Source organism: Rubritepida flocculans DSM 14296, assembly GCF_000425365.1.
Taxonomy (GTDB): domain Bacteria; phylum Pseudomonadota; class Alphaproteobacteria; order Acetobacterales; family Acetobacteraceae; genus Roseococcus; species Roseococcus flocculans.
Map to the genome: position 1 here is coordinate 1 of NZ_AUDH01000020.1, position 55,401 is coordinate 55,401.

Consider the following 55,401-nt stretch of genomic DNA (forward strand, 5'->3'; position numbering starts at 1 on the left):
CGGCGCCCCTTCTCTTGGTCCGGACCTCGGGAGAGGCCCTGCGCCTCAGCGCAGGACGATCTCCACGCGGCGGTTCTGCGGCTCGCGCACGCCCATGGCCGTCGGCACCAGCGGGCGGTCGAAGCCGAAACCCTGCACCGTGATCTGGTTGCGCTGGATGCCGCGGCGCACCAGCTCCGCCGCCACCGCCTCGGCGCGGCGCACCGACAGGCGCTGGTTGTAGGCCGCCGAGCCCGTGCGGTCCGCGTGGCCCGACACCTCGATGCGCGTGGACCCCACCGTGCGGGCGTTGTTCGCCGCCTCGGCGATGATCTGGCGCGCGCGGTCCGTCAGGTCGGCGCGGTCCCAGTCGAAGAAGACCAGGAAGGTGCGCGCGGGCGCGGGCGCCGCGGCCGGGGCCGGGGCGGGCGCCGGGGTCGGCGTGTTGAAGGCGTAGCGCAGACCGACCAGCACGGAGTGGTTCGCGTTGGTGACCTCGCCCGCCACACGCGTCGGCGCCGTGGCGCCGGTGTTGCGGTTCGCGCCCTTGTACTCGGTGTCGAGCGTGGCGTAGTAGCGATACTCGGTGGTCAGCGAGAGGCCGGGAACGAACTGGCCGAGGCCGAAGGCCACGCCGCCGATCGCCTGATAGGCGAAGTTCCAGCCGGAGCTGTTGTCCACAGCGAACAGCCCGCCATTGGGGAAGGTGGCGCGCACATTGCGCCCCTGGATCCAGCCGGCGCCCACGCCCGCGCCCACATAGGGGGTGATGCTGACGCCGGTGCCCAGCGGATCGCCCAGCGAGAGGTCGTAGAAGGCGTTGGCCATCAGGCCGAGCTGACGCACCGTGCCGCCCACCACGAAGGGCCGCACCCCGTCGCGCAGCGCGCCGGTGGCCTGGTTGTCGCGGTAGCTGACCTCGCCCTCGACGCGGAAGCCGTTGCCGAAGCCCCAGCCCAGGCTGCCCACGGCGGCCCAGCCCCAGCCCCAGTTGAAGCGGTTGCGCGGGTTCTCGCCCAGCGTCGCCTCGCGATAGTTGCCGCCGACGCCGGCGCCCACATAGAGCCCCGAGACGGGCTGCGCCGCCGCGCTGCCCGCCGCCAGCACGCCGGCCGCGAGAACGCCCATTCCGATGCGAATCATGAATCCACCCCTCCGGCCAGTGCCTCCATGCAGGCAGTGTTAATCATCTTTCGTCGTCGGAGAACAGGCCAAAGCACGCATTTGCCGGCCCGCGTTGCCGTGTTGCAACACGGCAGGGAGGCGGAGGCGGCGCACCCCCTGGGTCGCGAACGCAGATCAAAATGCCGACGCCGAGGGAAAGAGGCCGGGAAATGGTGGGTGCGACAGGGATTGAACCTGTGACCCCTGCCGTGTGAAGGCAGTGCTCTCCCGCTGAGCTACGCACCCGTCCGTTCGGGAGACGCCATGTGCGTCGGTTGCGCGGCGAAGTCAAGCGGGCCGCTTGCGCCAGGGCGTGCGCATCCCCTTATGGAGTGCCGATGCGCCGCCTCCTCGCCCTTCTGCTCCTCGCCGCCGCCCCGGCCCAGGCCGAGGCCTGGCGGGCGAGCTACCTCGTCACCGTCGCCGGCGCGACGGTGATGGAGGCGGAGGTGGCCTTCGACCTCGGCGGCGCGGGCTATCGCGTGGAGACCCGCACCCGCCCGCGCGGCCTGGGCAGCCTGGTGCTGCGCGGCGAGAGCGTCTCGGTCAGCGAAGGCCGCTGGCAGGGGGCCGAGGCCCGCCCTGCCTATCACGAGGCGCGCAGCCACTGGCGCAGCGGCCCCCGCCGCACCCGCCTGGACTACGACGCGGCGGGCGAGCCGCGCGTGGCGGTGCTGGAACCCGCCGCGGACATCCCCCGCGCCCCGCTGCCCGCCGGCCCGCGCGCCGGCACGCTGGACAACCTCTCGGCGCTGGCGCAGCTCGCCCGCCATGTGCGCGACACGGGGCGCTGCGACACCGGCGCCACCGCCTTCGACGGCCGCCGCCTCACCCGCTTCGAGGCGACGCGCGACCCGGTGATGCAGGCCGCCGATGGCGGGCTGCTGCGCTGCGTGATCGAAAGCCGCCCGCTGGCCGGCTATGCGCTGGACCGGCCCGAATCCGCGCAGCCCACCGACATCCACGCGCTGTTCGGCGTGCTGCGCCCCGGCGCGCCCGTGCTGCCCGTGCGGGTGGAGATCGCCGCGCGCTGGTGGGGGCGGATCGAGGCGCGGCTCGTCTCCGTCACGCGCGAGTGATGCGGCCAGCCCTCGGCCGGAGGTCTCCCGCAGGCCGGGTTGGCGGGCGGCGGCGTGGCGGAACGAAGACAGGCCAGCGGCCGCCCCGGCTCCTCAGGAGTCGAAATCAGCGGCCGCTGGCATGAGCAGCCTTGGCAGCTCCTCCGGCGCGGTCGCGACCAGCCCCGCCCCCTCGCCCGAGCCGTAGCCCCAGGCGGCGAAGACGCTGAGCACCCCCGCCCCCCGGGCGGCGCGGATGTCGTTCTGGTGGTCGCCGATCATCACCGCCCGCGCGGGCGGCACGCCCGCCGCCTCGAGCACGCCGAGCAGATGGCCCGGATCGGGCTTGCGCACGGGCAGGCTGTCGCCCCCCAGCACCACGCAAAAGCGCGGCGCGAGGCCCAGCGCATCCAGCAGCGCGCGCGTCGCCGCCTGCGGCTTGTTGGTGCAGACCGCAAGCGCCCAGCCCCCGGCCGAAAGCGCGGCGAGCGCCGCCTCCATGCCCGGATAGGGGCGCGTGAGCCGCGCGCCGTTCGCCTCCAGATCCTCGAGGAAGGGCGGCAGCACCGCCGCCTCCTCGAGCGGCGCGCCGCGCGCGGCGAAGGCCTTGCGCAGCAGGGCGCGCGCGCCGTCGCCGATCATCGCCGCCACCTCGGGCAGGGCGAAGGGCGCGAGCCCCGCCCGCGCCATGGCGCGGTTCAGCACCGCCGCGATGTCGGGCGCGCTGTCCACCAGCGTGCCGTCGAGGTCGAAGACCGCAAGCCGCCTCACGGGTTCTCGACCCGCGGCCAGTAGGGCCGGTCGAAGCGCCGATAGGGGATGGCCGCGAAGTCGCGCAGGATGCCCGCCTCGGCCGCGCAGTAGCGCACCTCGCGCGCGATGGGCGCGAAGCCCGCGTAGAAATGCTGCGAGGACTTCACCACCACGATGCGCTTGTCCTCCAGCCGGCAGCCGAGCCCCGTGAAGGCGTCGGGGTGGAAGCATTGCTGCCGCTCGGTGGCGAGGATGATGTGGATGCCCTCCGCCTCGATCCAGGCGGCGGGGCCCATGGCCGCCCGCCCGCCCGAGAGGCCCGACTGGAAGGCCTGCTCCGCCACCGCGTGCACGCGCACCGAAAGGTCGAGCGGATCGCCCGACATCGGCCCGCATTTGCCGCCGAGCCGCAGCGGCATCGCGGCCCCCGGCCCCGCCTCGCGGCAGAAGGAGACGGCGACGGGATCCCAGAAGATGCCGATGGCCGCGTCCTTCACCCCGCGCTCCAGCATGCGCCGCAGCACCGCCGTGCAGTCGGAGGGCGCGCCGCCGCCCGCATTGTCGGAGGTCTCGGCGATCACCGTGGTGCCGGAGGGCGCGGCGAGCGCGATGTCGAGCGCCTGGTCCACCGTGTCGAAGCGCTTGCGCGTGGCCTCGCGCATCGCCCAGAGGCGCTCGCCCCAGGCCCGGGCGGTGGCCTCCGCGAGCGCGGCGTCGCCATCCGTCACGGCGAGCATCCTGGCCCCCACATGCGGCACATCGCCCCAGGGAAAGCCGTGCGCGAAGGAGAGGGAGAGGAGGCCGCCCTTCCCCTCCGCCGCCTGCATGTCCGCGACGAAGGATTTCATCGGCTCCACGGGCGTGTGCCACATGTGGATCATGCGCAGATCCCGCATCGCCATCACCGGGCGGATTTCGCGCCGCGCGGCGCGCAGCGCCAGTTCGAACAGCTCGCGCCCGCGCTCGGCCATGTCGGTGTGCGGGTATTCCTTGTAGATCACCACGAGGTCGGCGTTGGCGAGCAGCGCCTCGTCCAGGTGGCAGTGCAGGTCGAGCTCCACGCCGATCACGACATCGGGGCCCACCATGCGGCGCACATGGGCCACGAGGTCGCTCTCGCAGTCGTCATGGCCCTCGGCGACCATGGCGCCGTGCAGGTTGAGCAGCACGATGTCCACCGGCCCGGCGGCGCGCAGATCCTCGAGGATCATGCCGCGCAGCTCCTCATAGACGGCGCGCACGGTGGTCCCGCCCGGCTGGGCGTTGGCGGTGATGCTCTCCACCACCTCGATCTGCGCGGCCTCGGCCATGCGGCGCCACTCGATGAGGGGGATGTTGCCCCAGACCGGCTCGGCCAGGCTGCCGCCGGTGCGGTGGAAGCGGTTGCCGAAGAAGGCCTCGCGCCCGGTGGGGATGGGGGCGAAGGTGTTGGTCTCGGTCAGCAGCGCGGCCATGAAGAGTCGCAAGGCGGAAGATCCCCCGAAAGGACGTGGACGGGCGGCGCATCCTGCCACCGCCGCCCGCGCCCGGCCATCACCGCCCCGGCGCGAAGAGCCGCAGCAGCGGCGGCAGCAGCAGCATCACCGCCGCGAGTGAGTAGAACAGGCTGATGGTGAGGATCACGCCCATGCTCGCCGTGCCGGGATGGGGCGAGACCATCAGCGCGCCGAAGGCCGCCGCGTTGGTGATGGCCGAATAGATCACCGCGCGGTTCAGCGGGCTGGCGAGCAGGTCCCGCCGCCCCTCGCGCCAGGCGGCCACGTAGTAGATGTCGTAGGCCACCCCCATGCCGAAGAGCAGCGGCAGCGCGATGACGTTGGCGAGGTTGAGGTCGGGCCCCAGCAGCGCCGCATGGGCCATGGTCATCAGCCCGGCCAGCGCCAGCGGCGCCACCGCCAGCAGCGCGTAGCGCAGCGAGCGCAGCGTGAGCCAGAGCAGCGCCGTCACCACCGCCACGCCGATCGCGCCCGAGATCGCGAAGGCCTGCTGGATGGTGGCCGAGGCGCCGAGGGTGGAGATGGCGAGCCCCGTGGCCTCCGGCGCCAGGGCCAGCACGGCGCGGGCGAAGCGGCGCATCTGCGCCGTCTCGTCGCCCGGCAGGGGCGCGGGGGCGATCTCCACCCGCGCGCGGCCGTCGGGCGTGATCCAGTCGGCGCGCAGCACGGCCGGCAGCGTCTCCAGCGTCACCTCGCCGGGCGAGAGCAGCAGCCGCACCCGAGCGAGCGTGTCGGCGAAGCCGGGCAGTGTGGCGCGGGCGAAGGCCGCGCGCGCCTCGGCCGGGCCCTCGGCCAGCGCGGCGAGCGCGGCGCCGAGCCGCCGCCCTTCCCGCGCCGCCGCCGCCTCGCCCGGCAGCGCCGAAAGCGCCCGCGCCGCGGCGCCGAGCGCCGCGCGCAGCTCCGCCTCATCCGGCGGCGCGCGGGGCTCGGGCTCGAGGCTGAGGCCGAGCAGCATCGCCGCATCCTCGATCAGCGCGCGCTTCTCCTCCTGCCCCTCGGGCAGGAAATCCGCGAGCGTGGTGGCGCGGGCCACCTCCGGCAGGGCGCGCAGCCGCGCCGCCAGGGCCTGCGCGGCGGCGAGGTCGGGGGCGAGCAGCTCCAGCGTGTTGGGGGTGGCGTCGGGGTCGCGCGCCAGCTCGCGCCAGGTGGAGACGGCCTCCGAGCCCGGGTCGCGCAGGTTGATCGGGTTGGTGTCGAAGCGCAGCCCGCTCGCCGCCGCGGCGCAGAGCAGGGCGAGCGCCAGCGCGCCCCAGGCCACGCCGCGCGCGTGCCGCCCGAGCCAGGCGTCGAGCGGCCGCAGCCCCGGATAGCCCACCTCGCGGTGCTCGGGCCGCGGGCGCGCCAGCAGCATGAGCGCGGGCAGCATGGTCATCGCCAGCAGCCAGCCGATGCCCATGCCCACCCCGGCGATGAGGCCGAGCTCCGCCACGCCGCGGTAGTCGGTCGGGATGAAGGCGAAGAAGCTGAGGCCGACGGAGAGCGCGGCCAGCGTCATCCCCGGCCCCGCCACCTCCCCCGCCGCCTCCAGCGCGGGCGCGACGGCGCCGAGCCGCGCGTTCTCGGCCCGGTACTGCACCGCGTATTGCGTGCCGAAATCCACGCCGAGCCCGATGAACATGACGGCGAAGGCGATGGAGAGCGGGTTGAAGGCGCCCACCGCCAGGATGCCGAAGGCGGCCGTCCAGAGAATGCCCGCCACCGTCAGCGCCAGCAGCGGCCAGATCAGCCGCCAGGAGCGCAGCGCCATCCACAGCAGGAGGCTGACCAGCGCGAAGGAGAGCAGGGTGGAGGCCCAGGCGCCGTCGGCGATGGTGGCGAACTCCTCGTCGGCCATCGCCACATGGCCGGTGAGGCGCAGCCGCACGCCGCGCTCGGCGAAGCCGAGCCGGGCGGCCTCGGCGCGCACCACCTCCGAGGCCGCCGCCCCGGCCGAAAGCTGCCCGTAATCCAGCGCGGGCTGGATGATCACGAAACGGCGCAGCTCCGCCGGCCGCGGATCGCGGCCGGTGAGCAGGGCGCGCCAGTCGGGCGGGGCGAGGCGGCCCGCGCGCGCTTCCTCGGCCGCGCGGGCCAGCGCGGCGAGCGGCGCTTCCAGCCGCTCGGGCGCCGTCTCGCCGCGCGCCAGCCCCTCGGCCATCAGTCGCGCCACCTCGGCCACCCCGCGCGCCGAGGGGTCGGCCGCGATGGTGCCGAGCAGGGGCTGCGCCTCGATCAGCCGCTCCGTGACCTGCTGCACCTCCGGCAGCGAGAGGTAGAGCAGCCCGTGGCGGTCCCAGAACTCCCCGGCGTCGGGGCGGCGGACGTCGCGGAACAGGGGCCCGCGCGCGCGCAGCGCCCCGGCCAGCGCCTCGGCGGCCGCATCGAGCGCGGCGGGGGGCGCGCCGTCCAGCACCGCCACCACGAGGTCCATGCGCTGGGGGAAGGCGCGGTCGAGCGTGAGCTCCGCCACGCGCCAGGGCAGATCCTGCGGGAAGAGCTTGGTGACGTCGGAATCCAGGGCGAAGCGCGTGGCGGAGAGCCAGGTGGCGAAGGCCGTGACCAGCGCGCAGAGCAGCAGCACCGGCCAGGGCCGGCGCACCGAGAGGCGCACGAGGAAGGCCGCCGCGCCGCCCAGCGCGGCGGCAGGATCGCGCGTCACGCCCGCTCAGCCCCCGGCGCGGGCCAGCAGCAGCGCGAGCGGCAGGGCGAGGGCGAGCCCGGCCCAGAGCGCCTCGGCCAGCCGCGTCTCGCAGGCCCCCTCCGCCCCGCGCCAGGCGAGCCAGCGCGCCGCCCCGGCCAGCACCGCCAGCACCCCGGCCAGCGCCGCGCCCACGCCGAGGGCGAGCAGCCCCGCCGCGGCCAGCGCCAGCGCGGTGGCGCCCGAGACGAAGCCCGGCACGGGCAGCAGCAGCCCCGCGAGCAGCGCCAGCGCCAGCACCGCCGCCGGCAGGGCGGGCCACAGGGCGGGGCCCGCCTTCCCGGCCAGCAGCGCCGCGATGGGCGCGCACAGCGCCAGCGCGAGGATGATCGCCGCCTCCGCGAGCGGGCGCAGCCGCGCCGCCCCATCCCCCGCCCGCGCGCGCCAGGCGAGCCAGAGCGAGCCCGCCGCCAGCGCCAGCAGCAGCAGCCCCGTGGCGATGAGGGTGGGGATGGCGCCGCCGCCGAAGGGCTCGCCGGCGGCGATCAGCACGCCGGGCAGGGCCAGCGCCATGCCGCCGAGGGCGAGCAGCGTCCAGCGCCGCGCCGCCTCGCCGGCGCCCTCGCCCGCGAGGGCGAACCAGAGCAGGGGCAGGCTGCCCATCCACAGCGCCGCCCCCGCCTCGCGCAGCAGCGTGCCGAGGAAGGGCAGCGCCGCCTCGTGCACGCCCGCCTGCAGGATGGCCGCGGGCAGCAGCAGCCCGGCGAGCGCGACGAGCACCGAGGCCGGCGCGCCGCGCCAGGCCAGCGCCGCGAGCCCGCCCGCCGCGCCGAGGGCGCCCAGCGCGCCGATCCAGCCGCCCCAGCCCTGGGTGGCCGGGAGCCCGGCCAGGGCGGCCAGGAAGGCCGCCACCGCCGCCGCCAGGGTCACGCGCCGGGCCAGCGCCCCCTCGCCCGCCAGCAGCAGGAAGGTGGCGCCGCCCAGCGCCGCGCTGCGCGCCGCCATGGCCAGGGCGTAGAGCAGCGCGCCGTCCATCGCCGCCTCCCCCCCTCAGGCCCGGGCCTGCTGCGCCATGCGGTTGGGCTTGCGCATGAACCAGCGCGCGAAACGCGCCAGCGCCGGCATGGTGGTGGGGCGCAGCAGCCGCGGGTCATAGCCGGCGAAGCGGCGGTCATTCTCGATCAGGCAGAGGTCGATGATGTCGGCCAGGCTGTAGTCCTCGGCCGAGACGGCCTTGGCGCCGGTCACGGTGAAGTTGTTGTCCTGGGTGCGCTCCCTGCCCTCGCCGTCCACGGTCTTGGCCAGCCCGATGCGCTCCCAGCCCAGGAACACCCAGACGGCGAGCACGCGCAGCTCGAACCAGGGCCGCTTCCACCACGGCATGGTCGCGCGGTGCCAGGCCAGCCAGTTGGCGAAGAGCAGGATGTGGCGGCACTCCTCCTGGATCACCGGCTCGAAGGTGTCGGTGAGCTCCTGCGGGAAGAAGCCGGAGCGGCGCGCCATCTCGAACAGGCCGAAGGCGAAGAAGCTGTCCACGCATTCGCTGAAGCCGGTGACGAGATAGGCCCATTCGGGATCGCGGGGCGGGACGTATTCGGGCTCGGGCGCGAGCTGGATGCCATAGGCCTCGACGAGGCGCGAGAGCACCTCCTTGTGGCGGTTCTCCTCCCAGCCGTTGCGCGCGATGGTCTCGCGCATCTCGGGGTCGTCGATGGTGGCGGCGTAGGCGCTCATGCGCAGCCGGGCCTTGCCCTCGGTCTGCACCGCGATGTCCCAGATGGGCAGGGAGGTGATGCGGGCCAGCGCCTCCGGCTCCAGCTTCGGCCAGGGGATCACGCTCGGCTTGTAGGGGTTGAAGGTCTCCTCGAACATCCGGCACACGGCCTGCTTGTGCTCGGGCGAGCCGGGCTTGAGCGGGCCCTGGTGCGGGCTGATCCAGTGGCGGGCGCGCGCGTCGGCGGCGGCGACGGTGGCGGCATCGGGCAGCCGGCCGGCGAGGTTGTCGTCCAGGCTGCCGGAGAGGCGGGCTTCGAGGTCGGAAAGGCTGTGGCTCAAGGGGCTGGGGCTCCTGCGGGCGCCGTGTCGGCAGGCCATCTGGCCGTCGCGCCTGCATACCCCCCCGCGCCGCGCCGAGTCCACGCGCCGGGCGGAAGGGAAGCCTTCACCTTTCCTGCCGCATGACGCGGGCGCAACGCCGCGTTGCCGCGCCGAACGGCGCCGCGCCCCGGAAGGCGCGGCCGCGCAGCTCCGCGCGCCTCGGAACGACCTTCACCCAGAGGGAACCCTGCCGATGAACGCGCTCTCGCGGCTGCCGCTGGCCTGGAAGGCCCTGGCGCCCATGCTGCTCATGGTGCTCGCCCTGGCGGGGACCACCACCCTCCTCGTCCGCCAGGTGCAGGAGACGGACGAGACCTACAGCCGGCTTCTGGCGCGCGAGGCGACCGGCGCGGTCCATGCGGCGCGCGCCAACATCGTCGCCTTCGACCTGTCCGTGGTGACCTGGCGCGCCCTCTCGCTCGACCAGCCGGAGGAATACGCCACCTCGCTGCGACTGCTGGAGGCCATGCCCGCCGCCTTCGACCGGCAGATGCGCCGGCTGGCCCCTGCGGTGGCCGGCACGCCGCACGAGGCGGCGGCGGCCCGCCTGGCGCGGGACTTCCCGCCGCTGCACGCCCTCGCCCAGCGGGCGGTGCAGATGAGCGCGCGCGGCGAGCGCCCCGCCGCCCTCGAGCTTCTCAAGCGGGAGTTCGTGACGCCCGTCACCGCGCTGCGCGAACAGACCCAGGGCCTCACCGCCGCGCTGGCCGAGGCCGCAGAGGCGCAGAGCGCGGCCGTCACCGCACAGGTGGCGAGCGCGGCCCGCACCAAGCTGATGGTGGTGGGCGGGCTGGTGCTGGCCTGCCTGGTCTTCGCCGCCTGGCTGCTCTTCGCCCTCGTCAGCCGCCCCATCGCCGCGCTGCACGCGGCCATGCAGGGCGCCGCCGCCGGCAGGCTCGACGCCGCCGTGCCCGGCACGGGCCGCGGCGACGAGCTGGGCGCCATGGCCCGCGCCCTGGAGGGCTTCCTCGCCGGGCTGCGCGAGGCGGCCGGGCTGCGCGCGCAGCAGGAGGAGCAGCGCCGCGCCGCCGAGGCCGCGCGCCGGCAGGAGATGCAGCAGCTCGCCGACAATCTGCAGCGCGAGGTAGGGAGCGTGGTCGAGGGCATCGCCTCCGCCGCCACGGAGCTCGGCGCGGCCGCCAAATCCATGGCCGCCATCGCCGAACGCACCTCGCAGCGCGCCAGCACGGTGGCGCAGGCCACGGCCGAGGCGAACGCGAATGTCGGCACCGTCGCCTCGGCGGCGGAGGAGCTGACGGCCTCGGTCTCCGAAATCTCCCGCCAGGTGCAGGAGAGCACGCGCGTCACCCAGGCCGCGGTGGAGCAGGTGGAGCGCACCAACAGCACGGTGGCCAACCTCAACGAGGCCTCCCAGCGCATCGGCGAGGTGATGCGCCTGATCGGCGACATCGCGAGCCAGACCAACCTCCTCGCGCTCAACGCCACCATCGAGGCGGCGCGGGCGGGCGAGGCGGGCAAGGGCTTCGCGGTGGTGGCCTCGGAGGTGAAGAACCTCGCCGGGCAGACCACCCGCGCCACCGAGGGCATCGCGGCCCAGATCCTCGCCATGCAGGAGGCGACGCGCAGCACCACCGCCGAGATCGAGGGCATCCGCGACACCATCCTGCGCGTGAGCGAGATCGCCATGGCCATCTCGGCCGCCGTCGAGGAGCAGGGCGCGGCCACGCGCGAGATCGCGCGCAACGTGCAGGAGGCGGCCGGCGGCACCGGCCGGATCGCCGACCAGATCCAGGATGTGCAGCAGGCCACCGGCGAGACGGGGGGCGCGGCCGCGCAGGTCAGCGGCACCTCGGCCCAGCTCGCCGAACAGGCGGAGACGCTGCGCGCCCAGGTGAACGACTTCCTGGGCCGGGTGCGCGCGGCCTGAGGCGCGGCACCTCGCCCCGGGCCGCGCGCCCCGGGGCGTTTCATGCCGCCGCCCGCATGGGGGCCCGGCTCCGCCGCGGGCTTCGCAGCGCAGCACGCGGCGTGCTATCGCCTTCGGCTCCGAATCCGGACCGCAGGAGTCCTCCCCGCATGGGCATCCCCTTGGCGCAGCAGGCGAAGGTCGCCGCCTACATCGTCCGGCAGCAGATGGCCGGGCGGAAGCGCTTCCCGCTCGTGCTGATGCTGGAGCCCCTGTTCCGCTGCAACCTGGCCTGCGCGGGCTGCGGCAAGATCGACTACCCCGACGAAATCCTGAACAAGCGCCTCTCCCTCGAGGAATGCCTCGGCGCGGCGGAGGAGTGCGGCGCGCCGGTCGTCGCCATCGCCGGCGGCGAGCCGCTGCTGCACAAGGAGATGCCGCAGATCGTCGAGGGGCTTCTGGCGCAGGGACGCATCGTCATCCTCTGCACCAACGCGCTGCTGCTCGAGAAGAAGATCGACGCCTACAAGCCCCACCCGCGCTTCATCTGGGACATCCACCTGGACGGCGACCGCGCCCAGCACGACTGGGCGGTGAGCCAGGAGGGCGTGTACGACCGCGCCGTGGCCGCGCTGCAGACGGCCAAGCGCAAGGGCTTCCGCACCGCCATCAACTGCACCCTGTTCAACAACGCCGACCCCGAGCGCACCGCGAAGTTCTTCGACGACGTGACGGCGATGGGCGTGGACAACATCATGCTCAGCCCGGGCTACGCCTATGAGCGCGCGCCGGACCAGAAGCACTTCCTCAACCGCCAGGCCACCAAGACCCTGTTCCGCGAGATCTTCAAGCGCAACACGGGCAAGGGCAAGCCGAAGTGGCGGATGGGCAACTCGCCCCTCTTCCTCGACTTCCTGGCCGGCAACCAGCGCTATCTCTGCACGCCCTGGGGCAACCCCACGCGCAACATCTTCGGCTGGCAGCGCCCCTGCTACCTGCTGGGCGAGGGCTACGCGAAGAGCTTCCGGGAGCTGATGGAGACGACCGACTGGGACAAGTACGGCGTCGGCAACTACGAGAAATGCGCCGACTGCATGGTGCATTCGGGCTTCGAGGCCACGGCGGCGCTGGATGCGATCAACCGCCCCTGGAAGGCCATCGCCGCGCAGCTCCGCGGCCCGCGCACCGAGGGGCCGATGGCGCCGGAGGTGGATCTCTCGAAGCAGCGCCCGGCGGAATACGTCTTCTCCCGCCATGTGCAGCAGGCGCTGGCCGAGATGGCGCACGAGCCGAAGAAGGGCGCGAAGCACGGCGCCACCGCGCCGCAGGCGGCGGCGGAGTAGCCCCGCCCCGCGCGGGCGGGGCCGCCGCCCCGCATTATTGCGGCTCGATCCCCGCCGCGCGGATGGCCTCGGTCCACTTCACCGTCTCGGCGCGGATGAAGGCCGCCGCCTCGTCCGGCGTGGAGGGCATGAGCTGCATGCCCAGCCCCTCGCCCAGCCGCTCGCGCAGCGTGGCGTCGGCGGCGGCGTGGCGCACCGCGGCGTTGAGGCGCTGGATGGGCAGGGCGGGCGTGCCGGCCGGCGCCAGCAGCGCGAACCAGGCGAAGAGCTCGTAGTTCGGCAGCCCCTGCTCGGCCACCGGCGCCACATCGGGCAGTTGCGCCGAGCGCGTGCGCGTCGTGATGCCGAGGGCGCGAAGCTGCCCGCCCTGCACCCCGGGCAGGATCACCGCCTGGTCGGCGATGAACAGGTCCACCCGGCCCGCGATCAGATCCTGCACGGCGTTGGGCGAGGAGCGATAGGGCACATGCAGCATCCGCACCCCCGCCTGGGCCGCCAGCATGGCCGCCGCCACGCGCTGCGAGGCCGAGGCCTCGGCGTAGCTCAGCGCCTCGGGCCGGGCGCGCGCGGCGGCCAGCAGGTCGGAGAGGGTGCGATAGGGGCTGCCGGCCGAGACGGCCACCAGCAGCGGCACCGAGGCGAGCAGCGAAATGGGCGCGAAATCCCGCTCCATGTCGAAGGGCACGCGGCGGAACAGCGCATTGGCCGCGGCGTTGGTGGAGTTGGTGCCGAAGAGCACGGTGTGCCCGTCGGCCGCGGCGCGCACCACCGCCTCGGCGCCGATCAGGCCCGAGGCGCCGGCGCGGTTCTCCACCACCACGGGCTGGCCCAGCGCCTCGCGCATGCGCTCGGCGAAGAGCCGGGCCACCGTGTCGGTCGCGCTGCCGGCGGCGAAGGGCACGATGCCGCGCACCGGCTGGGTGGGCCAGGACTGGGCGAGGGCGGGGGCGGCCAGAAGGGCCGCGGGGGCGGCGAACAGGGCGCGGCGGCGCATGGGTGGTGTCTCCTTCCCGGTGCGCGCGCCCGATAGCGGCGCGCCTCGCCGCGCGCAATCCACCCGCGCCCGGCTTTCGCGGCCGCGAAGCACCCCGGTTGCACGCCCGCCGCACCGCGCGCAGGCTCGCCCCGCTTCCGGAGAGGACCGATGCCCCGACGCGCCCCGCCGCGCCCCCACCCCAGCCGGCGTGGCCGCGCCGCCTTCTCATCCCAGCGGCCGCTGCTGTGCCTTTGTTTCGCCGCGCAGCCGCCACGCCAACCCTGCGCGCGAGACGGTCGGCATGTCGTGCCGGCGGTATCGTCCCAGCGGCCGGCGGGATGAGCCCCGCCTGGACCCTCGCCCTGCACGGCGGGGCGGGCACCATCCCGCGCGAGGCGATGACCGATTCCGCCCGCGCGGCCCATCTCGAGGCGCTGCACGCCGCACTCGAGGCCGGGGCGGCGGTGCTGCGCGGCGGCGGCGCGGCGGAGGAGGCGGTGGTGGCCGCCGTCCTGGTGCTGGAGGACTGCCCGTTGTTCAACGCCGGCCATGGCAGCACCCTCACCGCCGCCGGCACGGTGGAGATGGACGCCGCGCTGATGCTCTCCGATGGCCGCGCCGGGGCGGTGACGGGGGTGCGGCGGCTGCGCAACCCCATCCTCGCCGCGCGGGCGGTGCTGCGCGCGGGCGGGCCGGTGCTGCTGGCCGGCGAGGGGGCGGATTCCTTCGGCGAGGCGGAGGGCCTCGCCACCGCCCCGCCCGGCTATTTCGAGACGCCGCACCGCCGCGCCCAGCTTCTCGCAGCGCGGCGGGCGGGCGCCATGGCGCTCGACCATGACGGGGCGCGGATGGGCACGGTGGGCGCCGTGGCGCGCGACCGCGCGGGGCGGCTGGCCGCCGCCACCTCCACCGGCGGCATGACCAACAAGCCCCCCGGCCGGGTGGGCGACAGCCCCATTCTCGGCGCGGGCACCTGGGCGGATTCGACCGTGGCCGTCTCCTGCACCGGCACGGGCGAGGCCTTCCTGCGCGTGGCCGCCGCCCATGAGGTCAGCGCGCGGATGCGCCACGCCGGCCAGCCGCTGGACGTGGCGGCGGGCCAGGTGATCCGGCGCGAGGTGCCGGCCGCGGGCGGGCGCGGCGGGCTCATCGCGGTGGACGCGCGCGGCAACGCCGCCCTGCCCTTCGGCACGGAGGGGATGTATCGCGGCGTGGCGCGGGCGGGCGCCGCCCCCTGGGCGGCGATCCACGCCTGAGGGCTGCTGCCCCCTACCGCCGCGCGGCGAAGAAGGCGCCGAGCAGCGCCGCCGCCTCGGCCTCGCGCAGCCCGCCCAGCACCTCGGGCGCATGGTGGCATTGCGGGCGGGAGAAGACGCGCGCCCCGTGCTCCACCCCGCCGGATTTCGGGTCATAGGCGCCGAAGGCCACGCGCGCGACGCGGAACAGGCTGGCCGCCTGGGCGCACATGGCGCAGGGCTCCAGCGTCACCCACAGCGTGCAGCCATCGAGGCGCTTCCCGCCCCGCGCGGCGGCGGCGGCGCGCAGCGCCAGCATCTCGGCGTGCGCCGAGGGATCCTGGCGCGCCTCCACCTCGTTGCCCGCGCGCGCGAGCAGCCGGCCCTCGGCGTCGGTGACCACGGCGCCCACCGGCACCTCGCCGCGCGCCGCGGCGGCGCGCGCCTCCTCGAGCGCGATCTCCATCGGCGTCATGCGCCGCCTATGGCGCAGAACCGCCGCCGGCGCCACTTGCCCCGCCGCGCCCCCCCGCGCCACAAGGACAGGATGACGCGCCGCCCCGTGATCGGACTGACGCTCGACTGCGAGCCCGCGGGCGGCTGGTCGAAGCTGCCCTGGTATGCGCTGCGGCAGAACTATTTCGAGGCGGTGATCGCCGCGGGCGGGCTGCCCGTGGCCCTGCCTCACGCCCCGGCGCTGGCGGCGGAGTATCTCGCCACGCTGGACGGGCTGCTCGTCACCGGCGGGGCCTTCGACGTGGACCCCGCCCTCTGGGGCGGCGGGCCGCCGCACCCCAAGGTGACGCTGAAGCCCGGCCGCACCGATTTCGAGCTCGCCGCCACCCGCGCCGCGCTGGCGCGCGACATGCCCGTGCTCGGCATCTGCGGCGGGCAGCAGCTCCTGGCCGTGGCGCTGGGCGCGACGCTGCACCAGCACATCCCCGACGAGGTGCCCGGGGCGCTGGCGCATGAGCAGCCCAACCCGCGCACCGAACCCGGCCATGCGGTGGAGATCGCGCCGGGCACGCTGCTCGCGCGCGTCACCGGGCGGGCGCGGATGGCGGTGAACTCGGCGCACCACCAGGCGGTGAAGGCGGCGGGGCCGCGCCTCGTGGTGAACGCCCGCGCCCCCGACGGCGTGATCGAGGGGGTGGAGAGCCCCGCGCACCGCTTCGCGCTCGGCGTGCAATGGCACCCCGAATACGCGGTGGACGAGGCCGACCCGCTGATCCTGCGGGCCTTCGTGGACGCCTGCCGCGGCGAGGCGCGCCATGGCTGAGGACGCCCCCTCCCCCCGCGGCGAGCGCATCGCCAAGTGGCTGGCCCGCGCCGGCGTCGCCTCGCGGCGCGACGCGGAGAAGATCATCGCCGAGGGGCGGGTGAAGCTCGGCGGCCAGCCCGTCACCCAGCCCGCCACCTTCGTCGCGCCCGGGGACATCGTGACGGTGGACGGCCGGCCGGTGGCCGAGCCCGAGCGCAGCCGCCTGTTCCGATACCACAAGCCCCCCGGCCTCGTGACCACGCATCGCGACCCGGAGGGCCGCCCCACCGTCTTCGAGAAGCTGCCGCCCGAGCTCGGCCGGCTGATCTCGGTGGGCCGGCTCGACCTCAACAGCGAGGGGCTGCTGCTGCTGACCAATGACGGCGCGCTGGCCCGGCGGCTCGAGCTGCCGGCAAATGGCTGGGTGCGGCGCTATCGCGTGCGCGTCTTCGGCGCGGTGGAGGAGCGCGCGCTGGCCGCGCTGGCCAGGGGCGTCACCATCGAGGGCGTGCGCTACGCGCCCATCGAGGCCGGGATCGACAGCCGCAAGGGCGACAACGCCTGGCTCACCGTCGCGCTGCAGGAGGGGAAGAACCGCGAAATCCGGCGCGTGATGGCCCATCTCGGCCTCGCCGTCTCGCGCCTCATCCGCGTCGCCTACGGGCCATTCCAGCTCGGCCAGCTTCCGCGCGGGGCGGTGGAGGAGGTGAACCCGAAGGTGCTGCGCGAGCAGCTCGGCCTCGCCGCCCCCGCGCGGCGGCGCCGGGCGGAATGACGCCGCCGGCCCGGGCGCGGATGGGCGCGGCGCCCGCCCCTGGCCTGCGCGTCATCGCCGGGCGCTGGAAGGGCCGCCGCCTGATCGCCCCGCCCGGCGCGGCCACCCGCCCCACCAGCGAGCGCGCCCGCCAGGCGCTGTTCGACATGCTCTGGCACGCCCCCTGGGCGGGGCGGGGGCGCATCGAGGGGGCGGAGGTGCTGGACGCCTTCGCCGGCACCGGCGCGCTGGGGCTGGAGGCGCTCTCGCGCGGGGCGGCGCGGGCGAGCTTCCTCGAGAGCGACCGCGCGGCGCTGGCCGCGCTGCGCGCCAACATCGCCGCCTGCGCCGCGGGCGAGGCGGCGCGCGTGATCCCCGCCGACGCCACCCGCCCGCCGCGCGCCGCCTCGCCGGCCAGCCTCGTCTTTCTCGACCCGCCCTATGGCGCGGGGCTCGCCGGGCCCGCCCTGGCGGCGCTGGAGGCGGCGGGCTGGATCGCGCCCGGCGCGCTGGTCTGCCTCGAGCTCGGCCCGCGCGACGCGCCGCCCGAAACCCGCCTCGCGCCCCTGGCCGAGCGCGCGCACGGCAAGGCGCGGCTGCTGGTGCTCGGCGCATGATCGCGGCGCGGCGGGTGCTGATCGCGCTGCCCGCCCCGGAGTTCGGCGGCGCGGAGCGGCAGAGCCTCGCGCTCGCGCGCGGCCTCGCGGCCATGGGGGCGGAGGTGGCGGTGGCGGCCGAGCCCGCCGTGCTGCGGGCGGCCGGCCCGGCGCTCGGCCCCTGCCGGCCGATCCCGGCCGCGCTGCGGGTGGACCCCGATCTCTCCACCGCCCTGCAGATGGAGATGCAGGCCGCCGCCCTGCGCCCCGCCCTGGCCGAGGCGCGGCCGGAGCTCGGGCTGGTCGCCCTGCCCCTGCCCACCGAGGGGCTGGGGGCGCTGGCGGCGCTGGCGGAGGCGCGCGTGCCGAGCCTCGGCGTGGCGCATCTGGTGCGGGCGGACTGGGCGCTCTCGGCCGCCGCGCGGGCGGCGGCCCGGGCGCTGCCGGTGGGCTGGGCCGCCGTCTCCGCCCCCGCCGCGCGGCGGCTGGAGGCGCTGTTCGGCCTGCCGCACGGGCGCGTCGCCACCCTGCCCAACGGGCTGCCCCCGCGCCCCCCCGCCGCCCCCGCCCGCGCCCGCTTCGGCCTGCCGGAAGCGGGGCCGCTGCTGCTGCAGATCGGCCGGCTCGACGAGCGCAAGGGCGCGCATCTCGCCCCCGCCATCGCCGCCGCCATCGCCCCCGCCCGGCTGGTGCTGGCCGGGACGGGGCCGCTGGAGCCGGCCCTGCGCGGCGCGCCGGGGGTGATCCTGCTCGGCCATGTCGAGGATGTGCCGGCGCTGCTCGCCTCGGCCGATGCGCTGCTGCTGGCCTCGCGCCATGAGGGCGCGCCGCTCGTGCTGCTGGAGGCGGCCTGGGCGGGGCTGCCGCTGCTCGCCACCGCCGAGGCCATGGAGGCCTGGGAGGAGCCCTCGGCCTGCGCGCGCCTGGTGCCGCGCGATCCGGCCGCCATCGCCGCCGCCTTCCGCGCCGCGCTGGCCGATCGGGCGGACACGGCCCGGCGGGTGGCGGCCGCGCGGGCCGCCGTCGCGGCCTGGGACGAGGCGGCGATGCTGGCGCGCGCGGCCCGGCTGCTGCTGGCGGAGGCGCTCCGATGCGCCGCCTGATCCTGGAGCGCGCCCCGGCCGGGCCGCTGATGTGGCTTACCGAGGCCCCCTTCCTGCTCGACGCCCCGCCCGGCGCGGCGCTGGCGCTGCACCTCGCCCGGCCTTCGCCGCTCGGCGTGCTGTGCGTGGGCGAGCGGCGCATCCCGGCCGGGCCGGAGGCGGGCTGGCGGCTGCTGGAGGCCCCCCCGCCCGGCCCGCTGGCGGTGCGGGCCGAGGGCGCGCCGCTCGCCCTCTCGCTCGACGCGGCCGCCCGCCCCGCGCTGCGCGTCTGGGAGGGCGCGGCGGAAGGCGACATTCCGGAGGGGCATTGGCAGGCGGCGCGCATCCTGGGCCGGGGCGCGGTGGCGGCGCTGGGGGCGGGGCCGGCGCGGCCCCTGCTGCGGCTCGCCGCCGGCGAGGCGGCCTGGATCACCCTGCCCGCCCTCGATCTGCCCGCCCTGCCCGCACCGCGCCTCGAGATGCTGCGCGGGCCGGCGCCGCGCCACCGGCTCCATTGGGGCCTGCCAGGGGCGCCGCGCGCGCGGGGCCCCGCGCCGCTCACCCTCGCGCTGCGGGCGGGGCTGGCTAGCGAGCTGGTCTGGGTGGGGTGATGGGGGCGGCCGCTGGTATGATATGGCCGGCGGCTACGCCGGACTTATCTCGCACGCCGGGTTGGTGGGCGGCGGCGTGCCAAAACAAAGACATACCAGCGGCCGCGCCGCAGCTTCAGCGGTCAAAGCAAGCGGCCGCTGGGATGAGCCCCTAGGCCGCCAGCGCCAGGGCCGGCGCGCGCTCCAGCCGCTCGATCAGGGCGGGGCGCTGCACGGGCTTGCTGAGGTAGTCGTCCATGCCCGCCTCGCGGCACATCTTTTCGAAGCTCGGCCCCACCGCGGCGGTCAGGCCAATGATGAGGGCGCGGCGGTTGGGGCCCTGGCCGGCGCGGATGCGGCGCGTGGCCTCCAGCCCGTCCATGCCGGGCATCTGCAGGTCCATCAGGATCAGGTCGAAGGGCTGGCGCTCGGCCTCGGCCACCGCGGCCGCGCCGTCGCCGGCCACCACCACCTCGCAGTTGAGCTTGTCGAGCAGCGTGGTCATGACGAGCTGGTTGGTCGCGTTGTCCTCCACCAGCAGCACGCGGCGGCGCGGCATTTCCGGCGCGGCGGGCCCGGCCGCGGCCGGGGCGGGCGCGGCCGCGGCGGGGTGCAGCGCGTGCAGCAGCGCGTCCTTCAGCCGCTGCGGCAGGGCGGGCTTGAGCAGGGTGGCGTCCACCAGCCCGGCGTCGGGCTGCTCGCGCGCCAGATCCGCGCCCGAGCTGCACAACAGGATGGCGAGGCGCGGCGCGGGCTGGGCGGCGCGCAGACGCCGCGCGAGGTCGAGGCCGCTCGCCTCCCCCAGCCGCCCGTCCAGCACCACGGCCTGCAGCGGCGCCCCCGCGGCGGCGGCGCGGGCGAGTTCGGCCAGCGCCTCGCGCGCATCGGCGGCGGGGCGGGCCTCCGCCCCCATGGCGGCGAGCTGGCGCGTCATGATGTCGCGGTTCACCGGCAGATCGTCCACCACCAGCACGCGCAGCCCCGACAGATCGGCCCCCTGGGGCGGCGCGCCCGCCGCCACGCCGGCGCGCAGCGTGAAGGTGAAGCGGCTGCCGCCGCCGCGCGGCAGCCTGGGATCGCGCGGGCCGGCCTCGATGCCCCCGCCCATCTCCTCCGCCAGCCGCTTGCAGATGGCGAGCCCGAGCCCCGTGCCGCCGTATTTGCGGCTGGTGGAGGCGTCGGCCTGGGTGAAACGCTCGAACAGGCGCGGGATCTGCGCCGGCTCGAGGCCGATGCCCGTGTCCTTCACATGGCAGGTCAGCAGCCATTCGCGCTTGCCGCGCTGGCGCTCGGCGCTCACCTCCAGCGCGATCCAGCCCGACTCGGTGAACTTCACCGCATTGCCGACCAGGTTGAACAGCACCTGGCGGAAGCGGCCCGGATCGCCCACCACCTGCGCCGGCAGGGCGGGATCGAGCGCCACCACCAGCTCCACCCCCTTCTGCGCCGCGCGCGGGGCGAAGAGCTCGACGATGGTGCCGATCTCGCGCTCCAGCTCGAAGGGCACGCGCTCCAGCTCCACCGCGCCGGCCTCGAGCTTGGAGAAGTCGAGGATGTCGTTCAGCACCATCAGCAGATGCTCGGCCGAGTTCTGGATCGTCTCGGCATAGCGGCGCTGGATGGGGTCGAGCCTGGTGTCGAGCAGCAGCCCCGTCATGCCGATCACGCCGTTCATGGGCGTGCGGATTTCGTGGCTCATGGAGGCGAGGAACTCCTCCTTGGCGCGGGAGGCGGCGCGCGCCTGCCGCTCGCTCTCCGCCAGCCGCCGCCCCTGCGCCTCCAGCGCCTGGGCCTGGCGGATGAGAAGGCCGAGCGCGCCCATGATCGGCACCGCCGCCAGCCCGATGCCGCCCAGCAGCAGCCAGGCGAGCGCGCGCAGCGGCCCCAGGGCGTCGCGCCGGGCGCGCACCACCTCGACCACGAACAGCCCCTGGCGCGTGACGGCGAAGCTGCCGATCACCTCCACCCCGTCCTGGTCGGGGCCGGAATAGGTGCCGCTCTCGCGCCGCGGCAGGAAGTTGCGGAAGGGCCAGGCACCGGGATGGATCATCCCCACCCCCTCGCGCCCGCCGTCGGAGCGCGCGAGCAGCGCGCCCGTGAAGCCGTGCAGCCGGATGGTGACGCCGAAGGCCGCCGCGTATTGCTGCAGCACGGAGACGAGGTAATCGGGGTTCAGCACCGCGATCACCGCGCCCTCGAAGGCGCCGCCGGGCCCGCGGATGGCGCGGGCGAGCGGGATGGACCACAGCCCCGTCTCGGCGATGGCGCGCGGGCTGGGCCCGGAGAGGAAACGCCCCGCCTCGGGCTGGCCGAGCCGCACCTGCTGGCCGCCGAAGCGCAGCACCCGGAACCAGTCGCGGTCCCCGACGGAGAGGCCGATCAGCGCCTCGTCCGTCGCGCTGACCAGCACGCCCCCCGGATCGGCGATGGCCACGGCGCGGATCTGCGTCAGATCCCGCATCAGGCCGGAGCGGTCCCCGGCGAAGGCGGCGGCGGCGCGCTCGCGCGGGCGCTCGGCGAGGTCGAGCAGCACGAGGTCCACCGTCTGGATGGCGCGGGTGAGCTGGTCGGCCAGCGCGGCGGCCACCGCCTCGGTGAGCTGTTCAGCGTCGCGCTGCGCCTCGCGCTCGCCGCGATGGACGACCACGGCCCAGACGCCGAGCAGACAGGCGATGATGACCCCCGCCACCAGCGGGTAAAGCCGCGCGGAGCGCACGGGCGCGGCGGGTGGCGAGGCGGCGCGCGCGGCGCGCCGACGGAAGGAGGGCAGCCGAAGACGCATCGGCCCCGACTGTGCCAGGAAAACCGCGCCGCCGCGAGGCGCTTGATACGGGCGGCCGCGCCCGTTCCGCCGGCGATCCGGCGCCCGGCGCAGGGGCTCGGACGGCGCCGGCTACTCCGCCGCCGCCCGCGCCCCGCCGCCCAGTTCCGCCCAGGCCGCATCCAGCCCCTGCCCGAAGCGGCGGCACATCTCGGCGATCTCCGCCTCGGTGATGATCAGGGGCGGCGTGAAGGCGATGCGGTCGCCGATGGCGCGCACGATCAGCCCCGCCTCGTGGCATTTCTGCTGGACGAGGAGCCCCGCCTTGCGCGCGGGAGCGAAGGGCGCGCGCGTCGCCTTGTCCTCCACCAGTTCCACCCCCGCGATGAGGCCCACCCCGCGCACATCGCCCACCAGCGGATGGTCGCGGAAGGCGGCGAGCCCCTGCAGGAAGGCCGGCGAGACGCGCCGCACATGGCCCAGCATGTCGCGCTCCTCGTAGATCGCGAGGGTTTCCAGCGCCACGGCGCAGGCCACCGGATGCCCGCCATAGGTGAAGCCGTGCCCGAAGGTGCCGTGCCTGCGCGAGCCTTCGACCAGCGCCTTCTGGATCGGGCGCGAGATCAGCGTGGCCGAGAGCGGCTGATAGGCCGCGGTGAGCTGCTTCGCGCAGGTCAGGATGTCGGGCGTGATGCCGTAGGTCTGGCAGCCCCACATGTTGCCGGTGCGCCCGAAGCCGCAGATCACCTCGTCGGCGACGAAGAGGATGTCGTGCCGCTTCAGGATGGGCTGGATCAGCTCGAAATACCCCTCGGGCGGGGTGATGGCGCCGCCGCCGCCCTGCACCGGCTCGGCGAAGAAGGCGGCGATGGTCTCCGCCCCCTCGCGGGCGATCAGGGCCTCGAGCTCGGCGGCCATCCGTGCCGAGAAGTCCCGCTCGCTCTCGCCGGGCTGGCCGAAGCGATAGAAGTTCGGGTTGCTCACATGCAGGAAGCGGTCGCCGTAGGGCAGGTCGAAATCCGCCTGCATGTGCGGCTGGCCCGACAGCGAGGCGGTGGCGACCGTGTTGCCGTGATAGCCGCGGATGCGGCCGATGATCTTCTTCTTCGCGGGCTTGCCGCGCAGGTTGTTGGTGTACCAGATCAGCTTGATCGCGGCGTCGTTCGCCTCCGAGCCCGAGCACTGGAACAGCGCGTAGGGCAGATCGCCCGGCGCCAGCTCCGCGAGCTTTTCCGCCAGCCGCACCGCGGGCTCATGCCCCTTCTGGAAGAAGGTGTGGTAGTAGGGCAGGGCGAGGAGCTGCCGGTAGGCCGCCTCCGCCAGCCGCTTCTCGGAGAAGCCGAGCGAGGCGCACCACAGCCCGGCCATGGCCTCGATGTAGTCGCGCCCTTCCGTGTCCCACACGCGCACGCCCTCGCCGCGCGCGATGAGCACCGCGCCCTCGCTCTGATGGGCCGCGATGTCGGTCTGCTGATGGACCATGTGGGCGATGTCCGCCACATGGAGGTTGTTCGCGCGCATCCTCGGGCCTCCCGCCGGAAAGCGGGCAGGCTAGACCCGTCCGGGCGGGGCTGTCAGCGCCCAGCTGGCGTCAGGCCGGATCGCCCGTGTCGGCGACGAGCCCCGCGGCCTCGATGCCGGCCACCGCCGCCTCCTCGTCCTTGGCCGAGAGATCGCCCGAAATGCCGACCGCGCCGAGCAGGTTCATCGCCGCGTCGCGCACCAGCACCCCGCCCTGGGCGGGCACGGCCTTGCCGCCGGTGAGGTCGGAGAGCGCGTTGGTGAAGCCCGGCATGGACTGGGCGCGGCGGGCAAGTTCGCGCGTGCCGAAGCCCATGGCCAGCGCGCCATAGGCCTTGCCCGTCGCGATCTCGGGGCGCAGCAGGCTCGCCCCGTCCTCGCGCTTGGCCACCTTGAGGTGGCCGCCCGCGTCCAGCACCACCACGCAGAGCGGCAGCAGGCCGAGTTCGCGCCCCTTGGCCAGCGCCGCATCGGCGATGCGCTCGGCCTGGGCCAGGGTGAGGCCGTTCACGGCGGCGGGATGGGCGGGCTGGGGCATGGCGGGGCTCCGTGTTGTCGGGGCGGCGGATAGCGCCGATTCGCCGCCCCGTCACATCCGCAGCAGCGGGCGGGGGTCCACCGGCTCGCCGCCGCGTCGCCACTCGACATAAAGGGTGGGGCGGGGGCCCTGGCCCAGCACGCCCACCGGCTCGCCCGCGCGCAGGCGCTGGCCTGCCTGAACGTCGAGCCGCTCCAGCCCGCCGAGCACGAGGTGCTGCCCCGGCGCGCATTCGAGGATGACGAGCCGCCCATAGCTGCGGAAGGGCGCGGCGAAGGCGACGAGCCCGGCGCAGGGGGCCACCACGCGCGCCCCCGGCGCGGCGGCGAGGGTGACGCCCCGCGCCGGCCCGCCCTCGCCGGGCGAGGCGAAGCCGCGCACCACCTCGCCCACCACCGGCGGCGGGCCAGGGCCGAGGGCGGCCGCGGCGGGCGTTCCGGCGGGCGCGGGCGGCTCGGGCGCGCGGCCGCGGGCGGGGCGGCGGGCGGCGCGGCGCTCGGCGGCCTCGGCGCGGGCGCGGGCGCGCGCCTCCTCCTGCTCCAGCCGGGCCAGGGCTTCCTCCAGGCTGCGGGCGCGGGCCATCGCCTCCTCGGCGCGGGCGGCGGCGGCGCGCTCGGCCGCGCCATACTGGGCGGCGCGGCCATGCGCGGCCTCGAGCTGGGCGTCGAGGGCAGCGGCGGCCTCGCGGGCGGCGGCCTCGGCGAGGCGCAGCCGCGCGGCCTCGCGCAGCGCCTCGGCCGCCTCGCGCAGCGCGCGGGCCTCGGCCTCGCGCAGCGCCTCGGCCAGAAGCTGCGCCTCGCGCACCATCGCCCGCATGGCGGCGAGGCCGAGCGCGACCTCCTCCGGCGGCAGGGGGGCGGCGAGCAGCAGCGGCGCGGGCTGGGTGGCCACCCGCGCCAGCACGGGCAGCAGCGGGGCGATGCGGCGCGTCAGCGCCTCGGCCTCGGCGCGGGCGGCGCGCTCGGCGGCGCGGGCCGCTTCGGCGCGGCGGGCGGTGGCGAGCAGCTCGCGCTCCGTCGCCTGCACCCGGGCGGCGCCGGCCACGCGCGCCTCGGCCAGCCGCGCGGCCTCGGCCTCGGCGGCGGCGCGGCGCTCCCGCGCCTCGGCGGCGATCCGCTCGGCCTCGGCGGCGCGCGCGCGCGCCTCGCGCGGGGTCTCGGCCAGGGCGGGCGGGGCGAGCAGGCAGAGCAGGGCCAGGAGGAGGCGGGCCATCGGCCCCGAGCCTAGCACCTGTTCCGCCCCGGCGCGCGCCATGCCAGAACCGGCGCGAGAAGGGAGACCGCCATGCCCGAAGGCCGCCTGTTCCTTGGCACCCGCCGCTATTCCTCCTGGTCGCTGCGCGGCTGGCTCGCGGTGCGCCTCGCCGGGCTCGATGTGGAGGAGGTGGTGATCCCGCTCGCCGGGGGGGCCACCCCCGCCCTCAAGGGCGCCATGCCCGCAGGCCTCGTGCCGGTGCTGGAGCATCGCGGCCTGCGCATCTGGGACAGCCTCGCCATCGCGGAATACTGCGCCGAGCTCGCCCCCGGCCTCTGGCCCGCCGATCGCGCGGCGCGGGCCCATGCGCGCAGCGTCGCCGCCGAGATGCACGCGGGCTTCCGCGAGCTGCGCCTCGCCATGCCCATGAATCTCGGCCGCAGCTTCCCCGGGCGCGGCCGCACCCCCGGCGCGCTGGCCGACATCGCGCGCATCGAGGCGCTCTGGGCCGAGTGCCTGGCCGCCCATGGCGGGCCCTTCCTGTTCGGGGCGGGCTTCACGCTGGCGGACGCCTTCTACGCCCCGGTGGTGACGCGCTTCCTCACCTGGCAGCCCGAGCTCTCGGAGGCGAGCCGCGCCTACATGGCCGCGGTGCGCGCGCACCCGCTGGTCGGCGCCTGGTATGAGGCGGCCGCCGCCGAGCCGGCCGCCTGGCTGCTCGACAAGTACGAGAACCCGCCGGCATGAGCGCCACCGCCCTCGCGCTCGACCATGTGGGCGTGTGCAACCGCGACCTCGCGCCCATGGCCGCGGCCTATGAGGCGCTGGGCTTCACGCTGACGCCCATCGCCCAGCAATCGGGCCGCCGCACGCCGGAGGGGCCGCTGGAGCGCTTCGCCACCGGCAACCGCTGCGCCTTCCTCCGGCACGGCTACATCGAGCTGCTCGCCATCCTCGAACCCGGGCTGTTCGACAACCGGCTGGGCGAGTTCCTGGCGCGCTACGAGGGGCTGCACATCCTCGCGCTCGCCATGGACGATGCGGAGGCGAACCTCGCCCGGCTGCGGCGCGGCGGCCTCGCCATTCCCGGCGTCGCGCCGCTGGAGCGGCCGGTGGAGGGGCCCGACGGGCCGCGCGCCCGCTTCTCGCGCCTGCCCTTCCCCGACGCGCCGGAGGGGCGCATCCAGCTCGTGCAGCACCACACGCCCGAACTGGTCTGGCAGGAGCGCTGGATGACGCACGCCAACGCCGCCGAGGCGCTGGAGGAGGTGGTGCTGGCCAGCGCCGCCCCGGCGGAGAGTGCGGCGCGCCTCTCCCGCCTCGCCGGGCTGCCGCTGGAGCCCGATCCGGCGGGCGGCTATCTGCTGCGCCTGCCGGGCGGCGAGGGCGCGGCGGGCCCCCGCGCCCCGGCCATGGAGACGCGGGTGCGCATCCTCCCGCCCGAGGCGCTGGGCGAGGCGCTGCCCGGCGTGGCCGTCCCCTCCCTGCCCTTCCTCGCGGGCTTCGTGCTGCGCACGGGCGATGGCAATGCGGCGGCGGGGCGGCTGCTGGCGGGCAAGGCGCGCGCCCTGCCCGGCGGGCGGCTGATGGTTCCGCCCGCCCTGGCGGCGGGGGCGGCGGTGGTCTTCGCGCCATGACCACGGCGGCGGCCATCGCGCGCTCGCTGCGGCTCTACCACGCGCCGGAGCGGCGGGCGCTGCTCGATGGCTTCTATGCGCGCTTCCTGGGGCCCGGGGATCTCGCCTTCGACGTGGGCGCCCATGTGGGCGACCGCACGGCCTGCTTCCTGCGCCTGGGCGCGCGGGTGGTGGCGGTGGAGCCGCAGCCGCGCCTCGCCCGCGCGCTGCGCCTGATGTTCCGCGCCGAGCCGCGCTTCGCGCTGGAGGAGGCGCTGCTCGGCAGCGCCCCGGGCGAGGCGCTGCTGCGGCTGAACAGCGCCAACCCCACCGTGGCCACGGCGAGCGAGGCCTTCATCCGCGCCGCCGAGGGCGCGCCGGGCTGGGAGGGCCAGGTGTGGGACGCCGCCCTGCCCCGCCCGCGCACCACCCTCGATGCGCTGATCGCCCGGCACGGCGCGCCGGGCTTCGTCAAGCTCGACGTGGAGGGCTACGAGGCGGAGGTGCTGCGCGGTCTCTCCCGCCCGCCGCCGGCGCTCAGCTTCGAGTTCACCACCATCCAGCGCGGGGTGGCGGAGGAATGCCTCGCCCGCCTCGCCGCGCTGGGCTTCCGCCATTTCAACGCCTGCCTGGGCGAGAGCATGCGCTTCTCCCTGCCCGGCCCGGTGGGCGCGGCGGAGATGGCCGCCTGGATCGCCGCCCTGCCGGCGGAGGCGAACAGCGGGGATGTCTATGCCGCGCTCGAGCCCGGGCCGCTCATGGCCTGACGCTCCTCCGGCGTCGCGCACAGCCCGCGCGCGACGAGCCAGCGCCCGAAGCCCGGCGCGGTGGTGAGCACGCAGAAGGGAATCGCCACCAGAAGCCCCCCCGCCCAGAGCAGGGCGAAGGGCAGCGCCCAGGCCGCGGTGGCGGCCACCGCCGCCATCGCCAGCGCGCCGATCAGCGTGTGCGGCCAGAGCAGCCGCGCCGCATCCGCCCAGGACACCCCGCGATCCGCCCGGTTCTGCGGCTTCCAGCCCATCCGCAGCCCGAAGGGCAGGGCCAGCAGGAAACCCGACTGGTGCACCACCCGGATGGGCTGCAGCACCGCGCTGAAGGCGAGCTCGGCCAGCGCCCCGCGCAGGAAGGCCCCCCGCCCGCCATAAGCCGCCGCGCGCCCGGGCCGCAGCAGCATCTCGGCGTAGCCGGCGAGCTTGGGCGCATGCACCAGCGCCCAGACCAGGAGGAAGACGCCGAGCATGCCGAGCGCCGAGGCGTGGTCGAAGCCGCCCGTGGCCGCGATCAGCAGCGCAAGTGCGAAGGCGAGCGCCCAGAGCGGCGCGCAGGCGAAGAGCAGCACCGCCTGCAGAAGCTGCCAGCGCGCCGCGAAGTCGAGCCCCGGGGCGCGCAGCAGCGCGAGGTATTGCATGTTGCCCTCGGCCCAGCGCAGATCCCGCGCCAGGAACTCGGGCAGGGCGGGCGGGTTGCCCTCCAGGCTCCCCTCCTCCTCCGGCACGCCCCAGACGCCCCAGCCGGCGCGCTGCAGGCGCACCGCCTCCACTTGGTCATGGCTGAGGATGGCCGAGCCGTCGGGCAGGGCCTCGAGCCGCCCATGCTCGCGGAAGGGGGCGATGCGGATCAGCGCATTGTGCCCCCAATAGGGGCCGCGCGCCTGCTGCCACCAGGCCTGGCCCGTGGCCCAGGCGCGCATGCCCGCGCGCATGCCGAACTGGAACAGCCGCGGAAAGGGCGTGGCCACAGGCCGGCCGACGATGAGCTGCTGCAGGATGGCGGTGCGCGGGCTCGCCTCCATGGTGGCGATGAGGCGGGAGACGGCCAGCGGAGTCATCTGCGAATCCGCATCCAGGCAGAGGAAGAAGTCGTAGGCGGCGCCCTCGTTCTCCAGGAACTCCATCACATTGCCGGCCTTGAAGCCGGTGTTGCGGGCGCGGCGGCGCAGATGGATCCGCGGCGCGTGCTCCGGCAGCCGGGCGCGCAGGGCGGCGATGGCCGCATCCTCGGCGGAGCGGTGCGGCTCCTCGCTGGTGTCGGAGAGGAACCACAGATCCACCTGCGCCGCGGGCAGGCCGACGAGCAGCGGCTCGAGCGGGGGGATCACCGCCGCCATGTCCTCGTTGCGCAGGCAGACGCCGATGGCGGTGCGCGAGGCGAGCGGCCCCGGATCGCGCCGGAAGCCCGGCAGCACGGCCGCCACCGGATCCCGCGCGAGAAGGCGGATCGCGAGGCCGATCAGCGCATTGGCGGCGGAAAGCCCGATCCAGGGCGCGATCAGCGCCAGCGCGAGCCAGAACAGCGCATCGGAGACCGCGAGCCCGTCCCCGGCCAGCAGCAGGAAGAGCGCGGCCAGCGCGGCGGCGGCGGCGGCGAGGGCGAGCAAGAGAAAGGCGGCATGCCGGGGGGACATGCCGCCGAGACTACCCGTGTTGGCGGGCGGCGCGAGACCCGCCCGCCCGCTTCTTCTCCTTCAGGCGGAGACGATCTTCCAGGCCACATGCCCCAGCACGCCCACCAGCGAGACGGCCGAGGCGATCAGCACGAAGCGGAGGGCGAGCAGCGCGACATCACCACGTTTGGACACCGAAGAGTTGGGCATCTGCCTCTCCATGCAGCGGGGGGTTGTTACCGGACCGATCCATAATGGAGGAACGAAAGCCTCACAACCTGGATTCTTTCCGAAAATCGGGCAGGCAATCTCTTGGAATAAGAATATCGCGAAAATGTCACAGTGGGGGTGGGTGATGCTGGCGCCGCGCGCCAGGGGAGAGGAATAGGGTCCATGATGCGGGCCCGCTTCGGAAAGCCCTCCTCCGGCGCGGAGGCGCCTGCGCGCGCCGCCCCGCGCGGATATATGGGCGGTCGCCATGCCGCCCGTCCCGCGTGCAGGGTCGGCGCCGCCCAAGGCGGCCCGCCGGCTCGGGGCCCGGCGTGGCGGCCGCGCGCCAAGACAGAGAGACACAAGCGACCGCGCCGCCTTCGCGCAGGTCGGAAACAGCGGCCGCGCGTATTAGAGGACCAGCTCCCTCCGGAACTCGTCCAGCAGCCGCAGCGTGCCGTCCGGGCGCAGCAGGTGCCAGAAGGTCCAGCCATTGCAGGAGGGCGCCTCCTGCACCGCCGCGCCGACGGCGTGGATGGAGCCCCGGGCCGCGCCGCAGGCGAGGGTGCCGTCCACCATCACCTGCGCCTCCCAGCGGCGGTGCCGATCGGTCAGCACATCGCCGGGGCGGATCAGCCCGCGCTCCACCAGCGCGCCGAAGGGGATGCGCGGCTGCTCGCGCTTCGAGGGGGCGCCGGCCAGCGTCGCCTCCTCCAGCGGGCGCACGGCGGCGATGCGCGCCTCGGCCGCGGCGGCGTAGGTCGGGTCGCGCTCGATGCCGAGGTAGCGCCGCCCCAGCCGCTTCGCCACCGCCGCCGTGGTGCCCGAGCCCAGGAAGGGATCGAGCACCACATCCCCCGGCTTGGTGCAGGAGAGGATGACGCGGTGCAGCAGCGCCTCGGGCTTCTGGGTGGGATGGAGCTTGGCCCCCGTCGCGTCGCGCAGGCGCTCATGCCCGGTGCAGAGCGGGATGAACCAGTCGCTGCGCATCTGCACGTCGTCGTTCAGCGCCTTCATCTGCGCGTAGTTGAAGCGGTAGCGCGCCGTGGGGCCATGCGCCGCCCAGATCAGCGTCTCGTGCGCGTTGGTGAAGCGCCGGCCGCGGAAGTTCGGCATGGGGTTGGCCTTGCGCCAGATCACGTCGTTCAGGATCCAGAAGCCCAGATCCTGCAGCGCCGTGCCGAGGCGGAAGACGTTGTGGTAGCTGCCGATCACCCAGATCGTGCCGTCCTTGCGCAGCACGCGGCGACATTCGGCGAGCCATTCGCGGGTGAAGGCGTCATAGGCCGCGAAATCGGCGAAACGGTCCCATTCGTCATCCACCGCATCCACCTTGCTGTGGTCGGGGCGGTGGAGATCGCCGCGGAGCTGCAGGTTGTAGGGCGGGTCGGCGAAGACGGCGTGCACCGAGGCCGGCGGCAGGGCGCGCAGCACCTCCACGCAATCGCCGATCATCACCTTGTCGAGCGGCAGATCGAGGCCGGCGCCCACGTCGGAACCCTTTGCGAATCGAGGCGCGACTTTGGGAGTCGCGGACTCGCCCCGTCAACCGCCCCGTGCCGCCAGGGCCTCCTCCACCGGGCCGAAGCCGCGGCGGTGGTGCGGAGAGGGCCCGTGCCGGGCCAGCGCCGCGCGGTGCGCCGCGGTGGGATAGCCCTGGTGCGTGGCGAAGCCGTAGTGCGGCCAGCGCCGGGCGAGCTTCGCCATGCCGGCGTCCCGCACCGTCTTGGCGAGGATGGAGGCGCCGGCGATGGAGAGCGAGCGCCCATCCCCCCCCACCACGCAGCGCACCGGGCAGGGCAGCGGGGGCGCGCGGTTGCCGTCCACCAGCGCGAGCGCGGGCGTCAGCGGCAGCCGCGCCAGCGCCCGCGCCATGGCGAGATGCGTGGCGCGCAGGATGTTCAGCCGGCCGATCTCATCCGCCGAGGCGGCGCCCAGCGCGAAGGCGAGCCCCCCCTGCGCCGCCGCCTCGCGCAGCGCCGCCGCCGCCCGCTCGCGCGCGGCGGGCGCGAGGCGCTTGCTGTCGTCCAGCAGGGCGGCGAGGGCCGGGGCGGGCGGGGCGAGAAAGACCAGCGCGGCCGCGACCACGGGGCCGGCCAGCGGCCCCCGCCCCGCCTCGTCGAGCCCCGCGACGGGGCCCTCGGCCTCGGCTTCCAGCGAGAGATCGGGCATGGCGCGCGGCGTCAGAACAACCGCATCTGCGCCTGCGCCGCGCCGCCGTCGAAGGCCTCGGTGGAGAGCCTCTCCACCTCCTCGCTCCGCCGCGCGAGGCCGCATTTGCGCATCGCGATCTCGAAGCGCCGCGCCAGCATCTCCGCATAGGCGCCCTCGCCCTGCTGGCGGCGCTCGAAATCCGCGTCGTAGAGCTTGCCGCCGCGCGTCTGGCGCACCAGCGCCAGCACCCGGGCCGCGCGGTCGGGGTAGTGGCGGTGCAGCCACTCCTCGAACAGCGCGCGCAGCTCGTGCGGCAGGCGCAGCAGCACATAGCCCGCGCTGGAGGCCCCCGCCTCGGCCGCGGCGGCCAGGATGCGCTCCAGCTCCGCGCCGTTGATGCCAGGGATCATCGGCGCGGCCAGCACCGCCACGGGAATCCCCCGCCCCGCCAGCGCGCGGATCGCCTCCAGCCGCCGCGCCGGGCTCGCCGCGCGCGGCTCCATGATGCGCGCGAGCCGCGCATCGAGCGTGGTGACCGAGACGCACACCCGCACCAGGTTGCGCGCGGCCATGCGCGCGAGGATGTCGGCGTCGCGCAGCACGCCCGCGCCCTTGGTGACGATGCTGACCGGGTGGCCGAAACGCTCCAGCACCTCCAGCGTGCGGCGCGTCAGCCCCGTGCTGCGCTCGACGGGCTGGTAGGGATCGGTGTTCGCGCCCAGCGTGACGGTGCGCGGCACATAGCCGGGGCGCGAGAGCTCCTTCTCCAGCAGCGCCGGCAGATCGGGCTTGAAGAGCAGCTTCGTCTCGAAATCGAGCCCGGGCGAAAGCCCGACATAGGCGTGCGAGGGGCGCGCGAAGCAGTAGACGCAGCCGTGCTCGCAGCCGCGATAGGGGTTGAGCGAGCGGTCGAAGGTGAGGTCGGGGCTGTCGTTGTAGGTCAGCGCCGATCTCGCCGCCTCGCGCGTCAGGGTGGTGGCGAGCGGCGGCATCTCCTCGGTCAGCGTGCCCCAGCCGTCGTCGAAGGCTTCCCTCGCCTCGCGCTCGAAGCGCACGGCGGGGTTGGAGGCCGCGCCGCGGCCTTTCTGCGCGGGCGGGAAGCGGCGATCATCGGGCATGCGCCTCGCTCCGTCCTGACCATGCCAGACCCTGGGCAAACCCCGCCGCCGGGTCAATGCGCGACGGGCGCGCTTGCGTCTGTTTCGGTCGTGATTCCCACGCTGAACGCGGCGGCGCGCCTGCCGCCGCTGCTCGCCCAGCTCGCCGCCGCGGGGGTGGGGGAGGTGATCCTGGCCGATGGCGGCTCCACCGACGGCACGGCCTCCCTGCCCGGCCCGCGCGTCATCGCCGCGCCGCGCGGGCGGGGGACGCAGCTCCGCGCCGGGACGGAGGCCGCGCGCCACCCCTGGCTGCTGGTGCTGCACGCCGACACGCGGCTCGGCCCCGGCTGGGAGGCGGCGGTGGAGGCCGCCATGACCCAGCCCGGCCGCGCCCACCACTTCGCCTTCGCCCTCGACGACCCCTCGCCCGAGGCGCGGCGGCTGGAGCGCGCGGTGGCCTGGCGCTGCCGCGCCCTCGCCCTGCCCTATGGGGACCAGGGGCTGCTCATCCACGCCGCGCTGCTGCGCGCGCTGGGCGGCTACGCCCCCATCCCGCTGATGGAGGACGTGGACCTGGTGCGCCGCCTCGGGCGCCGCCGCCTCGCGGCCCTGCCCGCCAAGGCCATCACCTCGGCCGAACGCTGGAGGCGCGAGGGATGGCGCCGCCGCTCGGCCAGAAACCTCATCCTGCTCGCCCTGTGGTTCGCCGGCACACCCCCACGCCTCCTCGCCAGGCTCTACGGCTGAGGGGCGCGCCACCGGGGAAGGGCCCTGCCCTTCCCCGGACCCCATCCCGCAAAGGGGCAGTGGCCCCTTTGAACCCGGGACTTGGTGAGGGCGGAGGGAGGGGCCCGGAGGGCGCGCCGGGCCCGGCGCGTGATCGGGGGCCCCTCCCTCCGCCCTCACGAACTCAGGAGGTCAAGGAGCCCACTGGCTCCTTGCGGGGTGAGGTTCGGAGAGGGGCGGCGCCCCTCTCCGATGCCGCCTCCTCAGCGCGTGGCCTGTTCGAGGAAGCGCAGCAGGGCGGCCATGTCCTCGCTGTTGCCCACGGTCTGGACGGGCATACGGGTGCCTGGGGTCACCACGTCGGGTCCGCGGGTGAAGAGGTCGGCCACGGTTTCGTGTGTCCAGACGATGTCGCCGCGGGCGAGGCGTTCGGAGTAGGCGTAGCCTGGCACGCTGCCCATGCGCCGGCCGAAGAGGCGGTAGAGGTGCGGCCCGGCCATGGGCGGCGCGTCGGGGCGCAGGGCATGGCAGGCCTGGCAGGCGCGCCAGACCTCGGCGCCGTGCGGGTCGAGCGCGGCGAGGGCGGGTTCGGCGGCCTCCGCGGCGAGCGGGCCGAGGGGCTGGGCGTTGGCGGCGTTCCAGCGCCGCACCCGGCGGTCCTGCCCGCCGGTCCAGAGCGTCTGCCCATCCGCGGCGAAGGCGGCCGACCAGACGGGCAGCCCCGGCCCGTCGAGGGTGTGGCGCAGCCGCCCTTCGGGCAGGGCGTAGAGGCCCACGCTGCCGCCGATGGTGCCCACCGCGAGGGTCCGCCCGTCCGGGCTCGCGGCCAGGGCGATGACGGGGCGCGGCCCGCTGCGCAGTTCGCGCACCGCCCCGTCGGGGGCGACGAGGCGCACCGTCCCGTCCACCCCCGCGCTCGCCAGCGTGCCGTCGGGCAGGGCGAGCAGCGCGTTCTGGGGCAGGCCGAACTCGGCGATGGTGCGCGGGCTGCCGTCCGCCTCCCAGCGGCGCAGCGTGCCGTCCTGGCCCGTGGAGTAGAGCGCGCCGCCGGCGAAGGCCACCGCGTTCACATTGCCCTGGTGGCCCCGCAGCACCCGGGCCTCGCCCGTGGCGAGGGTCCAGAGCCGCACCGTGCCATCCCAGGCGGCGGAGGCGAGCAGCCCGGGCGCGGCGGCGAGCCCGGCCACCGGCTCGCTGTGGCCCTCCAGCACCGCCTCGGGCGCTTCGCCCGCGCCCCAGAGGGCGATGCGCGCATCCTCGCCGGCCGAGGCCAGCCGCCCATCGGGCAGGGCGGCCAGCGCGTTCACCGCGCCCTGGTGCCAGCGGATCACGCGCAGCGCCCGGCCCGCGGCGGGATCCCAGATGATCACCGCCTGGTCGAAGCCCCCGGAGGCGAGGCGGCCCTCCAGCACGGCGAGGGCGCGCACCGGCCCGCCATGGCCCGAGAGATCCTGCGCGGCGGCGCGCAGGGGCTGGGCGAGCGAGAGCGCCAGGAGAACCGCGAGGAATCGAGGAAACATGCACCGATCATGCCGGCCTGCGCCCGGCCTGCCCAGCCGGAGTTGCGCTCTCCACATGGCAGCCCCCTTGTTTGCGAATGGCCCACACATTACCTCGCGGCCACCCGACGGAAAGACAGGGAGGGAAATCCATGCAGGCAAAGGAACAACGCGACGGGCTGGGGGTGGGGCTGCTCGTTCTCGGCGTGGCGCTGGCGGTGGGGGCGAGCCTCCTGCCGGCCATCCAGGTGAACGGCCGCGGCGGCGTGGTGGGGCTGACCACCTGGCAGGCGCTGCCCGTTTTCACCGCCCTCGAGATGGCGGCGCTGGCCGCGCTGCTGGCCGCCGCCGTGACGCCCGCTCTTCGTCCCTGGCGGCAGCCCATCGCGGCGGGGGCGATCATCATGCTCTTCGTGCCCGCCCTCTCCACCTTCCTCTCGGCGCTCTACGCCTGGGGGGAGCTGCGGGCCGAGATCGCGCGCCTCTCGGGCGAGCGGCAGCCCTTCGTGCATCCCGGCCCCGGCAATGCGCTGCTGGTGGCGGCGGCCTGCCTGCTGACCTACGCCGCCTGGCGGATGGAGCGGCTGGCCGGCCCCGGGGCGGCCGCCACGCCCGCCGCAGCGGCAGGAACCGAGCCCGCCGCCGCCTGAGGGCGGCGGCGGCGATTCCGCCCCGCCCCGTCCTGGGCTAGATGGCGCGCTGCAGCGAAAGGGCAGGCGTCATGGACGGAATCGCGTTCGAGGATCTCGCCGTCGGCCAGACGGCGAGCTTCTCCAAGACCATCACCGAGGCGGACATCCTGATGTTCGCCGCCGTCTCGGGCGACACCAACCCCGTCCACATCGACGCCGAGGCCGCCGCCGCCTCGATGTTCAAGGAGCGCATCGCGCACGGCATGCTCTCGGCGAGCCTCATCTCCACCGTTCTCGGCACGAAGCTGCCGGGGCCGGGGACGATCTATCTCGGCCAGAGCCTGAAGTTCCGCGCCCCCGTGCGCATCGGCGAGACGGTGACGGCGCGCGTCACCGTCACCGCGCTCGACCCCGCGAAACGCCGCGCCACGCTCGAGACCGTCTGCACCGTCAAGGGCAAGCCCGTGGTGGAGGGCGAGGCGCAGGTGATGGTGGCGCCCCGTGCCTGACGCCGCGCGCGAGGGCGGTGCGGGGCTGCGCCGCGTCTGCGTCTTCTGCGGCGCCCAGCCGGGGCGGGATCCGCGCCATGCCGAGCTCGCCGCCGCCCTCGGCCGGGCCATCGCCGCGCGCGGCCTCGGCCTCGTCTATGGCGGGGGCAAGGTGGGGCTGATGGGCATCGTGGCCGACGCCGCGCTGCGCGCGGGCGCGGAGGTGGTGGGCGTGATCCCCGAGGCGCTGATGGAGCGCGAGCTCGGCCATGGCGGCGTCACCACCCTGCACGTCGTGCCCTCCATGCATGTGCGCAAGCAGATGATGAACGATCTCTCCGACGGCTTCGTGGTGCTGCCCGGCGGAATCGGCACGCTGGAGGAGAGCGTGGAGATCCAGTCCTGGGCGCAGCTCGGCATCCACGGCAAGGGCTTGGTCTATCTCGACGTGGACGGCTACTGGGATCCCTTCTTCGCGCTGCTGGCGCGCATGACGGAGGCCGGCTTCGTGCGCGCCGAGCATGCGGGCCTCGCCCTGCGCGCCGCAAGCCCCGAGGCCGCGCTCGATGCGCTGGCCGCCTGGCGCGCCCCGGCGCTGACGCGCTGGATGAGCGGGAAGGAGACGTGATCCACGAAGGCTGGCGCGCCCTGCCGCCCGAGGCGCGGGGCGGGGCGGTGGCGCTCGGGAATTTCGACGGCGTGCATCTCGGCCATGCCGAGGTGCTGCGCGCCGCGCACCAGGCCCGGCCCGAGCTGCCCCTGGTGGCGCTGACCTTCGAGCCCCACCCGCGCGAGCATTTCCGCCCCGACGACCCGCCCTTCCGCCTCACCCTGCTGCCGGCCAAGGCGGCGGCGCTCGCGGCGCTCGGCGCGCGGGCCGTCATCGCCATTCCCTTCGACGCGGGCTTCGCGGCCCTCTCGGCCGAGGCCTTCGTGGAGGAGGTGCTGCACCGCGGCCTCGGCGCGCGGCACCTGGCCTGCGGGCCGGATTTCGCCTTCGGCCACCGCCGCGGCGGCGATGTGGCCTTCCTGCGCGCCGCGGCCGAGGCGCGGGGCATCGGGCTCTCGGTCGTGCCCAAGCTCGCGGACGGGGAGGGGCCGGTCAGCTCCTCGCGCATCCGCCGCGCCCTGCAGGACGGCTATCCCGAGCGCGCGGCGGCGCTGCTCGGCCGGCCCTGGGCCATCCGCGGCCCGGTGACGCGGGGCGACGCGCGCGGGCGCACCATCGGCTTTCCCACCGCCAACATCCCGCTCGGGCGGCATCTCGAGCCCGCGCGCGGCGTCTATGCGGTGCGCGCCCGCCTGCCGGACGGGCGGATCGCAGCCGGTGTCGCCAATCTCGGCCGCCGGCCGACGCTGGGGGGCGATCCCGTCTCGCGGCTGGAGGCGCATCTGTTCGACCTCTCGGCCGATCTCTACGGGCAGGAGCTGGAGGTGGCGCTGCTGCATTTCCTGCGCGAGGAGCGGCGCTTCAGCGACTTCGCGGCGCTTTCGGCGCAGATCGCCGCCGATGCGGCCGCGGCGCGGGCGCTGCTCGGGGCGTGATACGGGCGGCATCACATGCCGACCGTATCAACCCCGCTTGACCGCGGGCCCGCCGCGTCCGCATATCGCGCCATGGCATTCCCGCTCGGCAGCCAGCGAATTCCGGGCCCGGTCCTCGCCTGAGGGCCGGGATCACCTCCGCCTGCCACCCCATCGCCCCGCGCGCGCGGGGGACGAGAGCCCGATGAACGACGCCCCCGACGCCACCCCCGCGCGCGACTACCGCGCCACGGTGTTCCTGCCGCAGACCCCCTTCCCCATGCGCGGCGATCTGCCCCGCCGCGAGCCCGCGCTGCTGGCGCGCTGGCGCGAGCAGGATCTCTGGCGGCAACTCCGCGCGCGCGCGGCCGGCCGGCCGAAGTTCGTGCTGCATGACGGCCCGCCCTATGCGAACGGCCCGCTGCACATCGGCCACGCGCTGAACAAGATCCTCAAGGACGTGATCAACCGCGCCGCCCAGATGGCGGGCTACGACGCCGACTACGTGCCCGGCTGGGACTGCCACGGCCTGCCCATCGAGTGGAAGGTCGAGGAGGAATACCGCGCGAGGAAGAAGAACAAGGACGAGGTGCCGGTGCTGGAGTTCCGCGCCGAGTGCCGCGCCTACGCCCAGCACTGGCTCGAGGTGCAGCGCGAGGAGTTCATCCGCCTCGGCGTGGCGGGCGACTGGACGAACCGCTACGCCACCATGGATTTCGAGAGCGAGGCGGTGATCGTCGAGGAGATCGGCCGCTTCCTCATGAACGGCTCCCTCTACCGCGGCCTGCGCCCCGTGATGTGGAGCCCGGTGGAGAAGACCGCGCTGGCCGAGGCGGAGATCGAATACCACGACCACGTCTCGCCCACGCTCTGGGCGCGGTTTCCGATCGTCGGCGGCCCGCAGGCCGGCGCCAGCGTGGTGATCTGGACCACCACGCCCTGGACCATCCCGGGCAACCGCGCCGTGGCCTACGGGCCGGAGATCGACTACGCGATCGTCCATGTCGAGGGCGTGCGCGAGGGCAGCCATCTGCGCCCGGGCGAGACGCTGCTGGTGGCGCTGCCGCTGCTGCCGAAGTTCGAGGAGGATCCGGGCCTCGCCGCGCACACGCTCAAGCGCGTGATCAAGGGCGCGGAACTCGCAGGGGCCGTCTGCGCGCATCCGCTGCGCGGGGCGGGCTACGAGTTCGAGGTGCCGCTGCTGCCCGGCGAGTTCGTCACCACCGAGGCCGGCACGGGCTTCGTGCACATCGCGCCCGGCCATGGCGAGGACGACTTCGCCCTCGGCCGCGCGCACGGCCTGCCGGTGCCCGAGACGGTGAACGACGACGGCACCTTCACGGCGCAGGCGCCGGGCTTCGAGGGGCTGCACGTCTTCAAGGCGCATGACGCGGTCTATGCCGCCTGCGAGAAGGCCGGCACGCTCGTCGCGAAGGGGAAGCTCACGCACAGCTACCCCCATTCCTGGCGCTCCAAGAAGCCGGTGATCTTCCGCGCCACGCCGCAATGGTTCATCGGCATGGACGATGCGAACGCCATCCGGGAGAAGGCGCTCGCGGCCATCGCCGCCACGCGCTTCATCCCCGATTCCGGGCGCAACCGCATCGGCGGCATGGTCGCCTCGCGGCCCGACTGGTGCATCAGCCGCCAGCGCGCCTGGGGCGTGCCCATCGCCGTCTTCGTCGAGAAGCGCAGCGGCCAGGTGCTGCGCGACCCCGAGGTGATGGCCCGCATCGTGGAGGCCTTCCGCCGCGAGGGCGCGGACGCCTGGTACCAGCCCGGCGCGGCGGCGCGCTTCCTCGGCAACGGGCGCAACCCGGCCGACTACGAACAGGTGATGGACATCGTGGACGTGTGGTTCGAGTCCGGCTCGACCCACGCCTTCGTGCTGGGGCCGCGCAACCTCCCCTTCCCGGCCGATCTCTACCTCGAGGGCAGCGACCAGCACCGCGGCTGGTTCCAGTCCTCGCTGCTGGAGAGCGTGGGCACGCGCGGCGTCGCCCCCTTCAAGGCGGTGCTGACGCACGGCTTCACGCTCGACGAGCAGGGCCGGAAGATGTCGAAGTCGCTCGGCAACGTGACGGCCCCGCAGGAGGTGATCGCCGCATACGGCGCCGACATCCTGCGCCTGTGGGTGATGAACACCGACATCACCGAGGACCAGCGCATCGGCAAGAACATCCTGGAGCAGCAGGCGGAGCTCTACCGGCGCATCCGCAACACGCTGCGCTGGCTGCTCGGCTCGCTCGCGGACTTCGACGCGGCGGCCGAGACGCCGCCCTACGCCGAGCTGCCCGAACTCGAGCGCTGGGTGCTGCACCGCCTCACCGAGCTCGACCAGCGCATCCGCGGCGCGGTGGCGAGCCATGACTGGACGGGCGTGATGCCCGAGATCCACGGCTTCTGCGCCACCGACCTCAGCGCCTTCTACTTCGACATCCGCAAGGACAGCCTCTACTGCGACGCGAAGGACAGCCCGCGCCGCCGCGCCTGCCGCACCGTGCTGGACCGGCTGCACCGCTGCCTCGCCATCTGGCTCGCGCCCATGCTGCCCTTCACGGCGGAGGAGGCCTGGCTCGCCCGCTTCGGCGAGGGGGCGGAGAGCGTGCACCTGCAGCTCTTCCCCGAGCTTCCCGAACAGTGGCGCGACCCGGCGCTGGCCGCGAAATGGGCGCGCATCCGCGAGGCGCGGCGCATCGTGACGGCGGAGCTCGAGCGCGCGCGCGCGGCGGGCGAGATGGGATCGAGCCTGCAGGCCGCCCCCGTCCTGGCGCTGCCGGCGGAGGATCTCGGCCTGCTCGACGCCGCGGGCTGGGCGGAGGTGTGCATCACCTCGGGCTTCGCACTGGAGGAGGGGCCGCAGCCGGCCGCCCGCTTCGCCCCCGCCCCCGGCGCGAAATGCGCGCGCTGCTGGAAGGTGCTGCCGGAGGTCGGCGCCTCGGCCGCGCATCCGGGCCTCTGCCGCCGCTGCGAGGCGGTGGTGGAGGGGGGATGACGCCGCCGCTGCGCCTCGGCCTCGGCCTCGCGCTGCTGCTGCTGGTTCTCGATCAGGCCAGCAAGTGGTGGATTCTCGAGGTCCTGGACCTGCCCTTCCGGCGCAACATCCCGCTCCTCGCGCTGGGGCCGCTGGGCCTCGACCTCACCATGGTCTGGAACCGGGGCGTGACCTTCGGCCTGCTCTCGGGCGAGGGCGCCTGGAACCAGGTGGCGCTGGGCGCCGTCGCGCTGGCGGTGGCGGGCTTCCTGGTCCACTGGCTGCGCCGGGCGGAGACGCGCCTCGTCGCGCTCGCGCTGGGCGGCGTCATCGGCGGCGCGCTGGGCAATGTCATCGACCGCCTCCGCTTCGGCGCGGTGGTGGATTTCGTGGATGTGCACGCCTGGGGCTGGCACTGGTATGTGTTCAACCTGGCCGATGCGGCCATCGTCTGCGGCGTGATCGTCCTCGTCGCGGATGCGCTGCTGCGGCCCCAGGGCGGCAAGCCCGGTTCGAAGAAGGAGGCCGCCTGATGGCCCGCATCGTCCTCGCCGCGCTGGCCGGTCTGCCGCTGGCCTGCGCCGCCCCGGCCCCGCCGCCCCCCGCCGCGCCCGCCCCCGCGCCGGGCAGCGTCACGCGCAGCGCCGCCCCGGCGCCGGTGCCCGGCGTGGCCGCGCGTCAGGTGCAGCCGGCCAAGGGCCCGGGCGTCACCCATCGCGAGAGCCTGCTGCCGGATTCGGGGGCGCTCGGCAATGCGGGGCTGGACGGCGCGCTGCCCGATCTCGCCCGCCCCGGCCTGCCGCGCCGCTGAGGAGCACGCCGCATGCGCGCACGCCTTGATCCGGCCGGAAAGCCGGCGCAAGGAAGGGCCATGAAGCCCGCCTTCGCCGCCCTCGCCAGCCTCGCCCTGCTCGCCGCCTGCGGGCCCGAGACCGCCCGCACCATCGGCCTGACGCGCGACGCGCCGGACGAGTTCCAGGTGACGACGCGCGCCCCCCTCTCCATGCCGCCCATGCTGGGCCAGCTCCCGCCGCCCCGCCCCGGCGCGCCCCGCCCGCAGGAAATCCCGGCCCGCGAGCAGGCCGAGGCCGCCCTCGCGCCCGGGGCCATGCTCGGCAACCCGGGCCGCCCCACCGCCCCCACGCCGGGCGAGCAGGCGCTGCTGGCGCAGACCGGCCGCGCCGCCCCCGCCGACATCCGCGCCACCGTGGATTCCGAAACCACCCGCCTCGACCGCGCGAGCCGCGGCCTGGTGGACCGGGTGCTCTTCTGGCAGCCCCCGCCGGAGCCCGGCATCCCCGTGGATCCGGCGCGCGAGGCGCAGCGCCTGCGCGAGAACGCGGCCCTGGGCCGCGACCCCGGCGACGGGCAGACGCCCATCATCCAGCCGCAGCGCCGCGGGCTGTTCACCGGCTGGCGGCTCTGGTGAGAGGGCCGGCATGAGGGGCCGGGCGCCGGCCCTCCCGCCCGCGCCCCCGCGCGCTATATCGGGGGCATGACCGCCATTCCCCGCCGCACCGCGCTCAAGGGCGCCGCCGCCACGCTGGCCCTGCCCGCCCTCGCGGAGCCCGCCCTGGCCCAGCCCGCCCTCGCCCGGGGCGCGCCGACGGCCCCGCGCCCGGCCGACGTCCCGCTCTTCGGCGCCGTCACCTGGACGCTGGACAACGGGCTGCGCGTGGTGCTCGCCGAGAACCGCCGCGCCCCCGTGGCCGCGCATTACCTCTACGTCGCCGCCGGCGCGGGCGAGGATCCGCCCGGCCGCTCCGGCCTCGCGCATTTCCTCGAGCACATGATGTTCAAGGGCAGCCCGCACGTCCCCTCGGGCGCCTTCAGCCGCACCGTGGCGCGCGAGGGCGGGCAGGACAACGCCTTCACCAGCCGCGACGTGACGGGCTATTTCCAGACCGTCGAGGCCTCGCGCCTGCCGCTGATGATGCGCATGGAGGCCGACCGCCTCGCCGCCCCCCTGCTGCCGGAGGCGGAGCTGGAGCCCGAGCGCGGCGTGGTGCTGGAGGAGCGCCGCCAGCGCACCGACGCCAACCCCCGCGCCCGCTTCCGCGAGGCCTTCGACGCCGCCATGTGGGGCGCGCAGCACTGGCGCGGCCGCCCGCTGATCGGCTGGGAGGACGAAATCCGCGCCATCACCCGGCAGGACATGGCGGCCTTCCACGCGGCGCACTACGCGCCGGGCAACTGCGTGCTGGTGGTGGCCGGGGATGTGCGCGAGGCCGATCTGCGCCGCTGGGCCGAGGAGTTCTACGGCCCCATCCCCGCCCGGCCCGCCGCCGGCCGCCGCCGCGCCGACCCGCCCGCCGCCGCGCCCGAGGCCCGGCTCGACCGGCGCGACCCCGCGGTGCGCGAGGCGAGCTTTCTTGCCGCCTTCGCCGCCCCCTCCGCCACCTGGGGCGAGACGGCGCTGGCCGATCCGCTGGAGGTGCTGGCGCATCTGCTGGGCGGCGGCCCCGGCTCGCGCCTGCACCGCGCGCTGGTGGAGGGCGGGCTCGCGGTCACCGCCGGCGCCGCCTATGACGGCGATGTGGCGGGGGTGGGCAGTTTCCTGCTCTTCGCCACGCCGCGCCCCGGCGTCTCCCCCGAGCGGGTGGAGCAGGCGCTCCGCGACGAGGTGGCGCGCCTCGTGCATGAGGGCGCGACGGAGGCCGAGCGCGCCCGCAGCGTGCGCCAGCAGACGGCCGGCGCGCTGCTCGCCCTCGACGGGCTGGGCGCCGCGCCGCGCATGCTGGGCGGCGCGCTCGCGATCGGATTGCCGCTCGAGGCGGTGGAGCATTGGCCGCAGCGCCTGGCGGCCGTCACGCTCGAGCAGGTGAACCGCGCCGCGCGGCTGGTGCTGGGCGCGCCCGGCCTCGCCGCCTCCGGCTGGCTGCTGCCCGCATGAGCCCCGCCACGCCCCCGCGCCCCAGCAAGGCCCGCTGACATGTCCGAGACGGTGTTCGGGGTGGCGCTGCCGCCCCGCCGCGGCTTTTCCGTGCCCATCCAGATCGTCGAGGCCGGCGGGATCACCGCCTGGCTGGTGGAGGAGCATTCCCTCCCCGTCGTCTCGCTCGCCTGGTCCTGGCCCGGCGGCCAGGCGATGGACCCGGCGGGGCGGGAGGGGCTCTCGGGCCTCGCCGCCGGGATGCTGACCGAGGGGGCGGGCGATCTCCCCTCCCTCGCCTTTCAGGATGCGCTGCGCGATTCGGGCATCGGCCTCTCCTTCTCGGCGGGGCGGGACGCCTTCGAGGGCGGCTTCCGCTCGCTGAGCGAGGCGCTGCCCGAGGCGCTGCGCCTCGCCCGCCTCGCCATGGCCGCCCCGCGGCTCGACGCCGATGCGCTGGCTCGGCTCAAGGCGCGGGCGGTGCTGGGCGCGCGCCAGCAGCTCGAAACCCCGGGCGGGCTGGCGCGCCGCGCCTTCTGGGAGGCGGGCTTCCCCTCCTCTCCGGCCGGGCGGCTGAGCAGCCCCGAGAGCCTCGCCGCCGTCACCGCCGAGGAAATCCGCGCCGCGCTCGCCGCGCAGCTCCGCCGCGAGGGGGTGCTGGTGGTGGCCGCCGGGGCGCTGGACGCGGCGGGGCTGCGCGCGGTGCTGGAGGCGCTTTTCTCGCCCCTGCCGGCCGGGGCCCCGCCCGCCCCCGCGCCCCTGCCGCCGCTTTCGCCCTTCGGCGTGGCGCGCCGGGCCATCGCCGCGCCGCAGTCGAGCCTCGTCTTCGGGCAGGAGGCGCTGCCCCCCGCCGACGCGGACTGGGAGGCGCAGCAGGTGATGCTGCGCATCCTCGCCGGCGGCGGCTTCACCTCCCGCCTCATGCGCAAGGTGCGCGAGGAGCGCGGGCTGACCTACGGCATCGGCGCGGGGCTCGAGGTGCTGCTCGGCCGGGCGCTGATCGTCGGGTCCGTCGCCACCGAGAACGCCCAGGTGGGCGAGGTGTGGCGGCTGATCCGCGCCGCCTGGGCCGAGATGGCCGAGGCCGGCCCGACGGAGGAGGAGGTGGCGGACGCCATCGCCTTCCTCGCCGGCTCGCTGCCGCTGCAGTTCACCGACAGCCGGCGCACCGCCTCGCTGCTGCTCGGGCTGCGCCAGGCGGGGCGCGCGCCCGAGTGGCTCGCGGGCCGGCCGGCCCGCCTCGCCGCGCTGACCCGCGCCGATGTGGCCCGCGCCGCCGCCCGCGCCCTGCGGCCCGCGGCGCTGGCCCTGGCGGTGGCCGGGGAGCCGCAGGGGCTGTAACCTTTCCCCCTGCGTGCAAACGGAGTCGGGGGGCGGACCATGACGGCAGCGGAACGGGCCTGGGCGGAGCTGGCGGCCCTGGCCGCGGCGCCGGGGGCCTCGGCCATCCGCCCCCTCTTCGCCGCCGATCCGGCGCGCTTCGCCCGCTTCCACCGCGAGGGGGCGGGGCTGCTGCTCGACTTCTCCAAGACCTCGATCAGCGAGGCGGTGCTGGCGGCGCTGCTGGCCCTCGCGCGCGCGACCGGCGTGGAGGCGGCGCGCGACGCCATGGCCCGCGGCGAGCCGGTGAACGTCACCGAACGCCGCGCCGCCCTGCACATGGCGCTGCGCGGGCCCCTGCCCGGCGCGGGCGCGGCCGCCCATGCCGAGGCGATGGAGGTGCTGGCCCGCATGCGGGCCTTCACCGAGGCGGTGCACCGCGGCGACATCCGCGGCGCGACCAACCAGCGCTTCGACACGGTGCTGAACATCGGCATCGGCGGCAGCGATCTCGGGCCCGTCATGGTCTGCCGGGCGCTGTGGCGCGCGGGCGATCCGATGCGGCCCATCCACCTCGCCAATGTGGACGGCCATGGCTGGGAGGCGGTGCTGCCCCAGCTCGACGCGCGGCGCACGCTGGTGCTCGTCGCCTCCAAGACCTTCACGACGCAGGAGACGATGGCCAACGCCCATCTCGTGCGCCGCTGGATGGAGGCGAGCGTGGGGAAGAACGGCGCCTCGGCGCATTTCGCCGCCCTCTCCACCAACCTCGCCGCCACCACCGCCTTCGGCATCGGCGAGGACCGGGTCTTCCCCTTCCGCGACTGGGTGGGGGGGCGATTTTCGCTGTGGTCGGCCATCGGGCTCTCGCTCGCCCTCTCGCTCGGCTGGGACCGTTTCGCGGCGCTGCTCGAGGGGGCGCGGGCGATGGACGCGCATTTCCTCGCCGCACCGCTCGCCGACAACCTGCCCGTGCTGCTCGCGCTCACCGAGTGCTGGCATGTGAACGGGCTCGGGCTGCATCGCCGCGCCGTGCTGCCCTATGATGAGCGGCTGCGCCGCCTGCCCGCGCATCTGCAGCAGCTCGAGATGGAGAGCCTGGGCAAGGGCGTCACGCTCGCCGGCGCGCCCGTTTCGCACGCCACCGGCCCCGTGGTGTTCGGCGAGCCGGGCACCAACGCGCAGCACAGCTTCATGCAGCTCGTGCACCAGGGGCCGCGCCCCGTGCCGGTGGACTTCATCCTGGTCGCGCGCCCCGACCACGGCCATGCCGAGAACCACCGCATCCTGCTCGCCAACGGGCTCGCCCAGGCCGAGGCGCTGCTGATGGGGCGCGAGGCGGCGGCGGTGGAGGCCGAGATGCGCGCCGCCGGCCTGCCCGAGGCCGAGATCGCGCGGCTGCTGCCGCACCGCGTCTTCCCCGGCGACCGGCCCTCGGTGACCATCCTCCTGCCGCGGCTCGATGCGCATCACCTGGGCGCGCTGATCGCGCTCTACGAGCACAAGGTGGCGGTGCTGGGCGCGCTCTGGGGCATCAACCCCTTCGACCAGTGGGGGGTGGAGCTCGGCAAGGTGATGGCCGCGCCCATCCTGCGCGAGCTGGAGGCCGGCCATGTCGGCGCGCATGATTCCAGCACGGCGGGGCTGATGCAGGCGCTCTTGCGGCTGCAGGCCGAATGAACCTCATCCGCCTGCTCCCCCCCGCCACCGCCGACCGCATCGCCGCCGGCGAGGTGGTGGAACGGCCGGCGGCGGTGGTGAAGGAGCTGGTGGAGAACGCGCTCGACGCCGGCGCGCGCCACATCCGCGTGGAGATCGAGGAGGGCGGGGCGGGCCGCATCCTCGTCGAGGACGATGGCTGCGGCATGTCGCCCGAGGATCTGGCGCTGAGCGTGGAGCGCCACGCCACCTCCAAGCTGCCCGAGGAGGCGATGCTCTTCGCCATCGGCACGCTGGGCTTCCGGGGCGAGGCGCTGCCCTCCATCGGCGCGGTGGCGCGGCTCGCCCTCACCAGCCGCACGAAGGAGGGCGCGGCGCATCGCCTCACCGTGGAGGGCGGACGCAAGGGGGCGGTGACCCCCGCCGCCGGCCCGCCGGGCACCCGGGTGGAGGTGCGCGACCTCTTCTTCGCCACCCCCGCCCGGCGGAAATTCCTGCGCAGCCCCCGCGCCGAGGGCGATGCGGCGCTCGATTCGCTGCGCCGCCTGGCGCTCGCCTGGCCGCAGGTGGGCTTCGAGGCGCTGCTCGAGGGGCGGCCCGTGCTGCGCCTCGCCCCCGAGGGGCGGGAGGCGCGGATCGCCGCCATACTGGGCCCCGACTTCGCCGCCGCCGCCCGGCCGGTGGAGCGGCGCGGCGAGACGCTCTCGCTCTGGGGCCTCGCGGGCGGGCCGGCGCAGGGCCGGCCCACCACGGCGGGGCAGCATCTCGTCGTGAACGGCCGGCCGGTGAAGGACCCCCTGCTGCGCATGGCGCTGCGCGCCGCCTATCGGGACGTGATGGCCCCCGGACGCCACCCCGCCGCCGCCCTCTTCCTCGAACTGCCGCCCGCGCTGGTGGATGTGAACGTCCACCCGATGAAGACCGAGCTGCGCTTCCGCGAGCCGGAGGCGGTGCGCGGCGCGGTCGTCGCGGCGCTGCGCCGCGCCCTTGGCCTGCCGCTGGGCGAGGCCGGGGCGCGGCTCGGCTATGCCGGCCCGGCGGCGCTGCGCCGCGCCCCGCCCCTGTCCGCGCCCCTGTCCGCGCCCCCGCCCGCGGGGTTCGCCGAGGCGCGGCTGCCGCTCGCCTTCGCGCCGCCGCCCCCGCTCGCCGCCGCCGCCGAACCCCCTCCCCCGGCCGAGCCGCCCGCCGCTCCCCCGGCCGACCACCCGCTGGGCCGGGCGCTGGCGCAGGTGATGGACACCTACATCCTGGCCGAGGCGCCCGATGGCGCGCTGATCCTGGTGGACCAGCACGCCGCGCATGAGCGCCTCACCCACGAGCGCCTGCACGCCGAGCTGGTGGCGGGCGGGGTGCGCGCCCAGCCCCTGCTGCTGCCCGCCGTGGTGGAGCTGCCCGGCGCGGCGCGGCTGCTCGAGGCGGCGCCCGATCTCGCGCGGCTCGGGCTGGAGATCGAGGGCTTCGGCCCCGGGGCGGTGCTGGTGCGCGCCCTGCCCGCCCTGCTCGGCGCCCCCGACCCCGCGCCGCTGCTGCGCGACCTCGCCGAGGAGCTGGCCGAGGAGGGCGAGGGCGCCGCGCTCGCGCTGCGGCTCGACGCCGCCATCGCGCGGCTCGCCTGCCACGGCTCGGTGCGGGCGGGGCGGCGGCTCGCGCCCGCCGAGATGGACGCGCTGCTGCGCGCCATGGAGCGCACCCCCCGCGCGGCCACCTGCTCGCATGGCCGGCCCACCTTCCTGCGCCTCGGGCCCGGCGAGATGGCGCGGCTCTTCGGGCGCGGATAAAGATTGCGCGGCCGTTAGATTCGCGGCATGGGCGCGCGCATGATGCGGCGCCGCCAGCTTCTCGCCCTGCCCCTCCTCGCACCCGGCCTGGCCGCCGCGCGCGTCGGCTTCATCCCGGACCAGCAGGCGCTGGCGCTGCTGCGCGCGGGGGGGCTGAACCTCTACATCCGCCACGCCATCACCGACCGCGCGCAGATGGACACGGGCCGGCGCGGGGACCGCGCGGGGCAGCGCAACCTCAGCGAGGCCGGCCGCCGCCAGGCCACCCGGCTGGGCGAGGCCTTCCGCGCCCTGGACATCCCCGTGGCCGAGGTGCTGACGAGCGAGGTCTTCCGCTCCCTCGACACGGCCGAGCTCGCCTTCGGCGCCGCCCGCGTGCGGGTGGAGCGCGACCTGATCGCCGACGACTACACGCCCGGCGACGCGCGGGAGGATGCGCGCGCCGTCTCCCGCCGCCTCGGCGAGCCGGTGGCGGGCGGCAACCGGGTGATGGTGGGCCACATCATCCCGCTGGCGATGATCCTGGGCCGGGGCCTCGCGCAGGAGGAGTTCCCCGAGGGCGCGCTGGCGGTGTTCCGCCCCCTTGGCGGGCGCTGGGAGCATCTGGGCTTCATCGCGGCGGAGCAGCTCATCCGCGCCGCCGGGCTGCCGGGGTGACCGGGGGGCGGTCACGCCGCCCGCATCGCGCGCGGAGTTGCCGCCACAAGGGCCGCGCCGAAAAGGGTTGATCCGCGCCGCGTCCTGCGGCATGGGGCGCCAGGTTGCCGGCTTCGGCCGGCGTCAGGAACGGAACCGAATGGACTGCCACCAACGCCGTGGCGCCCTCCGCCCAAGCCGGCCGGGGGCGCCCTGGCCGACAACACGGGGGCTTCCGGCGCTGCGGTGCCGGGCGTTCCGGTCGGGGCCGCTGGCCGCCTGACCACGCCCACCTCCGCCGGGCCGCGCCGGCCCCAGGAGGTGCTCGATGCGTCTCTTTGCCGCCCTTCGCCGCTGGCTGCGTCCGGCCGCGGCGCCGCAACTCCTCCCCGGCCCGGAGCCTGTCTGGGCCGGCGTGGTGCGGCTGCGCCTCTCGCGCGCCCGCGCCACCCACCCCGACCCGCAGTGACGGAGGTCGCCATGGACGAAGGCAGTAGTCCCGCGGCCGTGCCGCCGGCATGCGGCGCGGCCCGCCACACCCCGCCAACCCACCCCATCGCCATCCCGCGCCCGCCCGGGGCCGCGGCCGCGCCCTTCGCATGAGGTGAGCGGCCGTCTCCGGCCGGCGCGACCGGAGACGCCCCATGACCCAGCGCCTCGAAGCGAAGGCCCTCGCCGCCTTCCTCGCCCGCGACGACGCCGATTCGGCCCGCGCCGCCCTTCTCGCCCTCCACCCCGGGGACAACGCCCAGATCCTCGGCGCGCTCGCCGCGGAACAGGCGGTGCGCGCCCTCGGCCTGCTGCCCGTGCGGCAGCGCGCGCAGGTGTTCGGCTACCTCGAACCGGCCGAGCAGCTCCGCCTCGCCGCGCTGCTGCCGCGCGGGGAGCTCGGCGCGCTCTTCGCCGCCATGGACCCGGACGAGCGGGCCGACCTCTACAAGCGCCTGCCCGAGCCGGTGCGCGAGGCCATCATGCCCGGCCTCGCCGCGGCCGAGCGCGAGGACATCCGCAAGCTCGCCGCCTATCCCGAAACCCAGGTGGGGGCGGTGATGACCTCCGCCTACGCCGCGCTGCGCGCCGAGCAGACGGCGGCCGAGGCCATCGAGACCCTGCGCCGCGAGGCGCCGGACCGCGAGACCATCTACGACGCCTATGTGATCGACGAGGCGCGCGCGCTGCTCGGCGTGGTCTCCCTGCGCGACCTGCTGCTCGCCCCGCCCGAGGCGCCGCTCAGCCGCTTCATGAAGCGCGATGTCGTGAAGGTCGCCGCCGAGGCGCCGCGCGCGGAGGCGGTGCGGCTGATCCGCGAATACGACCTGATCGCCCTGCCCGTGACCAATGGCGGGGGCAAGCTCGTGGGCATCGTCACCGCCGATGACGCGATGGACGTGGCCGAGCGCGAGGAGCTGCGCCGCATCCAGGCCTTCGGCGGGGCGGCGGCGCTGGGCGGGCCGGATCTCGACCTGCTGAACTCGCCGCTCGGGCGCCTGTTCTCCGCGCGCTTCCTCTGGCTCGCCCTCCTCACCGTCTTCGGCCTCGGCACCAGCCACATCGTGGCGGGGCAGCAGGAGATGCTGGAGAAGGTCATCGTGCTCGCCGCCTTCATCGCCCCCATCGTGGACATGGGCGGCAACACGGGCAGCCAGACGGCGACCATGGTGATCCGCGCCATGGCGCTCGGCCAGGTCCGGCTGCGCCTTGCGGATGTGTGGTGCGTGCTGAAGCGCGACCTGCCCGTGGCGCTGGCCCTCGGGGTGGGGGTGGCGCTGCTCGAGGCGGTGCTCGCCTTCACCACCAAGCCCATCGGCTGGGAGGTGGTGGCGGTGGTCGGCCTCTCCATGCTGGCCTGCACCGTGATCGGCAGCCTGGTGGGGATCGCGCTGCCCTTCGCCGCGCGCGCCCTGCGCCAGGATCCGGCGACGCTCTCCGCACCTGTCATCACTTCGATCATGGATATGGTGGGCGTGCTGATCTACTTCGGCATCGCCTGGATCTTCCTCGGCCACCTGCTGGCCGGGGGCTGACGCTCCGCCGGGCGGCGCGCCGCCCTCCCGCCCACCCCAACCCCGCTCCCCCTCGCTGGACGAGACGACCCATGCGCCAGACCCCGTCCCGGCTCTCCCTCGCCGCCCTTTTCGCCGCCTTCGTGCTCGGCGACGCGCATCGCCCCGCCGCCGCCCAGGGCTTCGGCAGCCCGGCGGTGCCCAATGTGGGCCCGCCCGAACTCGCCCTCTTCCCCGAGCTCGCCGCCCGGCAGGACAGGCTGGAGGAGGAGGGCTGGCTGTTCCGCGGCCAGGCCACCTTCGTGCTGCAGGGCCACCCGCGCTTCCGCTCGCCCTATCGGGGCGAGGGCTCGCTGCACCCGGCCGCCCAGGCGCGCAACACCTTCGCCACCGACCTCGTGCTCGGCCGGCGGCTGTGGGAGGGGGCGGAGCTGATCTTCAACCCCTCGGTCACGCGCGGCTTCGGCCTGTCCAACGCCACCGGCATCGCCGCCTTCCCGAACAACGAGGCCTTTCGCCTCGGCTCGCGCGAGCCGACCTTCTTCGTGCCGCGCCTGTTCCTGCGCCAGACCATCGCCCTCTCGGGCGAGACCGTGCCCAACGAGGACGACCCGCTGCGCTTCAACGCGCCCCTGCCGCGCGAGCGCATCACCATCACCGCGGGCAAGTTCTCCGCCTGGGACATCTTCGACGACAACCGCTACGCCCATGACCCGCGCACCCAGTTCCTGAACTGGGCGCTGGTGGGCGGGGCGGCCTTCGACTACGTGGCCGATGCGCGGGGCTGGACCGAGGGCCTCGCCCTCGAATGGGACAACGGCGCCTGGGGCGTGCGGCTCGGCGCCTTCCGCGTGGCGCGGCGCGTGAACGGCCTGTTCCTCGACCCCGCCATCACCCGCGCCTGGCAGGCGCTGGCGCAGCTCGACCGCTTCTACGAGATCGGCGGGCGGCCGGGGGCCCTGCGCATCACCTACGGCGCCTCGCGCGCGCGCATGTCGAGCTGGAGCGAGCTCTTCGCCCGCGGCTTCGAGACCTTCGACCAGAATCCGCGCGGCTACCGCCTCAAGCACAATCTCAGCCTGAACTGGGAGCAGGAGCTGGCCGACGACCTCGGCGTCTTCGCCCGCGTTTCCTGGAATGACGGGCGCACCCAGAACTGGATGTTCACCGAGATCGACTTCGCCGTCTCGGGCGGGCTGTCGCTGCGCGGCGCGCGCTGGGGCCGGCCGGCGGACACGGTGGGGCTCGGCACCAACATCGGCTGGGCCTCCTCCGGGCGGCGGCGCTACCTCGCGGCGGGGGGCATCGGCTTCATCACCGGCGACGGGCGGCTGAACTACGCCCCCGAATGGGTGAGCGAGGCCTATTACGACGCGCGGGTGGCGGCGGGGCTCAATGTGGCGCTGAACTACCAGCTCGCCGTCAACCCGGCCTTCAACGCCGATCGCGGGCCGGTGCACATCTTCGCGCTGCGCCTTCGCACCGCCTTCTGAGGCCCCAGCCATGCAGCCCGTTCTCATGCCCGTCCTGACCCTGCCCGAGGTGGCCTTCAACCTCGCCCTCGCCCTGCTGCTCGGGGCGGCCATCGGCTTCGAGCGGCAGTGGCGGCAGCGGCTCGCAGGGTTGCGCACCAACACGCTGGTCGCGCTCGGCGCGGCCGGCTTCGTGGTGTTCTCCCAGCTCGTCTCGCACGAGATGAGCCCGACGCGCGTGGCCGCCCAGGTGGTCTCGGGCATCGGCTTCCTCGGCGCGGGCGTGATCTTCAAGGAGGGGCTGAACGTGCGCGGCCTCAACACGGCCGCCACGCTCTGGTGCTCGGCCGCGGTGGGGCTTCTGGCGGGCATCGGCCAGGCGCCGGCGGCGCTGCTGCTGACGGCGCTGATCGTGGGCGTCAATCTCGGCCTGCGCCCGCTGGTGGCGCGCATAGACCGCCAGGTGGCGCGCGGCGCGGGGGCGGAGACGCCGCACGGCTACCGCCTCTCCCTCGCCTGCCCCTCGGGCGAGGTGGCGCGGCTGCGCGCCCGGCTGCTGCAGGAGGTGGCGGCGGAGGCCAGGCTCCATCTGCGCCGCCTCGCCAGCCGCGATGTCGAGGAGGCCGACCAGGTGGAGGTGGTGGCGAGCCTCTGGTCCGAAGGCGCATCGGACGCGGCGGTGGAGGCGATGGTGGGCCGCCTCGCCCTCGATCCGGCCGTGACGGCCGCCGCCTGGAGCCAGGAGGCGACGGCCGAGTAGCCCCGCGCCGCGTGCCCTTGCGCGCCGCCCGCCGCTGCGGCATCGCCTCGCCCCATGCCGCTTCCCGAAAGCCTCGATCGCCTGCTGGCGCGCGCCGAGACGCTGCGCGCCGCGCTGGACCACGCCGAGGGCGCCGAGATCGGCGCGCTGTCCAAGGAGCTCGCGCAGCTCGAGCCGCTGGTCGAGAAGGTCGCGGCCTATCGCGCGCTGGAACGCGCCGAGGCCGAGGCGGAGGCCCTGCTGGCCGACCCCGAGATGCGCGAGCTGGCCGAGGCCGAGATCGCGGAGGCCAAGGCGAGGCTGCCGAAGCTGGAGCGCGAAATCCGCCTCATGCTGCTGCCGAAGGACGCGGCGGACGAGCGCAGCGCCATCCTCGAAATCCGCCCCGCCGCGGGCGGCGACGAGGCGGGGCTCTTCGCCGCCGAACTCTTCCGCGCCTACCAGCGCTACGCCGAGTCCCGCGGCTGGCGCTTCACCGTGCTCGACTACGACGAGAACGAGCTGGGCGGGGTGAAGGGCGCCACCGCCGAGATCGAGGGCGAGGGCGTCTTCGCCCGCCTCAAGTTCGAGAGCGGCGTGCACCGCGTCCAGCGCGTGCCGGCCACCGAGACGCAGGGGCGCATCCACACCTCCACCGTCACCGTCGCCGTGCTGCCCGAGGCGGAGGAGGTGGACGTGAGGATCGAGGAGAAGGATCTGCGCGTGGACACCTACCGCGCCTCCGGCGCGGGCGGGCAGCACGTGAACAAGACCGACAGCGCGGTGCGCATCACCCACATCCCGACCGGGATCGTGGTGGCGATGCAGGAGGAGAAGTCGCAGCACAAGAACCGCGCCAAGGCGATGAAGGTGCTGCGCGCGCGCCTCTTCGACGCGCAGCGCCAGGCCGCGGATTCCGCCCGCGCGGCGGACCGGCGCGCCCAGGTCGGCACCGGGGACCGCAGCGAGCGCATCCGCACCTACAACTTCCCGCAGGGGCGCGTGACCGACCACCGCATCGGCCTGACCCTGCACAAGATCGAGCGGGTGATGCTCGGCGAGTTCGACGAGATCATCGACGCGCTGATCGCCGAGGACGAGGCGCAGCGCCTGGCCGCTGCGGGATGAGCAAGGGCGCCACGGTGGGGGGGCTGCTCTGCGCCGCCGGGGCGGCGCTGCGCGCGGCCGGGATCGGCAACGCGCGGCGGGAGGCGCGCCTGCTGCTCGCCCATGCGCTGGAGGCCACGCCCGAGGCGCTGCTGCGCGAGCCCGGCGCCCCCGTCCCGCCCGCCCTGGCCGCGCGCTTCGAGGCGCTGCTGGCCCGGCGCGCGGCGCGCACGCCGCTTGCGCTGCTCACCGGGCGCACGGGGTTCTGGACGCTCGATCTTGAGGTGAACGCCGAGACGCTGATCCCCCGCGCCGACAGCGAGGCGCTGGTGGAGGCGGTGCTCGCCACGGGCCGCGCGCCGCGCCGCGTGCTCGATCTCGGCACCGGCACGGGGGCGCTGCTGCTCGCCGTGCTGAGCGCCTTCCCCGAGGCCCGCGGCGTGGGGGTGGATCTGCGCCCCGGCGCGGCGGCGCTGGCCGCGCGCAACGCGGCGCGCAACGGGCTTTCGGCGCGCGCGGCCTTCCTGGCGGGGGATTGGGCGGCGGCGCTGGCCGCGCGCTTCGACCTCGTGCTCTCCAACCCGCCCTATGTCCCGAGCGGCGAGATCGCGGGGCTGATGCCCGAGGTGGCGGCGCATGAACCGGCCTCGGCGCTCGATGGCGGGCCGGACGGGCTCGCCGCCTACCGCGCGCTCTGCGCCGCCCTGCCCGGGCTGATCGCGCCCGGCGGGCTCGCGGTGCTGGAGCTGGGGGCGGGCCAGGCGGAGGCGGTGGGGGCGCTCGCCGCCGCCGCCGGGCTGCGGGTGGCGGGGCTGCGGGAGGATCTCGGCGGCGTGCCGCGCGCGATCCTGCTGGAATCCGGGCAGAGCCCCATTGTTGGAACCGCGCCGAGGGGCTAATGTCGTGCTGCTTGTCAGGGTGCTGCCCGGCAGGCACGCCCGGGGCGGAAGGCCCGGGCGCGTGGCAGCGGACCGCGCGCGACGCCGAGAGCGGCGCGCCCTCGTGAGACAGCGGAAGCGCAACAGCGGATGAACATGAAGCGCATGCGCCGTGGCCATCGCCACGGCGGCGGTGGTGGCGGGCAGTTCCGGCACAGCGGCGGCGGCAGCGGGCAGCAGCCGCTCAACCGCAACCACGTCTTCGACTCGAACGGGCCGGATGTGCGGCTGCGCGGCACGGCCCAGCAGCTTTTCGAGAAATATCTCCAGCTCGGCCGCGACGCGACCAGCGCCGGGGACCGTGTGGCGGCCGAGGGCTATTTCCAGCACGCCGAGCACTACTTCCGCATCCTCGGCGCGATGAACGCCGCCCAGCAGCAGCAGGCCCAGCAGCAGCAGGACCGCCGCTTCCGCGAGACTCCCGTGGAGATCGCCCTGCCCGAGCCCGCCGAGGGCGAGGCCAATGGCGAGGTGCACCCGCTGGAGGCGGAGCTGGCCGGCGAGGCCGAGACGCTGCCCCTGCCCCAGGCCCGCCGCCCGGCCGCCCAGCCCGAGGAACCCCCGGCGCAGTAGCCGGCCGCGCCCCGCCCCGCTCTGGCAGGCCCCGTTCTTGCACGCCCCGTTCTTGCAGACAGGGCGGGGGCGGAGCGCCTACACTCCCCCTATGCGCGGGCCCGCCACGAGTCCGG

The 55,401-nt window shown here is 75.5% G+C and carries 51 protein-coding genes and 1 tRNA gene; 33 read left to right on the forward strand and 19 right to left on the reverse strand.

Annotated features, from left to right (window positions below):
* Positions 1–45: 45 nt before the first annotated feature.
* Both H596_RS0113905 and H596_RS0113910 read right to left on the reverse strand, forming a co-directional pair.
* Entirely contained in the window at positions 46–1,122 is a 1,077-nt protein-coding gene (locus H596_RS0113905) for an OmpA family protein (protein ID WP_037301526.1), read from the reverse strand.
* Between the two features lie 192 nt (positions 1,123–1,314).
* Positions 1,315–1,389: transfer RNA gene (locus H596_RS0113910), tRNA-Val, on the reverse strand.
* A 92-nt stretch (positions 1,390–1,481) separates the two neighbouring features.
* Here H596_RS0113910 and H596_RS0113915 point away from each other — a divergent pair.
* Positions 1,482–2,222: a DUF3108 domain-containing protein gene (locus tag H596_RS0113915; protein WP_027285401.1), complete on the forward strand. Its 741-nt coding sequence runs from the start codon at positions 1,482–1,484 to the stop codon at positions 2,220–2,222.
* Between the two features lie 93 nt (positions 2,223–2,315).
* Here the strand turns inward: H596_RS0113915 and gph are convergent, their stop codons facing one another.
* From gph to H596_RS0113940, 5 genes are all read right to left on the reverse strand, one after another.
* Positions 2,316–2,972, reverse strand: a complete 657-nt coding sequence (gene gph / locus H596_RS0113920) for a phosphoglycolate phosphatase (protein ID WP_027285402.1) — start codon at positions 2,970–2,972, stop codon at positions 2,316–2,318.
* On the reverse strand, positions 2,969–4,420 hold the full coding sequence (locus H596_RS0113925; protein WP_027285403.1) for a M81 family metallopeptidase: 1,452 nt from the start codon (positions 4,418–4,420) through the stop codon (positions 2,969–2,971). The genes gph and H596_RS0113925 overlap by 4 nt, the downstream gene beginning before the upstream one ends.
* Positions 4,421–4,487: 67 nt before the next feature.
* Entirely contained in the window at positions 4,488–7,088 is a 2,601-nt protein-coding gene (locus H596_RS0113930; RefSeq protein ID WP_051213044.1) for an MMPL family transporter, read from the reverse strand.
* A gap of 6 nt (positions 7,089–7,094) precedes the next feature.
* Complete coding sequence (locus H596_RS21675; RefSeq protein ID WP_037301528.1) at positions 7,095–8,102, reverse strand: hypothetical protein; 1,008 nt, start codon at positions 8,100–8,102, stop codon at positions 7,095–7,097.
* Between the two features lie 15 nt (positions 8,103–8,117).
* A complete protein-coding gene (locus tag H596_RS0113940) occupies positions 8,118–9,161 on the reverse strand; it encodes a ferritin-like domain-containing protein (RefSeq protein ID WP_408735280.1) in 1,044 nt (347 codons plus the stop codon).
* Between the two features lie 196 nt (positions 9,162–9,357).
* On the opposite strand from H596_RS0113940, the gene H596_RS0113945 reads away from it, so the two are divergent.
* Both H596_RS0113945 and hpnH read left to right on the forward strand, forming a co-directional pair.
* Complete coding sequence (locus tag H596_RS0113945; RefSeq protein ID WP_027285406.1) at positions 9,358–11,052, forward strand: methyl-accepting chemotaxis protein; 1,695 nt, start codon at positions 9,358–9,360, stop codon at positions 11,050–11,052.
* Between the two features lie 149 nt (positions 11,053–11,201).
* The gene (gene hpnH, locus H596_RS0113950; RefSeq protein WP_027285407.1) at positions 11,202–12,374 is read left to right on the forward strand and encodes an adenosyl-hopene transferase HpnH; all 1,173 of its coding nucleotides are present in this window, start codon (positions 11,202–11,204) and stop codon (positions 12,372–12,374) included.
* Positions 12,375–12,408: 34 nt separating this feature from the next.
* Here the strand turns inward: hpnH and H596_RS0113955 are convergent, their stop codons facing one another.
* Entirely contained in the window at positions 12,409–13,368 is a 960-nt protein-coding gene (locus tag H596_RS0113955) for a Bug family tripartite tricarboxylate transporter substrate binding protein (protein ID WP_027285408.1), read from the reverse strand.
* Positions 13,369–13,688: 320 nt separating this feature from the next.
* On the opposite strand from H596_RS0113955, the gene H596_RS0113960 reads away from it, so the two are divergent.
* A complete protein-coding gene (locus H596_RS0113960; protein ID WP_027285409.1) occupies positions 13,689–14,606 on the forward strand; it encodes an isoaspartyl peptidase/L-asparaginase family protein in 918 nt (305 codons plus the stop codon).
* A 13-nt stretch (positions 14,607–14,619) separates the two neighbouring features.
* On the opposite strand, the gene H596_RS0113965 is transcribed toward H596_RS0113960, so the two are convergent.
* Positions 14,620–15,051: a nucleoside deaminase gene (locus H596_RS0113965; protein ID WP_037301530.1), complete on the reverse strand. Its 432-nt coding sequence runs from the start codon at positions 15,049–15,051 to the stop codon at positions 14,620–14,622.
* A gap of 81 nt (positions 15,052–15,132) precedes the next feature.
* On the opposite strand from H596_RS0113965, the gene H596_RS0113970 reads away from it, so the two are divergent.
* Genes H596_RS0113970 through H596_RS0113990 form a run of 5 tightly spaced genes read left to right on the forward strand, consistent with a single transcriptional unit; the run spans position 15,133 to position 18,889 of the window.
* Positions 15,133–15,864 (forward strand): gamma-glutamyl-gamma-aminobutyrate hydrolase family protein, encoded by a 732-nt coding sequence (locus tag H596_RS0113970; protein ID WP_027285411.1) that lies wholly within the window; start codon positions 15,133–15,135, stop codon positions 15,862–15,864.
* Positions 15,857–16,621, forward strand: coding sequence for a pseudouridine synthase (locus H596_RS0113975; protein WP_027285412.1), 765 nt, complete (start codon positions 15,857–15,859; stop codon positions 16,619–16,621). Before H596_RS0113970 ends, H596_RS0113975 begins: the two co-directional genes overlap by 8 nt.
* A complete protein-coding gene (gene rsmD, locus H596_RS0113980; protein ID WP_342663351.1) occupies positions 16,618–17,217 on the forward strand; it encodes a 16S rRNA (guanine(966)-N(2))-methyltransferase RsmD in 600 nt (199 codons plus the stop codon). The genes H596_RS0113975 and rsmD overlap by 4 nt, the downstream gene beginning before the upstream one ends.
* Positions 17,214–18,299 carry a glycosyltransferase gene (locus H596_RS23000; RefSeq protein ID WP_051213047.1) on the forward strand — a complete coding sequence of 362 codons (1,086 nt, stop codon included), beginning with the start codon at positions 17,214–17,216 and terminating at the stop codon, positions 18,297–18,299. Before rsmD ends, H596_RS23000 begins: the two co-directional genes overlap by 4 nt.
* Positions 18,287–18,889: a hypothetical protein gene (locus H596_RS0113990; protein ID WP_027285414.1), complete on the forward strand. Its 603-nt coding sequence runs from the start codon at positions 18,287–18,289 to the stop codon at positions 18,887–18,889. Before H596_RS23000 ends, H596_RS0113990 begins: the two co-directional genes overlap by 13 nt.
* A 151-nt stretch (positions 18,890–19,040) precedes the next feature.
* Here H596_RS0113990 and H596_RS23005 read toward each other — a convergent pair whose 3' ends face one another.
* From H596_RS23005 to H596_RS21690, 4 genes are all read right to left on the reverse strand, one after another.
* On the reverse strand, positions 19,041–21,650 hold the full coding sequence (locus H596_RS23005) for a hybrid sensor histidine kinase/response regulator (RefSeq protein WP_051213050.1): 2,610 nt from the start codon (positions 21,648–21,650) through the stop codon (positions 19,041–19,043).
* 111 nt (positions 21,651–21,761) lie between these two features.
* Positions 21,762–23,150, reverse strand: coding sequence for an aminotransferase (locus H596_RS0114000; RefSeq protein WP_027285415.1), 1,389 nt, complete (start codon positions 23,148–23,150; stop codon positions 21,762–21,764).
* 70 nt (positions 23,151–23,220) lie between these two features.
* Positions 23,221–23,688 carry a GlcG/HbpS family heme-binding protein gene (locus H596_RS0114005; protein WP_027285416.1) on the reverse strand — a complete coding sequence of 156 codons (468 nt, stop codon included), beginning with the start codon at positions 23,686–23,688 and terminating at the stop codon, positions 23,221–23,223.
* A 51-nt stretch (positions 23,689–23,739) separates the two neighbouring features.
* A complete protein-coding gene (locus H596_RS21690; RefSeq protein WP_156910127.1) occupies positions 23,740–24,900 on the reverse strand; it encodes a murein hydrolase activator EnvC family protein in 1,161 nt (386 codons plus the stop codon).
* A gap of 72 nt (positions 24,901–24,972) precedes the next feature.
* On the opposite strand from H596_RS21690, the gene H596_RS0114015 reads away from it, so the two are divergent.
* Genes H596_RS0114015 through H596_RS0114025 form a run of 3 tightly spaced genes read left to right on the forward strand, consistent with a single transcriptional unit; the run spans position 24,973 to position 27,265 of the window.
* Positions 24,973–25,629, forward strand: a complete 657-nt coding sequence (locus tag H596_RS0114015; protein ID WP_027285417.1) for a glutathione S-transferase family protein — start codon at positions 24,973–24,975, stop codon at positions 25,627–25,629.
* Positions 25,626–26,519: a VOC family protein gene (locus H596_RS0114020; RefSeq protein ID WP_027285418.1), complete on the forward strand. Its 894-nt coding sequence runs from the start codon at positions 25,626–25,628 to the stop codon at positions 26,517–26,519. The genes H596_RS0114015 and H596_RS0114020 overlap by 4 nt, the downstream gene beginning before the upstream one ends.
* A complete protein-coding gene (locus tag H596_RS0114025) occupies positions 26,516–27,265 on the forward strand; it encodes an FkbM family methyltransferase (protein WP_027285419.1) in 750 nt (249 codons plus the stop codon). Before H596_RS0114020 ends, H596_RS0114025 begins: the two co-directional genes overlap by 4 nt.
* Here the strand turns inward: H596_RS0114025 and mdoH are convergent.
* The 5 genes from mdoH to H596_RS0114050 all read right to left on the reverse strand — a co-directional run bounded on the left by mdoH (position 27,229) and on the right by H596_RS0114050 (position 32,363).
* On the reverse strand, positions 27,229–28,902 hold the full coding sequence (gene mdoH / locus H596_RS21695; RefSeq protein ID WP_051213056.1) for a glucans biosynthesis glucosyltransferase MdoH: 1,674 nt from the start codon (positions 28,900–28,902) through the stop codon (positions 27,229–27,231). The genes H596_RS0114025 and mdoH overlap by 37 nt on opposite strands.
* A gap of 60 nt (positions 28,903–28,962) precedes the next feature.
* A complete protein-coding gene (locus H596_RS24875; RefSeq protein WP_281168385.1) occupies positions 28,963–29,091 on the reverse strand; it encodes a hypothetical protein in 129 nt (42 codons plus the stop codon).
* A gap of 411 nt (positions 29,092–29,502) precedes the next feature.
* Positions 29,503–30,546 carry a site-specific DNA-methyltransferase gene (locus H596_RS0114040; protein ID WP_051213077.1) on the reverse strand — a complete coding sequence of 348 codons (1,044 nt, stop codon included), beginning with the start codon at positions 30,544–30,546 and terminating at the stop codon, positions 29,503–29,505.
* A gap of 90 nt (positions 30,547–30,636) precedes the next feature.
* Positions 30,637–31,263 (reverse strand): ribonuclease HII, encoded by a 627-nt coding sequence (locus H596_RS0114045; RefSeq protein WP_027285421.1) that lies wholly within the window; start codon positions 31,261–31,263, stop codon positions 30,637–30,639.
* Between the two features lie 11 nt (positions 31,264–31,274).
* Complete coding sequence (locus H596_RS0114050; RefSeq protein ID WP_027285422.1) at positions 31,275–32,363, reverse strand: PA0069 family radical SAM protein; 1,089 nt, start codon at positions 32,361–32,363, stop codon at positions 31,275–31,277.
* A 90-nt stretch (positions 32,364–32,453) separates the two neighbouring features.
* Between H596_RS0114050 and H596_RS0114055 the strand changes: the two genes are divergently transcribed.
* Positions 32,454–33,092 (forward strand): TIGR04283 family arsenosugar biosynthesis glycosyltransferase, encoded by a 639-nt coding sequence (locus tag H596_RS0114055; protein ID WP_027285423.1) that lies wholly within the window; start codon positions 32,454–32,456, stop codon positions 33,090–33,092.
* A 242-nt stretch (positions 33,093–33,334) separates the two neighbouring features.
* Here the strand turns inward: H596_RS0114055 and H596_RS0114060 are convergent, their stop codons facing one another.
* Positions 33,335–34,591 (reverse strand): hypothetical protein, encoded by a 1,257-nt coding sequence (locus tag H596_RS0114060; RefSeq protein ID WP_027285424.1) that lies wholly within the window; start codon positions 34,589–34,591, stop codon positions 33,335–33,337.
* Positions 34,592–34,722: 131 nt separating this feature from the next.
* Here H596_RS0114060 and H596_RS0114065 point away from each other — a divergent pair, with 131 nt between their 5' ends.
* The 20 genes from H596_RS0114065 (at position 34,723) to H596_RS21705 (ending at position 55,285) form a co-directional block, all read left to right on the forward strand.
* Positions 34,723–35,220, forward strand: coding sequence for a hypothetical protein (locus tag H596_RS0114065; RefSeq protein ID WP_156910128.1), 498 nt, complete (start codon positions 34,723–34,725; stop codon positions 35,218–35,220).
* Positions 35,221–35,291: 71 nt separating this feature from the next.
* Positions 35,292–35,711, forward strand: a complete 420-nt coding sequence (locus tag H596_RS0114070) for a MaoC family dehydratase (protein WP_027285426.1) — start codon at positions 35,292–35,294, stop codon at positions 35,709–35,711.
* Entirely contained in the window at positions 35,704–36,318 is a 615-nt protein-coding gene (locus tag H596_RS0114075) for an LOG family protein (RefSeq protein ID WP_245584016.1), read from the forward strand. The genes H596_RS0114070 and H596_RS0114075 overlap by 8 nt, the downstream gene beginning before the upstream one ends.
* On the forward strand, positions 36,315–37,235 hold the full coding sequence (locus tag H596_RS0114080) for a bifunctional riboflavin kinase/FAD synthetase (protein ID WP_037301534.1): 921 nt from the start codon (positions 36,315–36,317) through the stop codon (positions 37,233–37,235). Before H596_RS0114075 ends, H596_RS0114080 begins: the two co-directional genes overlap by 4 nt.
* Positions 37,236–37,419: 184 nt before the next feature.
* A complete protein-coding gene (ileS, locus tag H596_RS0114085) occupies positions 37,420–40,209 on the forward strand; it encodes an isoleucine--tRNA ligase (RefSeq protein ID WP_027285429.1) in 2,790 nt (929 codons plus the stop codon).
* Positions 40,206–40,721 carry a signal peptidase II gene (lspA, locus tag H596_RS0114090; protein WP_037301535.1) on the forward strand — a complete coding sequence of 172 codons (516 nt, stop codon included), beginning with the start codon at positions 40,206–40,208 and terminating at the stop codon, positions 40,719–40,721. The genes ileS and lspA overlap by 4 nt, the downstream gene beginning before the upstream one ends.
* Positions 40,721–40,999, forward strand: a complete 279-nt coding sequence (locus tag H596_RS23010; protein WP_027285431.1) for a hypothetical protein — start codon at positions 40,721–40,723, stop codon at positions 40,997–40,999. Before lspA ends, H596_RS23010 begins: the two co-directional genes overlap by 1 nt.
* A gap of 60 nt (positions 41,000–41,059) precedes the next feature.
* Entirely contained in the window at positions 41,060–41,617 is a 558-nt protein-coding gene (locus tag H596_RS0114100) for a DUF3035 domain-containing protein (protein ID WP_027285432.1), read from the forward strand.
* A gap of 66 nt (positions 41,618–41,683) precedes the next feature.
* Positions 41,684–43,081, forward strand: a complete 1,398-nt coding sequence (locus H596_RS0114105) for a M16 family metallopeptidase (protein WP_027285433.1) — start codon at positions 41,684–41,686, stop codon at positions 43,079–43,081.
* A 39-nt stretch (positions 43,082–43,120) separates the two neighbouring features.
* Positions 43,121–44,401: a M16 family metallopeptidase gene (locus tag H596_RS0114110; protein WP_027285434.1), complete on the forward strand. Its 1,281-nt coding sequence runs from the start codon at positions 43,121–43,123 to the stop codon at positions 44,399–44,401.
* Positions 44,402–44,440: 39 nt separating this feature from the next.
* Positions 44,441–46,060, forward strand: a complete 1,620-nt coding sequence (gene pgi / locus H596_RS0114115) for a glucose-6-phosphate isomerase (RefSeq protein WP_027285435.1) — start codon at positions 44,441–44,443, stop codon at positions 46,058–46,060.
* The gene (mutL, locus tag H596_RS0114120; protein WP_027285436.1) at positions 46,057–47,817 is read left to right on the forward strand and encodes a DNA mismatch repair endonuclease MutL; all 1,761 of its coding nucleotides are present in this window, start codon (positions 46,057–46,059) and stop codon (positions 47,815–47,817) included. The genes pgi and mutL overlap by 4 nt, the downstream gene beginning before the upstream one ends.
* A gap of 27 nt (positions 47,818–47,844) precedes the next feature.
* Positions 47,845–48,474, forward strand: coding sequence for a histidine phosphatase family protein (locus H596_RS23015; protein ID WP_051213061.1), 630 nt, complete (start codon positions 47,845–47,847; stop codon positions 48,472–48,474).
* 307 nt (positions 48,475–48,781) lie between these two features.
* Positions 48,782–48,922: a hypothetical protein gene (locus tag H596_RS23870; protein WP_156910129.1), complete on the forward strand. Its 141-nt coding sequence runs from the start codon at positions 48,782–48,784 to the stop codon at positions 48,920–48,922.
* Between the two features lie 175 nt (positions 48,923–49,097).
* Positions 49,098–50,477: a magnesium transporter gene (gene mgtE, locus H596_RS0114135; RefSeq protein ID WP_027285437.1), complete on the forward strand. Its 1,380-nt coding sequence runs from the start codon at positions 49,098–49,100 to the stop codon at positions 50,475–50,477.
* A 71-nt stretch (positions 50,478–50,548) separates the two neighbouring features.
* Positions 50,549–51,949 (forward strand): carbohydrate porin, encoded by a 1,401-nt coding sequence (locus H596_RS0114140; protein WP_051213064.1) that lies wholly within the window; start codon positions 50,549–50,551, stop codon positions 51,947–51,949.
* 25 nt (positions 51,950–51,974) lie between these two features.
* Positions 51,975–52,688, forward strand: coding sequence for an MgtC/SapB family protein (locus H596_RS0114145; protein ID WP_051213067.1), 714 nt, complete (start codon positions 51,975–51,977; stop codon positions 52,686–52,688).
* A gap of 54 nt (positions 52,689–52,742) precedes the next feature.
* Positions 52,743–53,795, forward strand: coding sequence for a peptide chain release factor 1 (gene prfA, locus H596_RS0114150; RefSeq protein WP_027285440.1), 1,053 nt, complete (start codon positions 52,743–52,745; stop codon positions 53,793–53,795).
* Positions 53,792–54,673 carry a peptide chain release factor N(5)-glutamine methyltransferase gene (prmC, locus tag H596_RS0114155; RefSeq protein WP_051213070.1) on the forward strand — a complete coding sequence of 294 codons (882 nt, stop codon included), beginning with the start codon at positions 53,792–53,794 and terminating at the stop codon, positions 54,671–54,673. Before prfA ends, prmC begins: the two co-directional genes overlap by 4 nt.
* A 144-nt stretch (positions 54,674–54,817) precedes the next feature.
* Complete coding sequence (locus H596_RS21705; protein ID WP_408735281.1) at positions 54,818–55,285, forward strand: DUF4167 domain-containing protein; 468 nt, start codon at positions 54,818–54,820, stop codon at positions 55,283–55,285.
* The last annotated feature ends 116 nt before the right edge of the window (positions 55,286–55,401 follow it).

Coding starts and splice junctions, on each gene's coding strand:
- mgtE (WP_027285437.1), top strand. CDS start 49,098: ATGACCCAGCGCCTCGAAGCGAAGGCCCTCGCCGCCTTCCTCGCCCGC.
- H596_RS21675 (WP_037301528.1), bottom strand. CDS start 8,102: ATGGACGGCGCGCTGCTCTACGCCCTGGCCATGGCGGCGCGCAGCGCG.
- H596_RS0113955 (WP_027285408.1), bottom strand. CDS start 13,368: ATGCGCCGCCGCGCCCTGTTCGCCGCCCCCGCGGCCCTTCTGGCCGCC.
- H596_RS23870 (WP_156910129.1), top strand. CDS start 48,782: ATGCGTCTCTTTGCCGCCCTTCGCCGCTGGCTGCGTCCGGCCGCGGCG.
- H596_RS0114110 (WP_027285434.1), top strand. CDS start 43,121: ATGTCCGAGACGGTGTTCGGGGTGGCGCTGCCGCCCCGCCGCGGCTTT.
- H596_RS0114015 (WP_027285417.1), top strand. CDS start 24,973: ATGCCCGAAGGCCGCCTGTTCCTTGGCACCCGCCGCTATTCCTCCTGG.
- H596_RS24875 (WP_281168385.1), bottom strand. CDS start 29,091: ATGCCCAACTCTTCGGTGTCCAAACGTGGTGATGTCGCGCTGCTCGCC.
- pgi (WP_027285435.1), top strand. CDS start 44,441: ATGACGGCAGCGGAACGGGCCTGGGCGGAGCTGGCGGCCCTGGCCGCG.
- H596_RS23005 (WP_051213050.1), bottom strand. CDS start 21,650: ATGCGTCTTCGGCTGCCCTCCTTCCGTCGGCGCGCCGCGCGCGCCGCC.
- ileS (WP_027285429.1), top strand. CDS start 37,420: ATGAACGACGCCCCCGACGCCACCCCCGCGCGCGACTACCGCGCCACG.
- H596_RS23000 (WP_051213047.1), top strand. CDS start 17,214: ATGATCGCGGCGCGGCGGGTGCTGATCGCGCTGCCCGCCCCGGAGTTC.
- H596_RS0113975 (WP_027285412.1), top strand. CDS start 15,857: ATGGCTGAGGACGCCCCCTCCCCCCGCGGCGAGCGCATCGCCAAGTGG.
- H596_RS0113915 (WP_027285401.1), top strand. CDS start 1,482: ATGCGCCGCCTCCTCGCCCTTCTGCTCCTCGCCGCCGCCCCGGCCCAG.
- H596_RS0114065 (WP_156910128.1), top strand. CDS start 34,723: ATGCAGGCAAAGGAACAACGCGACGGGCTGGGGGTGGGGCTGCTCGTT.
- H596_RS0113905 (WP_037301526.1), bottom strand. CDS start 1,122: ATGATTCGCATCGGAATGGGCGTTCTCGCGGCCGGCGTGCTGGCGGCG.
- lspA (WP_037301535.1), top strand. CDS start 40,206: ATGACGCCGCCGCTGCGCCTCGGCCTCGGCCTCGCGCTGCTGCTGCTG.
- H596_RS0114045 (WP_027285421.1), bottom strand. CDS start 31,263: ATGCCCGATCTCTCGCTGGAAGCCGAGGCCGAGGGCCCCGTCGCGGGG.
- H596_RS0114025 (WP_027285419.1), top strand. CDS start 26,516: ATGACCACGGCGGCGGCCATCGCGCGCTCGCTGCGGCTCTACCACGCG.
- H596_RS23010 (WP_027285431.1), top strand. CDS start 40,721: ATGGCCCGCATCGTCCTCGCCGCGCTGGCCGGTCTGCCGCTGGCCTGC.
- H596_RS0113960 (WP_027285409.1), top strand. CDS start 13,689: ATGAGCCCCGCCTGGACCCTCGCCCTGCACGGCGGGGCGGGCACCATC.
- H596_RS0114040 (WP_051213077.1), bottom strand. CDS start 30,546: ATGATCGGCGATTGCGTGGAGGTGCTGCGCGCCCTGCCGCCGGCCTCG.
- mutL (WP_027285436.1), top strand. CDS start 46,057: ATGAACCTCATCCGCCTGCTCCCCCCCGCCACCGCCGACCGCATCGCC.
- rsmD (WP_342663351.1), top strand. CDS start 16,618: ATGACGCCGCCGGCCCGGGCGCGGATGGGCGCGGCGCCCGCCCCTGGC.
- H596_RS0114145 (WP_051213067.1), top strand. CDS start 51,975: ATGCCCGTCCTGACCCTGCCCGAGGTGGCCTTCAACCTCGCCCTCGCC.
- prmC (WP_051213070.1), top strand. CDS start 53,792: ATGAGCAAGGGCGCCACGGTGGGGGGGCTGCTCTGCGCCGCCGGGGCG.
- H596_RS0114050 (WP_027285422.1), bottom strand. CDS start 32,363: ATGCCCGATGATCGCCGCTTCCCGCCCGCGCAGAAAGGCCGCGGCGCG.
- H596_RS0114060 (WP_027285424.1), bottom strand. CDS start 34,591: ATGTTTCCTCGATTCCTCGCGGTTCTCCTGGCGCTCTCGCTCGCCCAG.
- H596_RS0113940 (WP_408735280.1), bottom strand. CDS start 9,161: ATGGCCTGCCGACACGGCGCCCGCAGGAGCCCCAGCCCCTTGAGCCAC.
- H596_RS0114070 (WP_027285426.1), top strand. CDS start 35,292: ATGGACGGAATCGCGTTCGAGGATCTCGCCGTCGGCCAGACGGCGAGC.
- H596_RS0114000 (WP_027285415.1), bottom strand. CDS start 23,150: ATGCGCGCGAACAACCTCCATGTGGCGGACATCGCCCACATGGTCCAT.
- H596_RS0114020 (WP_027285418.1), top strand. CDS start 25,626: ATGAGCGCCACCGCCCTCGCGCTCGACCATGTGGGCGTGTGCAACCGC.
- H596_RS0113990 (WP_027285414.1), top strand. CDS start 18,287: ATGCGCCGCCTGATCCTGGAGCGCGCCCCGGCCGGGCCGCTGATGTGG.
- H596_RS0114005 (WP_027285416.1), bottom strand. CDS start 23,688: ATGCCCCAGCCCGCCCATCCCGCCGCCGTGAACGGCCTCACCCTGGCC.
- H596_RS0114105 (WP_027285433.1), top strand. CDS start 41,684: ATGACCGCCATTCCCCGCCGCACCGCGCTCAAGGGCGCCGCCGCCACG.
- H596_RS23015 (WP_051213061.1), top strand. CDS start 47,845: ATGGGCGCGCGCATGATGCGGCGCCGCCAGCTTCTCGCCCTGCCCCTC.
- mdoH (WP_051213056.1), bottom strand. CDS start 28,902: ATGTCCCCCCGGCATGCCGCCTTTCTCTTGCTCGCCCTCGCCGCCGCC.
- H596_RS0113945 (WP_027285406.1), top strand. CDS start 9,358: ATGAACGCGCTCTCGCGGCTGCCGCTGGCCTGGAAGGCCCTGGCGCCC.
- H596_RS0114100 (WP_027285432.1), top strand. CDS start 41,060: ATGAAGCCCGCCTTCGCCGCCCTCGCCAGCCTCGCCCTGCTCGCCGCC.
- hpnH (WP_027285407.1), top strand. CDS start 11,202: ATGGGCATCCCCTTGGCGCAGCAGGCGAAGGTCGCCGCCTACATCGTC.
- H596_RS0114140 (WP_051213064.1), top strand. CDS start 50,549: ATGCGCCAGACCCCGTCCCGGCTCTCCCTCGCCGCCCTTTTCGCCGCC.
- H596_RS21705 (WP_408735281.1), top strand. CDS start 54,818: ATGCGCCGTGGCCATCGCCACGGCGGCGGTGGTGGCGGGCAGTTCCGG.
- H596_RS0113970 (WP_027285411.1), top strand. CDS start 15,133: ATGACGCGCCGCCCCGTGATCGGACTGACGCTCGACTGCGAGCCCGCG.
- prfA (WP_027285440.1), top strand. CDS start 52,743: ATGCCGCTTCCCGAAAGCCTCGATCGCCTGCTGGCGCGCGCCGAGACG.
- H596_RS21690 (WP_156910127.1), bottom strand. CDS start 24,900: ATGGCCCGCCTCCTCCTGGCCCTGCTCTGCCTGCTCGCCCCGCCCGCC.
- H596_RS0113965 (WP_037301530.1), bottom strand. CDS start 15,051: ATGGAGATCGCGCTCGAGGAGGCGCGCGCCGCCGCGGCGCGCGGCGAG.